Annotated in this window: 56 protein-coding genes and 1 pseudogene; 15 read left to right on the forward strand and 42 right to left on the reverse strand. The window is 72.1% G+C overall.

The features are described from left to right. The first annotated feature begins 128 nt into the window (after positions 1-128). On the forward strand, positions 129-590 hold the full coding sequence (locus tag V1634_RS23640) for a hypothetical protein (RefSeq protein ID WP_331210085.1): 462 nt from the start codon (positions 129-131) through the stop codon (positions 588-590). Between the two features lie 71 nt (positions 591-661). Further along, the gene (locus V1634_RS23645; protein WP_331210086.1) at positions 662-1717 is read left to right on the forward strand and encodes a DUF4192 domain-containing protein; all 1056 of its coding nucleotides are present in this window, start codon (positions 662-664) and stop codon (positions 1715-1717) included. A 76-nt stretch (positions 1718-1793) separates the two neighbouring features. Here V1634_RS23645 and V1634_RS23650 read toward each other — a convergent pair whose 3' ends face one another. The 3 genes from V1634_RS23650 to fdhD all read right to left on the reverse strand — a co-directional run bounded on the left by V1634_RS23650 (position 1794) and on the right by fdhD (position 5613). After that, the gene (locus V1634_RS23650; RefSeq protein ID WP_331210087.1) at positions 1794-3896 is read right to left on the reverse strand and encodes a GDSL-type esterase/lipase family protein; all 2103 of its coding nucleotides are present in this window, start codon (positions 3894-3896) and stop codon (positions 1794-1796) included. 293 nt (positions 3897-4189) lie between these two features. Next, the gene (locus V1634_RS23655; protein ID WP_331210088.1) at positions 4190-4642 is read right to left on the reverse strand and encodes a nuclear transport factor 2 family protein; all 453 of its coding nucleotides are present in this window, start codon (positions 4640-4642) and stop codon (positions 4190-4192) included. Between the two features lie 113 nt (positions 4643-4755). After that, the gene (fdhD, locus tag V1634_RS23660) at positions 4756-5613 is read right to left on the reverse strand and encodes a formate dehydrogenase accessory sulfurtransferase FdhD (protein ID WP_331210089.1); all 858 of its coding nucleotides are present in this window, start codon (positions 5611-5613) and stop codon (positions 4756-4758) included. A gap of 59 nt (positions 5614-5672) precedes the next feature. Between fdhD and mobA the strand changes: the two genes are divergently transcribed. Next, positions 5673-6359, forward strand: coding sequence for a molybdenum cofactor guanylyltransferase (gene mobA / locus V1634_RS23665; protein ID WP_331210090.1), 687 nt, complete (start codon positions 5673-5675; stop codon positions 6357-6359). After that, positions 6356-6631, forward strand: coding sequence for a DUF6457 domain-containing protein (locus V1634_RS23670; RefSeq protein WP_331210091.1), 276 nt, complete (start codon positions 6356-6358; stop codon positions 6629-6631). Before mobA ends, V1634_RS23670 begins: the two co-directional genes overlap by 4 nt. Before the next feature lie 39 nt (positions 6632-6670). Here the strand turns inward: V1634_RS23670 and V1634_RS23675 are convergent, their stop codons facing one another. From V1634_RS23675 to V1634_RS23690, 4 genes are all read right to left on the reverse strand, one after another. Further along, entirely contained in the window at positions 6671-7330 is a 660-nt protein-coding gene (locus tag V1634_RS23675; RefSeq protein WP_331210092.1) for a response regulator transcription factor, read from the reverse strand. Continuing rightward, complete coding sequence (locus tag V1634_RS23680; protein ID WP_331210093.1) at positions 7327-8481, reverse strand: sensor histidine kinase; 1155 nt, start codon at positions 8479-8481, stop codon at positions 7327-7329. The genes V1634_RS23675 and V1634_RS23680 overlap by 4 nt, the downstream gene beginning before the upstream one ends. After that, complete coding sequence (locus V1634_RS23685; RefSeq protein ID WP_331210094.1) at positions 8481-9314, reverse strand: CPBP family intramembrane glutamic endopeptidase; 834 nt, start codon at positions 9312-9314, stop codon at positions 8481-8483. Before V1634_RS23685 ends, V1634_RS23680 begins: the two co-directional genes overlap by 1 nt. 155 nt (positions 9315-9469) lie before the next feature. Next, positions 9470-10072, reverse strand: a complete 603-nt coding sequence (locus tag V1634_RS23690) for a PadR family transcriptional regulator (RefSeq protein WP_331210096.1) — start codon at positions 10070-10072, stop codon at positions 9470-9472. 82 nt (positions 10073-10154) lie between these two features. Here V1634_RS23690 and V1634_RS23695 point away from each other — a divergent pair, with 82 nt between their 5' ends. Beyond that, entirely contained in the window at positions 10155-11051 is an 897-nt protein-coding gene (locus tag V1634_RS23695) for an alpha/beta hydrolase family esterase (protein WP_331210097.1), read from the forward strand. A gap of 134 nt (positions 11052-11185) precedes the next feature. Beyond that, a complete protein-coding gene (locus V1634_RS23700; protein WP_331210098.1) occupies positions 11186-12298 on the forward strand; it encodes a T3SS (YopN, CesT) and YbjN peptide-binding chaperone 1 in 1113 nt (370 codons plus the stop codon). Between the two features lie 51 nt (positions 12299-12349). Here V1634_RS23700 and V1634_RS23705 read toward each other — a convergent pair whose 3' ends face one another. After that, positions 12350-14383, reverse strand: coding sequence for a beta-propeller domain-containing protein (locus tag V1634_RS23705; RefSeq protein WP_331210099.1), 2034 nt, complete (start codon positions 14381-14383; stop codon positions 12350-12352). 581 nt (positions 14384-14964) lie between these two features. Then, on the reverse strand, positions 14965-15423 hold the full coding sequence (locus tag V1634_RS23710; RefSeq protein ID WP_331210100.1) for an Lrp/AsnC family transcriptional regulator: 459 nt from the start codon (positions 15421-15423) through the stop codon (positions 14965-14967). 106 nt (positions 15424-15529) lie between these two features. Here V1634_RS23710 and ddaH point away from each other — a divergent pair, with 106 nt between their 5' ends. After that, positions 15530-16315 carry a dimethylargininase gene (ddaH, locus tag V1634_RS23715; RefSeq protein WP_331210268.1) on the forward strand — a complete coding sequence of 262 codons (786 nt, stop codon included), beginning with the start codon at positions 15530-15532 and terminating at the stop codon, positions 16313-16315. A gap of 37 nt (positions 16316-16352) precedes the next feature. Here the strand turns inward: ddaH and V1634_RS23720 are convergent, their stop codons facing one another. Together V1634_RS23720 and V1634_RS23725 are read right to left on the reverse strand one after the other, a co-directional pair. Continuing rightward, positions 16353-17564, reverse strand: coding sequence for an ABC transporter substrate-binding protein (locus V1634_RS23720; protein ID WP_331210101.1), 1212 nt, complete (start codon positions 17562-17564; stop codon positions 16353-16355). Between the two features lie 45 nt (positions 17565-17609). Then, on the reverse strand, positions 17610-18461 hold the full coding sequence (locus V1634_RS23725; protein ID WP_331210102.1) for an alpha/beta hydrolase family protein: 852 nt from the start codon (positions 18459-18461) through the stop codon (positions 17610-17612). A gap of 114 nt (positions 18462-18575) precedes the next feature. Between V1634_RS23725 and V1634_RS23730 the strand changes: the two genes are divergently transcribed. Continuing rightward, complete coding sequence (locus V1634_RS23730) at positions 18576-19178, forward strand: bacterial proteasome activator family protein (RefSeq protein ID WP_331210103.1); 603 nt, start codon at positions 18576-18578, stop codon at positions 19176-19178. Between the two features lie 68 nt (positions 19179-19246). Here the strand turns inward: V1634_RS23730 and V1634_RS23735 are convergent, their stop codons facing one another. From V1634_RS23735 to V1634_RS23750, 4 genes are all read right to left on the reverse strand, one after another. Continuing rightward, a complete protein-coding gene (locus V1634_RS23735) occupies positions 19247-20125 on the reverse strand; it encodes an HAD family hydrolase (RefSeq protein WP_331210104.1) in 879 nt (292 codons plus the stop codon). Continuing rightward, entirely contained in the window at positions 20125-20946 is an 822-nt protein-coding gene (locus V1634_RS23740) for an HAD family hydrolase (protein WP_331210105.1), read from the reverse strand. Before V1634_RS23740 ends, V1634_RS23735 begins: the two co-directional genes overlap by 1 nt. 154 nt (positions 20947-21100) lie before the next feature. Further along, positions 21101-22357: a serine--tRNA ligase gene (serS, locus tag V1634_RS23745; RefSeq protein WP_331210106.1), complete on the reverse strand. Its 1257-nt coding sequence runs from the start codon at positions 22355-22357 to the stop codon at positions 21101-21103. A 106-nt stretch (positions 22358-22463) separates the two neighbouring features. After that, complete coding sequence (locus V1634_RS23750; protein WP_331210107.1) at positions 22464-23282, reverse strand: hypothetical protein; 819 nt, start codon at positions 23280-23282, stop codon at positions 22464-22466. A gap of 138 nt (positions 23283-23420) precedes the next feature. On the opposite strand from V1634_RS23750, the gene V1634_RS23755 reads away from it, so the two are divergent. The 3 genes from V1634_RS23755 (at position 23421) to V1634_RS23765 (ending at position 25210) form a co-directional block, all read left to right on the forward strand. Then, positions 23421-23852, forward strand: coding sequence for an OsmC family protein (locus V1634_RS23755; RefSeq protein ID WP_107262556.1), 432 nt, complete (start codon positions 23421-23423; stop codon positions 23850-23852). Positions 23853-24014: 162 nt separating this feature from the next. Then, entirely contained in the window at positions 24015-24356 is a 342-nt protein-coding gene (locus tag V1634_RS23760; protein ID WP_331210269.1) for a metallopeptidase family protein, read from the forward strand. A 122-nt stretch (positions 24357-24478) separates the two neighbouring features. Beyond that, positions 24479-25210 carry an AIM24 family protein gene (locus V1634_RS23765; protein ID WP_331210108.1) on the forward strand — a complete coding sequence of 244 codons (732 nt, stop codon included), beginning with the start codon at positions 24479-24481 and terminating at the stop codon, positions 25208-25210. Between the two features lie 51 nt (positions 25211-25261). Here V1634_RS23765 and V1634_RS23770 read toward each other — a convergent pair whose 3' ends face one another. The 6 genes from V1634_RS23770 to V1634_RS23795 form a co-directional block, all read right to left on the reverse strand. Next, positions 25262-26653: a carbohydrate-binding domain-containing protein gene (locus tag V1634_RS23770; protein ID WP_331210109.1), complete on the reverse strand. Its 1392-nt coding sequence runs from the start codon at positions 26651-26653 to the stop codon at positions 25262-25264. A 170-nt stretch (positions 26654-26823) separates the two neighbouring features. Further along, positions 26824-27780, reverse strand: coding sequence for a prephenate dehydratase (gene pheA / locus V1634_RS23775; RefSeq protein WP_331210110.1), 957 nt, complete (start codon positions 27778-27780; stop codon positions 26824-26826). 9 nt (positions 27781-27789) lie between these two features. Then, positions 27790-28338, reverse strand: coding sequence for a hypothetical protein (locus tag V1634_RS23780; RefSeq protein WP_331210111.1), 549 nt, complete (start codon positions 28336-28338; stop codon positions 27790-27792). 88 nt (positions 28339-28426) lie between these two features. Then, positions 28427-28816, reverse strand: a complete 390-nt coding sequence (locus V1634_RS23785; protein WP_331210112.1) for an ACT domain-containing protein — start codon at positions 28814-28816, stop codon at positions 28427-28429. A gap of 209 nt (positions 28817-29025) precedes the next feature. Beyond that, positions 29026-29523, reverse strand: a complete 498-nt coding sequence (locus V1634_RS23790; protein ID WP_331210113.1) for a hypothetical protein — start codon at positions 29521-29523, stop codon at positions 29026-29028. Positions 29524-29699: 176 nt separating this feature from the next. Beyond that, positions 29700-30437, reverse strand: a complete 738-nt coding sequence (locus V1634_RS23795) for a hypothetical protein (RefSeq protein WP_107264413.1) — start codon at positions 30435-30437, stop codon at positions 29700-29702. A 164-nt stretch (positions 30438-30601) separates the two neighbouring features. Between V1634_RS23795 and V1634_RS23800 the strand changes: the two genes are divergently transcribed. Beyond that, positions 30602-31831 carry an arginine deiminase gene (locus V1634_RS23800; RefSeq protein WP_331210114.1) on the forward strand — a complete coding sequence of 410 codons (1230 nt, stop codon included), beginning with the start codon at positions 30602-30604 and terminating at the stop codon, positions 31829-31831. A gap of 38 nt (positions 31832-31869) precedes the next feature. On the opposite strand, the gene V1634_RS23805 is transcribed toward V1634_RS23800, so the two are convergent. Next, the gene (locus tag V1634_RS23805) at positions 31870-32631 is read right to left on the reverse strand and encodes a methyltransferase domain-containing protein (RefSeq protein WP_331210115.1); all 762 of its coding nucleotides are present in this window, start codon (positions 32629-32631) and stop codon (positions 31870-31872) included. Positions 32632-32711: 80 nt separating this feature from the next. Here V1634_RS23805 and V1634_RS23810 point away from each other — a divergent pair, with 80 nt between their 5' ends. Next, positions 32712-33128: a MerR family transcriptional regulator gene (locus V1634_RS23810; RefSeq protein WP_331210116.1), complete on the forward strand. Its 417-nt coding sequence runs from the start codon at positions 32712-32714 to the stop codon at positions 33126-33128. A gap of 39 nt (positions 33129-33167) precedes the next feature. On the opposite strand, the gene V1634_RS23815 is transcribed toward V1634_RS23810, so the two are convergent. From V1634_RS23815 to V1634_RS23910, 20 genes and pseudogenes are all read right to left on the reverse strand, one after another. Next, entirely contained in the window at positions 33168-33875 is a 708-nt protein-coding gene (locus V1634_RS23815; protein WP_331210117.1) for a Clp protease N-terminal domain-containing protein, read from the reverse strand. Then, the gene (locus tag V1634_RS23820) at positions 33875-34093 is read right to left on the reverse strand and encodes a helix-turn-helix domain-containing protein (protein WP_331210118.1); all 219 of its coding nucleotides are present in this window, start codon (positions 34091-34093) and stop codon (positions 33875-33877) included. The genes V1634_RS23815 and V1634_RS23820 overlap by 1 nt, the downstream gene beginning before the upstream one ends. Before the next feature lie 123 nt (positions 34094-34216). Then, positions 34217-35125, reverse strand: coding sequence for a DUF5926 family protein (locus V1634_RS23825; RefSeq protein WP_407951838.1), 909 nt, complete (start codon positions 35123-35125; stop codon positions 34217-34219). Between the two features lie 99 nt (positions 35126-35224). Then, the gene (locus V1634_RS23830) at positions 35225-35632 is read right to left on the reverse strand and encodes an ATP-binding protein (protein WP_407951842.1); all 408 of its coding nucleotides are present in this window, start codon (positions 35630-35632) and stop codon (positions 35225-35227) included. Between the two features lie 211 nt (positions 35633-35843). After that, complete coding sequence (locus tag V1634_RS23835; protein WP_331210121.1) at positions 35844-37304, reverse strand: sensor histidine kinase; 1461 nt, start codon at positions 37302-37304, stop codon at positions 35844-35846. Positions 37305-37399: 95 nt separating this feature from the next. Beyond that, positions 37400-38245, reverse strand: coding sequence for a glycerophosphodiester phosphodiesterase (locus V1634_RS23840; protein WP_331210122.1), 846 nt, complete (start codon positions 38243-38245; stop codon positions 37400-37402). A 16-nt stretch (positions 38246-38261) separates the two neighbouring features. After that, positions 38262-38597, reverse strand: coding sequence for a rhodanese-like domain-containing protein (locus tag V1634_RS23845; RefSeq protein WP_101368731.1), 336 nt, complete (start codon positions 38595-38597; stop codon positions 38262-38264). A gap of 40 nt (positions 38598-38637) precedes the next feature. Beyond that, complete coding sequence (locus V1634_RS23850) at positions 38638-39612, reverse strand: LCP family protein (protein WP_456238621.1); 975 nt, start codon at positions 39610-39612, stop codon at positions 38638-38640. Between the two features lie 238 nt (positions 39613-39850). Continuing rightward, positions 39851-41035: an LCP family protein gene (locus V1634_RS23855; protein WP_331210123.1), complete on the reverse strand. Its 1185-nt coding sequence runs from the start codon at positions 41033-41035 to the stop codon at positions 39851-39853. A gap of 249 nt (positions 41036-41284) precedes the next feature. Continuing rightward, the gene (locus tag V1634_RS23860; RefSeq protein WP_331210124.1) at positions 41285-42541 is read right to left on the reverse strand and encodes an LCP family protein; all 1257 of its coding nucleotides are present in this window, start codon (positions 42539-42541) and stop codon (positions 41285-41287) included. A gap of 75 nt (positions 42542-42616) precedes the next feature. After that, positions 42617-43597: a GDP-mannose 4,6-dehydratase gene (locus V1634_RS23865; protein WP_331210125.1), complete on the reverse strand. Its 981-nt coding sequence runs from the start codon at positions 43595-43597 to the stop codon at positions 42617-42619. Positions 43598-43757: 160 nt separating this feature from the next. After that, on the reverse strand, positions 43758-45452 hold the full coding sequence (locus V1634_RS23870; RefSeq protein WP_331210126.1) for a solute symporter family protein: 1695 nt from the start codon (positions 45450-45452) through the stop codon (positions 43758-43760). Then, positions 45449-45817, reverse strand: coding sequence for a DUF485 domain-containing protein (locus V1634_RS23875; RefSeq protein WP_331210127.1), 369 nt, complete (start codon positions 45815-45817; stop codon positions 45449-45451). Before V1634_RS23875 ends, V1634_RS23870 begins: the two co-directional genes overlap by 4 nt. Positions 45818-46055: 238 nt before the next feature. Then, a pseudogene (locus V1634_RS23880) lies at positions 46056-46610 on the reverse strand (flavin reductase family protein); the annotation flags it as partial. A 70-nt stretch (positions 46611-46680) separates the two neighbouring features. Continuing rightward, positions 46681-48324, reverse strand: a complete 1644-nt coding sequence (locus V1634_RS23885) for a sodium/solute symporter (protein WP_331210128.1) — start codon at positions 48322-48324, stop codon at positions 46681-46683. A 1-nt stretch (position 48325) separates the two neighbouring features. Next, a complete protein-coding gene (locus V1634_RS23890) occupies positions 48326-48733 on the reverse strand; it encodes a hypothetical protein (RefSeq protein ID WP_407951843.1) in 408 nt (135 codons plus the stop codon). 41 nt (positions 48734-48774) lie between these two features. Then, positions 48775-50436, reverse strand: coding sequence for a DUF4153 domain-containing protein (locus V1634_RS23895; RefSeq protein ID WP_331210130.1), 1662 nt, complete (start codon positions 50434-50436; stop codon positions 48775-48777). Positions 50437-50762: 326 nt separating this feature from the next. Then, entirely contained in the window at positions 50763-51881 is a 1119-nt protein-coding gene (locus V1634_RS23900; RefSeq protein ID WP_331210131.1) for a HAMP domain-containing sensor histidine kinase, read from the reverse strand. Then, positions 51878-52564: a response regulator transcription factor gene (locus V1634_RS23905; protein ID WP_331210132.1), complete on the reverse strand. Its 687-nt coding sequence runs from the start codon at positions 52562-52564 to the stop codon at positions 51878-51880. The genes V1634_RS23900 and V1634_RS23905 overlap by 4 nt, the downstream gene beginning before the upstream one ends. A gap of 166 nt (positions 52565-52730) precedes the next feature. Then, positions 52731-53282, reverse strand: coding sequence for a phosphoribosyltransferase family protein (locus tag V1634_RS23910; RefSeq protein ID WP_331210133.1), 552 nt, complete (start codon positions 53280-53282; stop codon positions 52731-52733). Positions 53283-53469: 187 nt separating this feature from the next. Between V1634_RS23910 and V1634_RS23915 the strand changes: the two genes are divergently transcribed. Next, on the forward strand, positions 53470-54108 hold the full coding sequence (locus V1634_RS23915; RefSeq protein WP_331210134.1) for a septal ring lytic transglycosylase RlpA family protein: 639 nt from the start codon (positions 53470-53472) through the stop codon (positions 54106-54108). Positions 54109-54330: 222 nt separating this feature from the next. After that, on the forward strand, positions 54331-55458 hold the full coding sequence (locus V1634_RS23920; protein WP_331210135.1) for a PP2C family protein-serine/threonine phosphatase: 1128 nt from the start codon (positions 54331-54333) through the stop codon (positions 55456-55458). Positions 55459-55465 lie beyond the last annotated feature (7 nt).

The following is a 55465-nucleotide window of genomic DNA, read 5'->3' on the forward strand; positions in this document are numbered from 1 at the left end:
CGCCCGTAGACTAAACCGGTACCCGGGTGGGGGGGGGGGGGGGGGGGGGGGGGGGGGGGGGGGGGCCCCCCCCCCGCCCCCACCCCCGCATCCAACGCATCGCAGCGGGCGGAGGAAGGCACCATGGAATGGCGATCACGATCGAATTCGACACACCGCCGGGATTGGCGCCGATGGTGGCGCTATTGCCGGTGCGGGCTCCGTTGGCGTTGCCCCGACTCGTCCGCGCCCGCGCCGTTCCGCGTGCCGCGCCTGCGGGCCAGGAACTCGCGGTGGTGAGCCGCCGGCCGTACGCCCGATTCCGGCCGCACACCCCGATCCGCCCGCCGTTCCGTTGCCGGGAGTGCGGCGGACCCTGGCCGTGTCAGCCGGCCCGGTTGGTGTTGCTCGCGATGTACGGCGACGACCGGCACCGGTTGGCCGTCTTCCTGACCAGCCGGCTGCTGGCGGCGATCGAGGACCAGCCGGGCCGGGAACCGATGGATCTCGCCGCACGGTTCCTGGGCTGGCTCCCAGCGACATCACCGAAACTCGATGCTCGTGGCAGCGGGACGCGGCTCTCCGCTGAGCAGCAGAACTACGAAGAGTAGCTGTGGATAACCGGGCGTGTCGTCCACAGGGCGTCCCCAGGCCGGGCCGCCCGGCTCGGCACGCTGCCGCCATGAACCCGATCGATCGAGCCGTCCTCGCCGTCCGCTCGACCGCCGACCTGCTCGCCGCCGTGCCGTACCTGCTGGGCTTCCACCCGGCCGACAGCGTGGTGGTGATCGCGCTGCGTGGCAAACAGGTCGTCTTCGTCGCCCGTGGCGACCTGCCCGACGTCACGGCCGGGCGGACGGCCCCCGGCGGGGTCGACGAGGCCGCCGCACAGGTCGCGGCCGTCGTCGCGCGGCAGCGCGTCGAGACCACGACCGTCATCGGGTACGGCGAACCGGCCCGGGTCACCCCGGCGGTCGACGCGGTGACGGCCGCCCTCGGCCGGGTCGGGCTTCCGGTGCTCGAAGCGCTCCGGGTGACCGGCGACCGCTACTGGTCGTACCTGTGCGGGGACGCCGACTGCTGTCCGGCCGACGGGCGCCGGTTCGACTCCTCGACCAGCCAGTTGGCGGCGGCGGCCACCTTCGCCGGCCAGGTCGCCCTCCCCGACCGGGACGCCCTGGTCCGGCGGATCGCCCCGGTCGAGGGGCCGGCCCGGGAGGCGTTGCGGGAGGCGGCCGGAAGAGCGGAGTTCCGCCTCGGCGCCCTGCTGGGCAAGGCCCCGCCAGGGGAACCACAGGGCGGCCGGGCGCTGCGCCGGGCCGGCCGTACGGCGGTGCGCAGGGCGCTGCACCGGCACCGTACGGGCGGTCAGCTCACCGACGACGAGGTGGCCTGGCTCGGCCTGCTCCTGGTGCACCTGCCGGTCCGGGACGACGCCTGGCAGCGGACCGGTGGCGAGGAGTGGCACCTGGCGCTCTGGACGGACGTGCTCCGGCGGGTCGAACCCGACCTGGTGCCCGCCCCCGCCAGCCTGCTCGGGTTCGCCGCCTGGCGTGCCGGCCAGGGCGCCCTGGCCAGCGCGGCGGTGGAGCGTGCGTTGCAGGCGCAGCCCGACTACTCGTTCGCCCAGCTCCTGGCCGAGGCGTTACAGGCCGGGATCAGCCCCTCCGTACTCGACGACTGGCCCGACCTTGTCCGGGACGAGTCACCGCCCCGGCCGGGAGACGAGCACGGATGAGGATGCTCGTGGCACCGGCCGGGGCGGTGGGAGAGTCGGTGTCCTGCGCCGGAGGTGAGGCTCCGGCGCAGGATCACTAGCCGACGGTGCGGCTCGGGCCGGCTGCGGGCATTCCTTCCCCGGCCGCGTTGACCGAGCAGACGGCCAGGATGTAGGTATGGCCGCTGACCAGGCCGGACAACCGGACCGAGCGGCCGGTGGTGGACTTCGTCGAGACGATGGCGCCCGGCTCGGAGCTGTCCAGGTAATACACGGTGTACTTGTGCACCGTGTCGCTGTACGGCCCGGTCGCGGCGTCCCAACTGACGTCGATGTAGCCCGTCCCGGCCGTCGCGGTGATGTTCGGCGGGCCGGCCGCGGTCTCCAGGTTGGCGACCGTGGCGGAGGTGACCGCCGACGGCGCGCTGGCGTACGCGTCGCCGCGCGTGGCCACGACGTAGAACTCGTAGCGGTGGCCGGGCACCACCCAGTTGACGCTCCACGTGTCGGCCGGAATCTGCAACGGCAGCCGCGAGAACGCCTCACCGATGGTTGCGTTGCGTTGGTAGAACCAGTAGCCACCGGCACCGAACGAGTGTTGCCACTCCAGCCTGATCCCGCTCGTGGTGGAGGTGGCCCTTATCCAGCCGGGCGTGCTAGGCACCAGGCTCGGAATGCTCCCGGAGGGGATGGTGTAGAGCGCACCGACCTGGAACTGGTTCCACAGGACGTTGGCGAACGCACGCGCGATCTTGTGCTCACCGGCGGGGTTCGGGTGCAGGCCGTCGTAGGCGTCGGTGTACGGGTCGTAGCCGGTGGTGATGTCCACCAGCCGTACCGGAGACGTCGTCGTGTTCAACGCCTGCAACGCGGGACCCAGCTTGGCGTTGTACGTGCTGATCTTGGTGCCAAGGTCCGGCTGGATGTCCAGTGGTGTGCGTTGCGGGACGCTGGCGACCAGGATGCGGATGTTGGACCTGGCGGCTCGGGCGTTGGCGATCAGCGTACGCATGTCGGCGATCAGCCCGTCCGGATTGGACACGCCCCAGCCCAGGTCGTTGAAGCCGAGTTCGACCAGGAGGTAGGACGGCTGGTACTGGCTCACCCGGGCTCGGATGTCGTCCTTGGCCTGGTGCGCCTGGCGTCCCCACTGGGCGAAGTGGTCGCTGTCGAAGGTGAGACCGTCACGGTAGACGCCGTTGAAGTACGGCGGCGCCGACTCCTCCGGAAAGTTGGCGGGTTGGGCCCTCGGCACTCGGGTGGTGCCCCGGTACGGGCCGACGAAGGTGACGTCGCGGCCGGCGGACTTCAGGTGTTGGGCGAGCCGGTAGCGCCAGGTGTAGTCGCCCTCCAGCCCCTGACTGATCGAGTCGCCGACCACCATGATCGAGTCGACGAGTGGTCCGGCGGTCGACGTCATCGTCACCTCGGCCCACAGTTGCTTGTGGTCGGAGTGCGGTGACGAGACCAGTTGGGTCGAGTGGACGACCGCGGCCGGCGGCACGAACAGGTAGTCGTACTTGTTGAGCGTGTGGGTGGGATTGCCGCTCCGGCAGTAGTACTTCTTCGCGTCGTCCGCTATGTACTGGACCTTGATCTCGTTGCCGCAGGGGCTGAACGCCTCCTTGAACGCGCCGTGCGCCTCCTGGTACGGAATGCCCCCGTAGCCGCTGTGGTAGAGGTTGCTGAGCGCGTCGGAGAGCGGGCCGTCGTTGAGGTCGCCACCGAGATACACGTGGTAGCCGGCATAGTCGGTCGCGAGCACCCGCTTGACCTCTGCCGCCTCCCGCTTGCGCTGCTCGACGTTCTCGGCCGAGGCGACGAGGTGTGCGGTGCAGACCACGAGCGTCCTGGCGACGGAGCGCAGGCACAGCATCTCGCGCTTCTCGGCGCCCTCCAGCGCGCGCAGGTCGTGCGCCACCGGCTGCGGGTCGGGCAGGATGTTCTCGTTGTAGATGATGGCGTTGCCGAACGGCGACTCGTGCTTGCAGTTCGCCACCTGGCCACTGCCGCCCCGGATCGGGTCGAAGCGCAGCGTGTACGCCAACGGTAGCTGCGTTTCTATCCGCTCAAGCCAGTCCTGACAGCCCTCGTTGATGGTGAGGAACGCGAGCCTGGGCGCCCGGCTGTTGATGGCCTGCGCCAACGCGTCGGCCACCTCGTTGCCCTTGACGCCGTGCGTCGGGTGACCACCGGCCATGTTGAACTGCCCGATGATCGGGTCGTACGGGCTCGCGACCTGGGTGGACGGCCGCGAGGCTGGGGCTGGGGCTGGGGCTGGGGCCGCTGCTGCTGCCACCGGAGTGCCGACCAGGGACCCGGTCGCGGTGAGCAGGAGCGCGAAGAATAACGGTCTGAACCTCACCGGTCCCCCAAACTGTGCAGGGACGCAAGCACGACGGGTGCGCCCCCGTGCACGTCGTGTGGGAGATCATCTTCGTCTATGTGGTGCCCTGTCGCAAGAGGCGGCCGGCATGCTTTCCAGGGCGGGTCCTACCCGAGGGGCCGCCCTTGGCCGACGCTGTCCGGGGCGGGGGCCGGGTCGCAGGCCAGCGCGACGGCGAGGCTGTCCTCGTAGACGTGGTGCCGGACGATCAAGCCGTCCTCGACGGTGAGATGGAGGGCGAACCGTGTGTTGAACCGCTTCCCGGTGGCTCGTACCGTCTGCGCGGTCTCGCCGATCACCACCGCGTCCGGGCCGTCCACCAGGATCCGTTCGATCGTGGCCGAGCCCTGCCCCGGCACGCTGTTCGCGGCCAGGGTCCGGTGGTGGTCGACGACGTCCGCCCGGCTGCTCCGGGGCCGGATCCACGGCACCGCCGGGTGGGTCGGCTCGGGCCAGTTCACCTTCCAGTCGACCGCCTCGGCGTAGAGCGCGGCGGTCCGCTCCGGGTCGCCGGCAACGATCCGGCGCAGTAGTTCCTCGACGGTGGCTCGGGTGTCCATGACGTGCCTCCAGTGCTGATCACGCTTGCCCGTCGAGACTGCCAGCGCGAACGTGCCCTGGCGATTACCTGCCAGGTAGGGCGGACGGAGTTGAGCCGGGCGCGGAGTGCCGGTCAGACGGTGATCCGGGTGTCTCCGGCGTACACGTTCATGGTGCCGCCCCGGAGGAAGCCCACCAGGGTCATCCCGGCCTCGGTCGCCAGTTCGGCGGCGAGGGTGCTCGGCGCGGAGACGGCGGCGAGCAGCGGGATGCCGGCCATCCACGCCTTCTGGGTGAGTTCGAAGCTGGCCCGTCCGGAGACCAGCAGCAGGTGCCCGCGCAGCGGCAGTCGCTGCTCCCGGACCGCCCAGCCGATCACCTTGTCGACCGCGTTGTGCCGGCCCACGTCCTCGCGGAGCACGACGAGTTTCCCGTCGGCGGTGAAGAGCCCGGCGGCGTGCAGCCCGCCGGTCCGGTCGAAGCCGCGCTGCGCGGCCCGGAGCTGGTCCGGCAGGTCGGCGAGGGTACGCGCCGGCACGGTGACCGGGTCCGTCGACACGTCGTGCCGGGACCGGGTCCGGACGGCGTCGATGCTGGCCTTGCCGCACACCCCGCAAGAGCTGGTGGTGTAGAAGTTCCGGGCCGGATCGGTCACCGGTGCCGGTACGTCGTCGGCGAGGACGATGTCCACCACGTTGTAGGTGTTCGGGGTGTCGGTACCGGCACAGAGCTGCGCGGTGCGTACGTCGTCGGCGGTCCGGACGATCCCCTCGGTGAGCAGGAACCCGATCGCCAGGTCGATGTCGTCGCCGGGGGTACGCATGGTGACCGCCAGCGGGGCCCGCCGGTTCGGCCCGGCCGGACCCACCCGGATCTCCAGCGGCTCCTCGGCGGCGAGATTGTCCTGCCGGCGCACCGAGACCCGGCCACCCGCCGCCGCCGAGTCCAGGTCTATCCGCAGCACGCTCCGCCGACCACTGGCTCGTCCCATGCCCCAATCCTGCCTCGCGGCCGGCCGTAGCCTGCGGTAAGCCCCGGTACCGTTACCGGATGACCGGAACGGGACCGCCGACCGAGCCCTCGCCGACCGAGCCGGAGTCGATCGAGCCGGGGGTGACCGGGTTCGCGGCGGTGGTGCTGGCCGGTGGGGCGGCCCGCCGGATGGGTGGCGCGGACAAGCCGGCGCTGCCGGTGGGGGGACGCCCGATGGTGGACCGGGTGCTCGCGGCGGTCGCCGACGCCGACCTCCGGATCGTGGTCGGCCCGGACGCCGACCTGCCGACCGGGGTACGCACGACCCGGGAGCAGCCGCCCGGCGGCGGACCGGTCGCGGCGGTCGCCGCCGGCCTGGCCCTGCTCGCCGACGCCGCCCCGCCCGGCACGTCCGACACCGGCACCGTCGCCCTGCTCGCCGCCGACCTGCCGCTGCTGACCTCCGACGCGGTACGCCAGCTCCGTACCGCACTGTCCCGGGCTGCCGGTGCCGACGGTGTGGTCTTCGTCGACGGCACCGGACGGGCGCAGTTTCTCTGCGGGGTCTGGCGGGTCGCGCCCCTGCGGGCCGCGTTGGGCCGGGTTGCCGCCGCCCACGACGGCGTCCTCACCGGTACGTCGATGCGGGCCCTGATCGTCGAAATGACGGTGACCGAGCTGGCGTGGCGGGGGGCGGGGCCGCCGCCCTGGTTCGACTGCGACACTGAGGACGACGTACGCCGGGCGGAGGAGTGGATCGGATGAACGCGATGGACCGCTGGGTGGCGGCGGCCTGTGCCGAACTCGACCTCGACCCGACCGAGGTCGACGTACCCCGGGTACTCGACCTGGCCCGGGACGTGGCGCACAACGTACTCCGGCCCGGTGCTCCGGTCACCGCGTACCTGCTCGGGCTCGCGGTCGGTCGTGGCGCGGACCCGGCGGTCGCGGCGGCCGGCCTCGCCGCCCTGGCGACCCGCTGGCCGGCCGACCGGGCAGCCGCCGGCCCGACCGCCGTACCCGACGGCGATGCCTAGCACTTCAATTCCCGTCCGAGATCGTCCACGTCCCGTCGTTCACGTCACCAGGCCGGTGCGGTACGCGTACACCACCGCCTGCACACGATCCCGCAGGTCGAGCTTGGTGAGGATGCGCGACACGTACGTCTTGACGGTCTCCTGACTGATCACCAGCCGGGCCGCGATCTCGCCGTTGGACAGGCCGTCGGCGATCAGGCGCAGCACCTCCAACTCGCGCGGGGCCAGCCCCACGTCGTCCGGCGTGCCCTCGGCGGGGCGGATCCGCGCCGCGTACCTGCCGACGAGCTGCCGGGTCACCTCGGGGGCCAGCAGCGCGGCGCCACTGGCGACGGTGCGGATGCCGTGCAGCAGCTGCGCCGGTGGGGCGTCCTTGAGCAGGAACCCGCTCGCTCCGGCGCGCAGCGACTCGTAGACGTACTCGTCGAGGTTGAACGTCGTCACCACGAGTACTTTGACCGGCTCGGCCACCCCGACGCCAGCCAGCAGGCGGGTCGCCTCGATGCCGTCGAGTACCGGCATCCGCACGTCCATCACCACCACGTCCGGGCGCAGCCGGCCGGCGAGGTCGACCGCCGCGCGCCCGTCCCCGCACTCGCCCACCACCTCCAGGTCGGGCTGAGCGCCGATGATCGTCGCGAAGCCGGTGCGGATCAGCGCCTGGTCGTCGCAGACCAGTACCCGGATCGGCGCGGTCACGACGCGCTCCCGGTGGGGATGCGGGCCCGGACGACGAAACCGTCATCCTCCCGGCGTTCCGCGCTGAACTCGCCGCCGAGCACGGTGACGCGTTCGCGCAACCCGGCCAGGCCGCGTCCGCTCCCACCCGGGCTCCCGGCGTGCGCGCCCGAGCCGTCGGTGCTGATCTCCACCGTGATCTCTCTCTCCCCGTGGCGAACGCGCACGCCGGTGCGGCTGCCGTGGGCGTACTTCAGGGCGTTCGTCAGTGCCTCCTGCACGACCCGGTAGGCGGCGACCTCCGCGCCGCCGGTCGTCTCCGCGGGGCTGCCCTCCTGGGTGAACTCCACCGGCTGCCCGGCCAGCCGGGTCCGCTCGACCAGAGCGTGCAGCTCGCCGACGGACGGCACGCGCGGGTCGGCGCCGTGGTCGGGGTTGAGCAGGTCGAGCAGGATCCGCAGGTCGGCGATGGCCCGCCGGCCGGTGTCGGTGATGGCGGTGAGGGTGGTGTCGAGGCTGTCCGGGGCGGCCGTCAGGTAGCGCGCCGCCTCGGCCTGCACGACCATCGCCGTCACATGGTGGGTTACGACGTCGTGCAGTTCACCGGCGATGCGGGCGCGTTCGGCGGCGCGGGCGGTCGAGGCGACGTGGCGGCGGCGCTCGGCCTCGGCGGCCCGGCTCTGCCGCAGCCAGGCCCCGCCGCCCCAGGCGAGGGCCAACGCCAGGTAGAAGGTGAGGAAACCGCTGACGCCCTCGGTCGAGCCCTGCCGGTGGAGGGCGACGGCCAGTGCGACGTACGCGGCGGAGCCCAGGACCAGGGTGGTGCGCCGACGACGTTCCAGGTGGACCCCCGCGCTCAGCAACGCGACGGCCAGCGCGGCGCCCGCGACCGTGTGGTAGGCGCGCAACTGGTCGATGGTGAAGCCGAGCGACACCAGGGCGAGGGAGATCGCGGGCCAGCGCCGGCGGAGGGCGAGCGGGAGGCACTCCAGGGCGATCGCCACCACGGCCAGCTCGTCGAAGGGACGGCCGGGCAGGTTGCCGAGTTGCGTACCGCGGTCCTGCAGCACCGGCAGCGCGGAGGCGAGGGCGATCAGCAGCGCCAGCGGGAGATCCCGGACCGTGACGGGCCAGCGCCGCCACAGGTCCGGGAGCATCCGTAGGTCGACCATCAGGAGACGGTAGCGCTCGCCGCCGGGGCGTCGACCGCACGGCGACGGGGGACGACGCGACCGCGGCGGTGGGCCAGCCACAGGAACACCACGGTCAGCACCAGCCCCGCCACCACCGTGTACAGGCTGCCCTCCGGACCGAAGTCGCCGCCGCTGAGCAGCGTCGGGCCCGACGTCGTGGCGTCCAGTAGCCCCTTCGACTCGCCGTTTCCGGAGACCACGACGCTGAAGATGCCCCCGGCGGCGAAGTTCCAGCCGAAGTGCAGCCCGATCGGTACCCACAGGTTGCGGGTGGCGGCGTAGCAGGCGGCGAGCATGAAGCCCGCCTCGATCGCGATGGCGGTCGCGCCCCACAGGCTGGCGTCCGGGTTGAGCAGGTGGATCAGGCCGAACAGCACGCCGGTCAGCAGGAGTGAGAGCCAGGTCCCGAGGCGTTCCTCGACGAGGCGGAACAGCAGGCCCCGGAAGAGCAGCTCCTCGGTCACGGCCGCGGCGGTCATGAACCCGAACAGTCCCACCACGCCGGTCACCGAACCCATGCCGTGCACGTGGTAGCCGCCCAGCAGGGCGATGTTGACGATGACGGCGGCGAACATGGCGAACCCGATCAGTGTCCCCCGGGCGATCCGGGCGCCCGCCCCGGCTCGGGCCAGCTCCGTGACGTCACGTCGTTCGGTACGGCGCACCACCCACCCGTACACGAGGACCGCGGCCACGGCGGTCGCCATCCCGAGGGCCAGGGAGAGCCAGGGGTTGCCCTGCACCGCCACGACGGCCTGACTGCCGACGAGGCTGACCGCCAGGACGGCCAGGATCTGTTTCAACACCCGCATGATGATTCCTTCGAGAGGCGCGCGGCCGGAGCGCCGCGGTCACCTGGAACGCTATGGATTCGCGGACCAGGAATCGTCACCGTGCGGTGGACACCTGCGGGTAGCTCTCCCGGGGGACAAGCCTGTTCCGTGGGCAGTCCCCCTGCCACGCTCAGCTAGTGGGACAGCTCCTCGGACGGGGGTCCGGGCGACTCGCGCCGGAGCCGGGCGAGTTCGGTCATCCGCTCGGCCATCCAGTGGCACCAGCGGATCCGGGGCGGTGTGCCGGCCAGGGCCAGTTCCAGGGTCGCGAAGGCGCCGAACTGCGGATGGAGCGGATCGTCCGCGTGCCGGGAGAGCAGGTCGGCATGCTGTTCCTGGAAGGCGTCCAGCCGGCGCTGGTACGTCTCGGCCTCGGCGAGGTAGAACTCGCGCATTCCCTCCGGGTCGGCGGCGGCCAGCGCGTACGTCCTGAGGAGCGTCTCGTCCCGGAAGGCCCGGGGTGCGGGCGGCTCGACCAGCCAGGCGGCCAGCACCTCCCGGCCGGCGGCGGTGAGCCGGTGGGTCTTGCGCTGCCGTGGTCCCGGACCGGTCTCGGCGTCGTGCTCGATCAGCCCGCTCGCCGACAGCCGGGCCAGCTCGGGATAGATCTGGCTCTGCTGGGCGGTCCAGTAGTAGCCGATCGGTTTGCGCATCCGCTGCACCAGGTCGTAGCCGGTGAGCGGGCCACGGTGGAGAGCGCAGAGCAGGGCGTAACCCAGTGCACTGACGGTAGCCAAACTGTTATCTCCCGCCACGACATCACTATGTCAATTTTGACATAGTCTCCCGACCAGCAACCGCACATCGAACGGGGAACTGATGCGCAGCGTTGGACGGTCCATCCTGGCAGCGATCGCCGTGACGGCGGTCATCGGCACGACGACGGCCTGCGGCGCGGCGGACGACGCCGGCCCGGGCAGCGACCCGACCGGGTCCCGGGCCGCCCGGCCGGCGGTCTCACCGGCGCCCGGCGACCACACTCTGGCGATCGACCGGGCCGGCCAGGAACGGACCTGGACGGTGCACGCCCCGGCGGGTTACCGCCCCGGCACACCCATCCCGTTGGTGGTCGCCCTGCACGGCACCGACCAGAGCACCGACCGGCTGCGGGACACCAGCGGGCTCAACGCCCTCGCCGACGCCGAGAACTTCCTCGTCGCCTACCCCAAGGCGCTGAACGGGCAGTTCAGCCGGGTGGCCGAGCAGGGTGACGACATCAACTTCGTCCGGGCGCTGGTCGACAAGATGGTCAAGGAGTGGTCGGCCGACCAGGGCCGGATCTACGCGACGGGCTTCTCCTCGGGCGCCGAGCTGACGTACGCGCTCGGGGTCGAGGCGGCCGAGGTGTTCGCGGCGATCGCGCCGGTCAGCGGGGCCTTCGCCGGTGGCCCGGCCGCCAGTGACCCGAACTACAAGCCCGACAGGCCGGTCTCGTTGATCACCTTCATCGGCCGGGAGGACCGCAACTCCTCCCGGATGTACAGCGGACTGTCCCGCTGGCAGAAGAACCTGGGCTGCTCCGTCGGGGAGCCGGCCTGGGTCGACAGGGCCAACACGGTGAACCGGACGGTCAGCACCTGCCCGGACGGCAGCCAGGTCGTCGACTACACGGTGAACGGGATGGGCCACGCCTGGCCGTCGGCGAGCGGCTACCCGGCCGCCGTGGACGCCACCGCCGCGATGTGGGAGTTCTTCGCCGCGAACCCCCGCCGGTAGCGGCGGCCCGCGCCGAGGGGCTGTCCTCCGGGTACTCCGGGACGGCCCCTCTACTGTCTGATCGGGGTCCGCACTGTCCCGGCCCACCGGTCGGCTGGGTAGGGTGTGCGGTGCCCTGACGGACGGAGGCGGTTATGGCGGCTGACAACCCTGCGGCGCCGCGGGACGAAGTGGCCGAGGGGAACCCGGCCGAGCACCACGAATCGATCCTGCTCGACGAACCGACCACCGCGGACCTTCGGGTGAAGGTTACCGAGGCCTGGCAGGAGTTCGCCCGGGCGCTGGCCGAGCAGCTACGCGGCCTGCCCACCGGTACGCAGATCGCGCTGACCCTCGACCCCACCGCCTCCGGCACCGGCGACGCCGTCTACTCGGTGAGCATCGAACTCGGCGAGGACGACCGGGTCGACCTGCGGGCCGTGGGCAACGCCGCCCTGCCCCAGGGGTACCGGCTCGACCGGGCCGCGATCGCCGACATGATCGCGCTCGGCTGGTCGCCGCCCGGCGTGGTCGAGGGTTCCGGCGGGCACTTCGGGATGCGGGCCAGCACGACCGAGGCGGGCCGGCTCGCCACCACGGTCTCGCGGACCCTGCGCGACGTGTACGGCGCACCGCACCCGGCCTTCCTCGTCTTCCTGGTCCACGACGAGTCCGACGAACCGGTCGCGGTCGAGCCGCTCGGCACCGCCCGTCCCGAGGTCGCCGAGGATCCGACCGCCGACCTCGACCTCGACCTCGACGAGGCGCTGGCGGCGGCCCGGGCCGCGCAGAGCGGCAACGACACGCTGGCCCTGGAGGACCGGGTCCGCACGGTGGTCTCGGCGATGCTGAAGTCGTCGGCGGACCAGCTCCAGGTCGACTCCGACGGCGACATCGGCATCCGGGCCGGTTCGGCGATGGTCTTCGTCCGGGTCCGGGACAACCCCCCGCTGGTCGACGTCTTCTCCCCGGTGCTCACCGAGGTCGAGCCGACCGAGCAGCTCTACGTCAAGCTCTCGGAGCTGACCAACCGGATGCCGATCGGCCGGCTCTACTGCACCAACGACACCGTCTGGGCCTCCATCCCGGTCTTCGGCCGCAACTTCCAGCCGACCCACCTGATGCTCGCCGTCCAGGTGATGACCGGGCTCGCCGACGAGCTGGACGACCGGCTGCACGGCGAGTTCGGCGGCCGGCGCTTCTTCGGCGAGGGCGACAAGGCGCAGCACCGGGAGACCGGCGAGCACCGGACCGGGATGTACCTCTAGCCCCGGGCGAGCGCCGCCGACACCGCCCGGTCCGGCGTCACCGATCGGCCGCTAGATCCGGATCACGCCCAACGTGTCGAGGGTGCCGAGGTCGGTCGCCTTGATGGCGCCGTCCGAGACGGTCCAGAGCACCCCGTCGACCATCAGCGATCGGCGGATCATCCCGCTCGACTCCGCCGTCCGCACCTCGGCGTGCTCGACCAGCCCGGTTTCGGTGAGGCTGCCGTCGGCGACCCGCAGCACCAGGGCACCGCCGCCGGGCACGCTCCTGCCGTCGATGCCCGCCGGTTCGTAGCTGGTCAACGGCACGACCAGGGTGTTGGTGGCCGGCCAGTAGAGGAAGGCGTGCGGGTCGAACTCGGCCTCGGAGTGGCCGTACCGGACGTGGTGCTGGGCGATCCGGATCGGCTTCGCGGGATCGGAGACGTCGAAGAGGGAGACCTGGGTGCCCTCGGTCCGCCCCAGCCGGTTCGCCTCCTGGCCGATCCCGATCAGCCGCCCGCCCCCGATCGGGTGCAGGTACGACGAGTACCCGGTGATCTTCAACTCGCCGGTCACCTTCGGGGACCGGGGATCGCGCAGGTCCACGGTGTAGAGCGGATCGGTCTGCCGGAAGGTCACCACGTAGCCGGTCCCCTCGGCGAACCGCACGCTGTAGATGCGTTCGCCCTTGCCCAGCCCGGTGACCCGGCCGGTCTCGGTCAGCGTCCGGCCGTCGGCGCGCAGCACGTGGACGGCGGAACTGGACTTCGGGTTCTGTCCCCAGGTACGCCCGCTGGTGGTGGCCACCCGCAGGTGCCCGTCCCACTCCGAGAGCGCGTACTGGTTGATCAGCCAACCGGGTACGGTGGCGGCGGTGACGTAGCGGGGCCGGCCGGGGCCGGCGATGTCGAACTGGTAGATGTCGGTCTGCTCGTCCTTCGGGTCGGGCACCCTGTCTCCGGCGGTCAGCTCCGGCAGCACCCGCCAGCGCTGGTCGCTGGCGAGATAGAGCCGCGACCCGTTGCTGTAGACGGTGTCGCCGTCGGCGGCGACCGCCACCGGGTCGCCGTCGCCGAGGCCGGCGGCGCCGAGGTCGAAGCTGAGCAGGGTGACCAGCGAGGTGCCGGAGTAGACCGCCGGCCGGCTCAGCCGGTCGCAGCCGACCCGCCCGGTGCTGGTCTGCCCACCGGCGCTGGTCTGGTAGCGGGGCAGCCAGGCGTCGATCGGCGCCTGGTCGATGATCTTCCGGTTGGCGGCGAGGTTCTTCTTCTCGTTGACCGGCCCCGCCCCCTTGTTCAGCGGGAAGTCGAGCCGGGGCCAGGAGCGGACCACCACCCGGACGGTCGAACCGACCTGGCGGGCGTCGACCAGGCCGCCGTCGATCCGGTACTCGCCGACGATCTTCGGCGCGCCGGCCAGGTCGACCAGGATCAGCCGGGGACCGACGATGCCGGGTCGGTCGTCGGCGGGCGGCACGCCGGGTCGGCCCCGCCGGATCTGCCCGGGCTCGACGGTGCCGTGCTCCCGGGCCAGCACCAGCGCCCGGTCACCGTGCAGCAGCAGGTTGGTCTCGGCCCAGCCGACGTCCGGGCCGGAGTCGAGCTTCAGCGTGCCGGTCAACCGCCGGCTCGCCGGATCGACCACCCGCAGCGTGCCCTGGCTGACCGTGACGATGCGCCGGCCGTCGGTCTTCACCAGGTCCGGTTCGTCCACCCCGGCCTCGTGCGTGTTGGTCCCCGAGTAATCGGACCCGGCATCGGGGGCGGCGGCGTTGTCCCGGGCCACCGCCGCGTCGGCACCGGCGGCGCGCTCGGCGCCACCGTTGTTGCCCCGGAACGCCGGTTCCATCGCACCGCCGGCGAAACCGTACGGCCCGACGTACGCCCTGGCGGCGGAGCGCAGCCCGGCCAGCGCGCTCGGGCAGGAGTCGAAGGCGACCAGCCGCAGCCCGCTGGCCGGTACCCCGGTGTCGCGCGGGGGTGCCGGCGCAGCGGGATCCGGCCCGGAGGTGCAGCCGGTGAGCAGCGTGCCGGTCAGCGCCAGGCCGGCGACGAACGCCGTACCGACGACGGCGCCGGATCGAGTTCCCCGTTCGGGTGTCATGCCCGGTTCGACGCGCCGACCCGCGCCCGCGGTTCCCGGCCGGTGGCTCCCGGTCCCGGACGCGAACCTGGTGCGGCCGACGTTCGGTCGACCGCACCAGGTCCCCTACCGCTGCTGCCGGGTCAGATCCACCGGTGGAGCAGGGCGAGAGCCGTCCGGGGAATCACAGCGGCGGGTAGGCGTTGATTACTCCTCGCGACGATGACGTCCGCCGTTCCGGGCTCGGGGCGCTGCGGCGGCTCGTCCGGATCGGGTGGTGCGGCACTGATCGCGCGCCTGCGTGGTAGCGGGTTCCGGCATGGCGGTCGCCCATTTCCTGATATCGGCTGCCCTTGGGCGACGTAATGTTCTTGCCCGGCTCGCGGCTCAAGTACCAATTGATGCCCATCATTACATGGGCATGCTCCCATAGCAACCGCAAGGAAACAGGGCAGACATATCAACGTGATCGAATGCCGCATCTGCACCGGCCAGCCGCAATATGGAGCGACTCGAATTCGATCGGGAGCAAGCCGTGCGCAAGGCGCGATGTGCCGCAGTCGACCATCCAACTACGGGTAGTAGCGAGCGTCGACGCCAGGTCAGGCCGGGGCGGGCACCACGGTGGGCGAGTCGACCAGCCGGGACAGCACGATCATGCTCCGGGTCGAGGTGACGAAAGGCTCGGCCCGGAGCCGTTCGAGGGCCTGTTCCAGGTGCGCGATGTCGGCCGCCCGGAGATGGACGAGCGCGTCGGCCTCGCCCGAGACGGTGTAGGCGGCGACCACCTCGGGATGCCGCCGGGTCGCCACCGTGATCTGGGTCGGGGTGGTCCGCCCGGTGCAGAAGAGCTCCACGAACGCCTCGGTGCTCCAGCCGACCGCCGCCGGGTCGATCACGGTGGTGAATCCCCTGATCACGCCGGCCGCCCGCAACCGGTCGACCCGCCGCTTCACCGCCGGTGCGGAGAGCGAGACCCGGGACCCGATCTCCGCGTACGAGGCTCGGGCGTCGGCGACGAGCGACGCAATGATTCTCTGGTCCACGCCGTCGATCTGCAACGTTCCGCCTCTCCCAGGCAACACATCTGGCTGTTAGTAAAGCTGTACCGTACCTACCCTTGGATCCGTGAACCAGCCGAGGATCCCAAGAAAGCGGACATATCTCATGTGTCCGCCGGAGTACTTCACCGTGGAGTACGCGATCAACCCGTGGATGGACACCGCCACCCCGGTCGACCGGGAGTTGGCGGTCAAGCAGTGGCACGGGTTGCGGGAGACACTGCTCGGCCTCGGTCACACCGTGCACGAACTCGGCCCCGAACCCGGCCTGCCGGACATGGTCTACGCGGCCAACGGCGCCTTCGAGGTCGACGGCACCGTCTACGGCGCCCGGTTCCGGCACCCGCAGCGGGCCGCCGAGGCCGACGCGCACCGGACGTTCCACGAGGCGCGGGGAGCCCGGTTCGTGGCGCCCGCCGAGATCAACGAGGGTGAGGGCGACTTCACCTACCTGCCGGAGGCGCACGGCGGGCTGATCCTCGCCGGGTACGGCTTCCGGACCGAGTCGGCCGCGCACGCCGAGGCGCAGGAGGTACTCGGCCGACCCGTCGTCTCGCTGCGCCTGGTCGACCCGCGCTTCTACCACCTCGACACCGCGCTGGCCCCGCTCGACGACGGCAACATCGCGTACTTCCCGGAGGCGTTCTCGGTCTCCGCCCAGCGGGTACTCGCCCAGCTCTTCCCGGACGCGGTCCGGGCCGACGAGGTCGACGCCTTCGCGTTCGGGCTGAACCTGGTCAGCGACGGCCGGCACGTGGTGCTCAACGGCGAGGCCAGCGGGATGGCCGCCAAGGTCGCCGCCGCCGGCTACCTGCCGGTCCCGGTCGAACTCGCCGAGCTGAAGAAGGGCGGCGGCAGCGTCAAGTGCTGCGTCGCCGAACTCCGCGCCTGAGCCGACCCCGCCCCCGCCGCACGCCCGGCCGGACGGCTCAGCCCAGCGTCGCCAGCTCGCTGATCAGTACGTTGGAGAGCACCTGGCCGTCCGGCTTCACCTGGCGCAGATACCACTTCTGCTGCGGCGTACGCGGCTGGTTGAACTGCCATGGGCCACGCGGGCTGTCGATCTGTCCGATCCGGCCCAGCGCCAGGTTGAGCTGCAACGGGGTGAGATTCCCACCGGCGATCCGGATCCCCTTGTCCAGCACCTGCGCGGCGTCGTACGAGGCCATCGCGTAGGTGGTCGGGGTCGAGCCGTGCGCCTTGCGGAAGGCGGAGGCGAACCGCCGGTTGGCCGCGTTGTTGAGGTCGGCGGAGTAGTTGAGGGAGGTCACGATCCCCTCGGCCTCCGGCCTCCGGAGATTCTCCAGCACCGCCCCCTCGGTCAGGAAACCCGGACCGTAGATCAGCTTGCGGTAGCCGGCCAGGCGCAGCTTCTTGAGGAACTCGATGGCCGACTCGCCGGAGAAGAAACAGTAGATCGCCTCCGGGTCGCGGTCGATCAGCTGCTCGATGTACGGGGCGAAGCCGTTCCGATCCGGCTTGCCCGGGAAGTACTTCGTCCAGATCACCGGGGCGGAGATCCGCGCGTCGGACTCGCCGAAGCTCTGCCGGAAGCCCTGCACCGAGTCGCGGCCCGCGTCGTAGTCCGGGGCGATGATCGCCACCTGGCCGTTCGCCCCGACCTTGCTCTTGACGTACGGCGCCAGTGCCCGCCCGGGCTCGTCGTTGATGTACGAGGTACGCCAGATGTAGACCACGCTCTGCAACGTCGACGGGGAGGCGTTGGAGCTGATCAGTGGGATCTTCGCCTGCTCCACGGCGTCCCGCAGGCCGGTTATCACCGCCGAGTTGACCACTCCGGTGAGCGCCAGCACCCGCTGCTTGACCAGTTGGTCCAGCGCGGCCCGGCCGGACTCGGGGGTCTCGCCCTCGTCGGCGACGACCAGGTCGACCGGATGACCGCCGAGCCGCTGGTCGTTCAGGTCGAGATAGAGCTGGAAGCCCCGGAGCATCTCGTCGCCGATCGGCCGGTACACGCCCGACTGCGCGGTGATCATGCCGATCCGTACCGGTTCGTCGCTGAGTGGCTCCTCGGTCTCCAGTCCGTCGTCCCGGCCGCACGCGGCGGCCAGCCCGGTGGCGCCGAGCGCGCCGAGCGAGCCCAGCAGCTTGAGCGCTCGTCTGCGGTCCATCTGCGACACGGATCCCTCCCGGGCGGCCTTGGGGTGCGCAACCCTCCCGGGGTTCTACCGGGAACGGGATGCCGCGTCAATGCCGCCTGATCTTCCAGCTAGCCAATGTAACTCGGCCAGCACCGCTGGCCACGCGCGGGACAACGGGTCGATCAACCCGAAATGCTCGCACTCGGGCAACTCGACGAACCGCAGGTCGGCGTCGTGCGCCCCGGCAGCGTACCGGCGGGTCGCCGCCACCGGTACCTGCCGGTCCAGGGTTCCGTGCACGATCGAGATCCGGACCGGGGGTGCCGCCGAGCGGGCCGGGTCCGCGGCCGCGTAACGCTCCGGGACCTCCTCGGGACCGCCGCCGAGCAGCGCGGCCACCGCGCCACCGTCCAGGTCGAGCCGGTACGCCTCCGCGAGGTCCAGCACCGGGGCCAGGGCAAGCACTCCGCGTACCCGCTCCGGGGCGTGCAGCGCCGCCCAGAGCGCGAGGTGGCCCCCGGCGGAGTGCCCGAGCAGGATCGGTGGGCCGGGTGCCGTCCCGCCGGCCGGCAGCACGGCCCCGACCAGCCCGGGGAGCGCGGCGATCCCGGCCGCGACGTCGTCGAGGGTGCCGGGCCAGCCGCCGCCCGGCTGCCCCGTCCGGCGGTACTCCAACTGGGCCACCGGGTAGCCCCGGCCGGCCAGGTCCGCCGCGAGCGGTCCGGTGTGCCGGCGGTCGTACTCGGCCCGCCAGAAGCCGCCGTGCACGACCACCACCAGTGGCCGGGCCGGACCGGTCGGCGCGGCGGGCAGGCGCAGGTCGGCGACGTGCTCGGGATCGGCGCCGTACCGCAGTCGCAGGTCCGGCGGCGGCGCCGGCCGCCCGAGCACCTCCCGGGGGTCGGCGGATGGCGTGGCGCTGCCGTCCTCGGTCATGGTGCCGACCGTACGGGTGCCGGTGTCGCCGCACCTCCCGAGGGGCCGGTGTGGCGCGGTGGCCGAGGGTGGGGGGCGCGTGTCGGTCGGGGTGGTTGCGGGAAGATGGTGGGCATGACCCACGTGCCACGTTCCCAGGAAGAGAACGACGACTCGGCTCCGGCGGAGAAGCGCCCCGGCGGCGCCGTGCTGGTGGTCGGCCCGGACGGGCGCCCGGTCGGCACCGTGCCGACCGACGGCGAGACGCCTGGCGAGGACCCGGCGCGGTTGATCGAGCAGCCGGCGAAGGTGATGCGGATCGGCAGCATGATCAAGCAGTTGCTGGAGGAGGTCAAGGCCGCACCGCTCGACGACGCCAGCCGGCACCGGCTGCGGGAGATCCACCAGCGGTCGATCGTCGAGCTGGAGGACGGGCTCGCCCCGGAACTGCGGGAGGAGCTGGAGCGGCTCTCCCTGCCGTTCGGCGAGGACGCCGCGCCGAGCGAAGCGGAGCTGCGGATCGCCCAGGCCCAGCTGGTCGGCTGGCTGGAAGGTCTCTTCCACGGCATCCAGGCGGCACTGGTCGCCCAGCAGATGGCGGCCCGGATGCAGTTGGAGCAGATGCGTTCCGGCGGTCGTCCGGCGCTGCCGATGGGCCCCGGCGGCGTGATTCCGGGGATGCCGGGCGGCAACGCCGGGCAGCCCGGCGAGGGCCCCGGCCCCGGACAGTACCTGTAACTTCCCGGCACCGACCGTGCCCGGCCGGGCGAGAACAGCCCGGCCGGGCGGCAACCGGGCGCGCTCGGTCAGGCCGAGCCGGCGATCCGGTCCGGGGACTGCCCGGCCGGTCCGGCGGCGTCGCCGCCGTCCGGCTGGCCGGAGTCGAGCAGCGACTCCAGGTACGCCGCCACCCCGTCCTCCTCGTTGCTCGTCGTCACCTCACCGGCAATCTCCAGTACGGCCGGATGCGCGTTCGCCACCGCCACCGCCCGGCCGACCCAGGTGAGCATCGGTACGTCGTTCGGCATGTCCCCGAAGGCGACCACGTCGGCCGCGTCCACCCCGTGCCGGGTGCAGTACCAGGCCAGCCCGGCCGCCTTGGTCACCCCGGCCGCCGAGATCTCGATCAGCCCGCTGTACGACGAGTGGGTCGCCTCGGCGAGCCCGGCCAGCGCCCCGGCCACCACCTTGACGAAGACGTCCGGGTCCTGGGCGCCGGCCCTGGCCAGCAGTTTCACCGCCGGGAGGGCGTGCAGGTCGGCCGGAGACTCGATCATCCGGATGTCGGGGTAGCCCCGGTCCCAGCGCAGCGGATAGTCCACCTCGTGCCGGAACTCGCGGCCGTCGGTCACCTCGACCGCGAAGCTCACCCCGGGCACCTCGGCGCGGAGCCGCTGGACCACCTCGGCGAGCAGGTCGGGCGCGAGTGGATCGGCCCGGAGCACCTGGTCGGTGACCGGGTCGTACACCACGGCGCCGTTGGCGCAGACCGTCGGCAGCGGCTGGCCCAGTTGCTCGTAGACGCGGGGGAGCCAGCGGATCGGGCGGCCGGTCACCAGCACCACGCCGGTGCCCTCGGCGGAGATCCGTGAGATCGCCTCGACCGTACGCGGGCTGACCGTCTGGTCCGCCCGGAGCAGCGTGCCGTCGAGATCCGTGGCCACCAGCCGGGGTAGTCGTCCCATCAACGCGAGAGTAGCCGATCGAGGTAGACCGCCACCCCGTCGTCGTCGTTGCGCAGCGTCACCTCGTCGGCGGCCCGGCGTACCGTCGGGTGGGCGTTGGAGACGGCGACCCGGGCCCAGCCGGCCCACTCGAACATCGGCAGGTCGTTGGGCATGTCCCCGAAGACCAGCACCTCGGCCGGGTCGACGCCGAGGGTCTGGGCCACCACCGCCAACCCGGTCGCCTTGTCCACCCCGGGCGGGCAGATCTCGATGAAGCCGAGGCCGGCCTGGGTGATCGAGGCCAGCTCCGCCGGTACGACCCGGCGAGCCGTTTCGAGCAGGGTGTCCACGTCGTGGTCGGGGGTCCGGGCGAACGCCTTGATCACGTCGCCCTCCAGGCAGTCGATCCGGGGCCGCGCCTCGAACCGGTCCTGGTAGGGCCAGGTCGCGTCGAAGTCACCCCAGAGCGGGGAGCCGGGGGCGTCCAGCGCCTCGACCATCACGGTCAGCGGGCCGACCTCGGCTTCCAGCAGCCGGAGCAGCTCGGTCAGGGTCGCACCGGGCAGCCGCTCGTCCCGGAGGACCACCGGCCCGGCCGGGTCGGTCTGGTCGACCACCCGGCCGCCGCCGGCCATCACCAGGAAGTCGGCGGCCCGGATGTCGTTGCGGGTGAGTTCGGCCAGCCTGGGGCCGCGTCCGGTGGCACCGACCACCGGAATGCCGGCGGCCCGGACCCGGTCCAGCACCTCGTGGGTGTACGCCGAGACGGTCTCGTCGGTGCGCACCAGTGTGCCGTCGAGGTCGGTGGCGATCAGCTTCGGCAACCCGGGTCGGGGCATGGCTCCTCCTCCACCCCGCCACCCGCCGCGCTCGGCAAGACTGCCGGATCCGGTCACTGCCGGCCGTGGCCGGCGGTGACGGGGCAGCAACCGTATCTCACCTTCCGAGGTCGCTCCATGACTTTTGTGTGAAGTGCTCTTCACCAAGAGGGGATCACTTCGGTTCGAGCACGTCCCGGCCGCCGAGGTACGGCTGGAGGGCCTTGGGAACCCGTACCGAGCCGTCCGGTTGCTGGTGGTTTTCCAGGATCGGCACCAGCCAGCGGGTGGTGGCCAGGGTGCCGTTCAGGGTCGCCGCCATCTGCGGCCGGCCCTGATCGTCCCGGTATCGCACGTTCAGCCGCCGGGCCTGGAAGGTGGTGCAGTTGGAGGTGGAGGTCAGCTCCAGGTAGCGGCCCTGCGACGGCAGCCACGCCTCGCAGTCGTACTTCCGGGCCGCGCTGCTGCCCAGGTCGCCCGCTGCCACGTCGAGCACCCGGTAGGGGAGTTCGACCTTGGCCAGCATCTCCTCCTCCCAGGCCAGCAGCCTGAGGTGCTCGGCGTGCGCCTCCTCCGGGCGGCAGTAGGAGAACATCTCGACCTTGTCGAACTGGTGCACCCGGATGATGCCCCGGGTGTCCCGGCCGTACGACCCGGCCTCGCGGCGGTAGCAGGACGACCAGCCGGCGTACCGGACCGGCTCGGCCAGGTCCAGGATCTCCCCCGAGTGGTACGCGGCCAGCGGCACCTCGCTGGTGCCGACCAGGAACAGGTCGTCGGCCTCCAGCCGGTAGACCTCGCTGGCGTGCGAGCCGAGGAACCCGGTCCCCTCCATCGCCTCCGGCTTGACCAGCGACGGGGTGACGGTCGGGGTGAAGCCGTACTCCACGGCCTGGGCGACGGCGAGTTGCAGCAGGCCGAGCTGGAGCAGCGCGCCCACCCCGGTCAGGTAGTAGAACCGGCTGCCGGAGGTCTTCGCCCCGCGCTCGACGTCGATCGCCCGCAGCGCCTCGCCCAGCTCCAGGTGGTCGCGCGGGTTCTCGATCTCGGGCCGGGTGCCGACCTCGCGGAGCACCACGAAGTCGTCCTCGCCGCCGGGCGGAGTGCCCTCCTCGACCACGTTCGGGATCGCGTACTGTGCCTGGCGCAGCGCCGCCTCGGCCGCACCGACCGCCGCCTCGGCCGCCTTCACCTCGGCGGAGAGTTCCTTGGTCCGGGCGAGCAGCCCGGCCTTCTCCGCCGGGTCGGCCTTCGGCATCCGCTTGCCGAGCTGCTTCTGCTCGGCCCGCAGCGCCTCGAAGCGCCCGACCGCGGCCCGCCGCTCCTCGTCGGCCCGGAGCAGGTCGTCGACCGCGGACTCGGACTCGCCACGGGCACGCTGGCTGGCACGTACGGTATCCGGATCGTCGCGGAGCAGACGCAGGTCAATCACGGGAACCGAGCCTACCGGTGCGCGGCCGCCCAGGTGTATCGAGATACGCCCGCCCGGCCCGGACGGTGGTGGTCCCGACCGCCCGGCCCGGCGGTCGAGGGCCTGCTCAGGACGCGAACGGCTTGGTCGGGGTCACCGTCAGGTCGATCGGCGGCGGCCGGCCGTCGTCATCGTCGGGCAGTTCCGGCGGGCCGGCCGTGCGGGGGCGGCGCCACGGCCAGTCGGACTCCTCCGCCGGCAGGGCCTGCCCGGCCGGGGCACCCGGCCCGGCCACCGGCGCCGGGTCGACCGTGCCGCGCCGGACGAAACGCCCGGCGAGCAGCAGGGCCAGCCCGAGCCCGCCGACACCGACGTACGCCAGCACCAGACCCTGGCCGTACTCGATGACCATCCCGTCCAGTTGGCCGTACATCTGCCAGCGGTCGGCCAGGGTGTCGAGCGAGCCGGTGGTGGCGAGCAGCACTCCGAGCACCGCCCCGGCCACGGCCAGCCCGACGACCCGGGCGTTGTGGCGTACCCCGGGCGAACCGAAGAAGACCAGCGCCAGACAGCCGAGTACGCCGAAGACCCCGACCAGGTACGCCGTGCCGAACGCCGACATGTCCGCCACCCCGCTGCCCAGCGCGACCGCGTTCTCGGCCCCCTCGACCGTCATGCTGGTGACCGCCCAGTCGCCGATCAGCGAGGCGAAGACGGCCGCCGCTCCGGCGGCACCGATCACCGTCACCAGCCGGCTGTCCCGGCCGAGCCGGTGCAGGGCGAGCCCGGCCCGTCCGCCGGTGCGCGGGCGGTCGCCCCACGACACGATGCTGGCACCGTCCGGTGTGGTTTCCACCTCGTCGCCCGACCGCTCCGGCTCCTCCCGGCCGCTGGCCCGACGGGCGTCCGGCGGGTCCTGGCGGGGGATGGAGACGTCGTCGGGCATCGCTGACCCCTTCCACGGCGGGCTCCTGGATCGATGATGGCACAGCACCCGCGCGCCGGACCCGTACCGCGGTCGCGGTGGTTCCGCGTCTTGGCCGGGTCGTCGCGCCGCCGGTCGCCATGAGCTAGCGTCGGCACCATGCCTATCCGCACCGCATCCGCCCGCTGGCAGGGCAATCTCACCGAAGGTTCCGGCAACATCCGCACCGGCAAGGGCGGGTTGCAGGGGAACTACTCGTTCAAGTCCCGCTTCGAGGAGGGCGAGGGCACCAACCCGGAGGAGCTGATCGGGGCCGCGCACGCCGGTTGCTACTCGATGGCCTTCTCCAAGGCCCTGGCCGACGCCGGGTTCACGCCGACCTCGGTCGAGACCACCGCCAAGGTGCATCTCGACAAGACCGACGCGGGGATGACGGTGACCCGGATCGACCTGGACACCGTCGGCGACGTGCCGGGGATCGACGAGGCCGAGTTCAACAAGCTCGCCGAGGCCGCCAAGGCTGGCTGCCCGATCTCCCGGCTGCTCTCGCCCGGGGCCGAGATCTCGCTCAACGCCCGCCTCTCCGCCTGATCCTGGCGGGACCTCCCAACCGTCTCCGGTCGCGGTGGTCAGGGCGCAGCTCCGGTACGTCGCCGAGCGCGGCGCCCGTCGGCCCTGATCATCGCGATCGTCGGCGCCGGTGGCCTGATCGTCGCGGCGCGGGTGCGGCACAATTGGGCGGTGCCGGTCGAGATGAGCCGCGAGCGTTTTGAGGAACTGGTCGCCGAGGCCCTCGACGAGGTGCCGGAGGAACTGCTCAACCTGATGAGCAACGTCGTCATCCTGGTGGAGGACGACTCGCCGGAGGACGGCCCGGAACTCCTCGGCCTCTACGAGGGCCACGCGCTGACCAGCCGGGGCTGGGACTACGCGGGCGTGCTGCCGGACCGGATCTTCATCTACCGCCGGCCGATCCTGCGGATCTGCGACAACGAGGACGACGTCGTCGACGAGGTCGCGATCACGGTCGTGCACGAGATCGCCCACCACTTCGGCATCGACGACGACCGGCTGCACGACCTCGGCTGGGCCTGACCCACCGTCCCGGCCGGCCTCGCCGGCTGCGCCGGGTCTGACCAGCGGGAACGGTGACCCCGGCAGCGGCCCGGTTGCGCCGGTTGCCTACCCTCGGTCCTCCACCCGTCAGGAGGAACGTGATGCGCAGCTCGCTGTTCTCGGCAGAGAACCTGGAGAAGGAGTCACACCAGCCCGGCATGCGGCTGCAGAACTCCAAGATGCTGAAGATCGAACTCAACGGCGAGGCGATGGCCCGGGTCGGGTCCATGGTCGCGTACCAGGGGCAGGTGCAGTTCCAGGCGTTGGGCTCGGGCGGGCTCGGCAAGTTTCTCAAGCAGAAGCTGACCGGCGAGGGTGTCCCGTTGATGAAGATCAGCGGACGGGGTGACGTCTTCCTCGCCGACTACGCGGCGGACGTGCACATCATCGACCTGGAGCACGGCGACGCGTTGTCGATCAACGGCTCCAGCGTGCTCGCCTTCGACTCCACCCTGCAATACGACATCAAGATGGTCGGCGGCGCCGGCATGATGTCGTCGTCCGGCCTGTTCAACTGCGTCTTCACCGGCTCCGGCCGGATCGCGATCACCACCAAGGGCACCCCGGTGGTGCTCAACGTGGACGCACCGACGTACGTCGACCCGCAGGCCGCGGTCGCCTGGTCGGCGAGCCTGCAGACCGGCTACCACCGGGCCGAGCAGCTCGGCCTCGGCACGCTGCTCGGCCGGCGTACCGGTGAGGCGTTCACGATGAGTTTCGCCGGACAGGGCTTCGTGATCGTCCAGCCGTCGGAGGAGCCGCCGGTCCAGGGCATGGGCCGCCAGGAGCAGGGCGGTGGCGGCGGCGGACTGCTCAACCAGTTGTTGGACTGACCGGGTGCCGGAGGCGCCTCGTCCGGGCGCCTCCGGCCCGCGTCGGAGGGGTCAGAACCGGCCGTACCGCCCGGCGGTGACACCGGTCAACACCCGGGTCGCGCCGCTGATGCTGCCGCTGGCGTAGTAGCCGCCGATGCCGGTGCCGCTCACGCTGCCCCCGGTGTAGACGTCGTACTGCTGACCGTTGGTGATCCGGTTCGACGAGAAGACGACCTCCCGGAAGGTCCGCGACGACCGGAACGAGGCCAGCACGGTGCTGCCGGAGACGACGTGCACGATGGTGTTGGCGGCGAGGGTGGTGTTGAACCGGGGAGCCACCCAGCCCTGACCGGTGTTCGGCACCGCCCGGAACACGGCCAGCGAGGTCAGGCCGGCGCCCACCACCGTACCGGCGGTGAAGGTTATCGGCCCGTCGGCGTCGAACGCGCCCTCACCGCCACCGATGGTGCTGGAGCCGTTGGCCACCACCGTGCCGCCGGCGAAGGTCAGCTCGCCGTTGGAGTCGAAGCCGTCGGTTCCGCCGGTGACCACGACCGTGCCGCCGGTTACCCGGACGAACGCGATCGTGGAGGGGACGAAGTCGCCCAGGCCCTCTTCGACGGCGTTGATCGCGTCGTCGCTCGCCACGGCGTTGATGGTGCCGCCGCTGATCGTCGTCCGCAGTCCTTCGACCGCCTCGTACGACCGGGTCACGTTGAGGGTGCCGCCGGAGATGTTCACCGCGTTCTCGCCCTTGATGGCGTCGTCGGCGACGGCGGCGGTGATGGCGCCGTTGGTGATGGTGACGATGCCCTTGTCGGCCTCGGTGTCGTTGGACTTGAGCCCGTCGCCGCCGCTCGACGTCACGTTGATGGTGCCGCCGTTGACGGTGAGCGAGTCCTTGCCCCGGATGGCGTCGTCCACCGAGTTCACCGTGATGGTGCCGGAGTTGATCACCAGATCGTCCTTGCTGACGATCCCGTCCGCGTAGTTGGCGCGTACGTCCAGTGATCCGGGGCCGCCGATGGTCAGGCCGGCCGTGCTGAACAGCGCCGCGTCCGGCTCGCCGGTGTTGGTGTAGGTGGACGCGTCGGTGAGTCGGTTGCTGGTCCCGGCGGCCAGCGTGAGGGTGACCGTGCTGGCGTTGGTGACGTAGAGCGGGGCGGATCTGGAGTTGGTGATGGTGGCGCCGCTGAGGATGAGTTCGACGTTTCCGGTGGCGGCGCTCTCCACGTTGACGTAGCCGTCGTTCAGTGTGCCGCTGATCTGGTAGGAGCCGGGGGCCGTGATGGTGACGGCGCTGCCGGAGACGGTGACGTTGCTGCCCGAGACGCTGGCGCCGGATCCGGTGAGGGTGATCGTGGCGGTCGGGGCGGCGACGGCCGCGACGGCGAGCGGGCCAGCCAGCAGGGCGGTGGTGAGCCCGCCGGTGAGGGTGGTCCGGAGTACCGCGGATTTCATGAGCGGTCCTGTCTGTCGGGGACGGAGGCTGGACCGAGGCGAGGTGGGGGCCTCAAGCACCGGCGGCCGATCATGAACCGCTGGTGAACCAGGGGTGTCCATCGACGAGTGTAAATGAGTACGGTGCCTCAGGCGATGCTTTCGCTCCGCCGGATGCCGCCGCCGGCGGCTCAGCTGAGTTCGCCGGCCCGCAGCCGGGTGAGCCAGGCCGCCGCGTCGGCGTAGTCGACGTCGGAGAGCCCGGCCGGCGCCGGGACCGGCCGGTCGGCCACCGCCGTGGTCCCGCGATGCCTCGGGTACGACCCCAGGAAACGCACCTCGGCACAGATCCGGCGCAGCCCCTGAAGCGCCTCGCCGACCCGGTCGTCGGCGACGTGCCCGGTGCAGTCGAGGAAGAACGCGTAGCGGCCGAGCGCCTCACCGGTGGGCCGGGACTCGATCCGGGTCAGGTTGACCCCGCGTACCGCCAACTCCATAAGCACGGCGAGCAGCGCGCCGACCCGGTCGTGCGCGATGTAGACGGCGAGCGAGGTCAGGTCGTCACCGGTCCGGGGCGGCGGTGGCCCCGGCCGGCTGAGCAGCACGAACCGGGTCACCGCGTCGTCATGGTCGGCGATCTTGTCGGCGAGCACGGCCAACCGCTGCCGGGTGGCGCCGATCGGCGCGCAGATCGCGGCGTCCTGTTCACCGTCGACCGCGGCGAGCGCCGCCGCGGCGTTGGAGAGCACGTCCACCACGACGGCGTCCGGCAGGTGCTCGCGGAGCCAGCGTCGGCACTGGGTGGAGGCCTGCGGATGGGCCGCCACGGTCCGCACCTCGGCGAGGGTCCGGCCCGGCGGCGCCGCGAGGACGAACTCGACCGGCAGCACCACCTCACGCGTGATCACCAGCGGCTCGCCGTCGACCATCTCGTCGAGGGTCACCGCCACCGTGCCGCCGATGGAGTTCTCCAGCGGCACCAGTGCGGCGTCGGCGTCACCGGCCCGGACCGCGTCCAGCGCCTCCGGGACGCTGCGCGCCGGGGTACGGGTGCCGCGTTCGGCGGCCGGGATGGTCCGCAGCGCCTGCTCGGCGAAGGTCCCCTCGGGCCCCAGGTAGACGAAGTGGGTCGGCGGTGTTCCGGGCATGTCGTCAGCCTACAAACCGCCGAAGAGCGGCGGGGGTGCGTCACACACCGCCGTCCGGAGTGCCGGCGGCGCCTCGGCCCGGACCGTGATGGTGCAGACGTCGGTGCCGGCGGTGACCAGCCGCAGGTTGCCGGGGCGGCCCCGGGTCACCGCCTGCAACGGCTCCCGGTCCGCCACCGTCACGACGCTGTACTGCCAGTCCTGCACGCAGAGCGGCCCGGTCTGGAAGGTGACCCGGCCGGACCGGGGCAGATTGGCGGTACGGCGCAGCAGCGCGGTCACCTGGTCCCGGCTCGGCCGGCCGGCCGGGCAGGCGACCAGGGCGGTGGGACTCGGTGCCGGTGTCGGCGACAGGCTCGGCGCGGGCGTGGGCGTCCCGGTGGGCCCGACCGTCGGGGTCGGGGTGGCCCGGGTGGGGGTGGCCCGGGGCTCCTGGAGTTCGGGCGGCACGCCGCAGGCTGTCAGGGCGAGACAGCCGGTCAGGGCCAGGCAACCGAGCAGGGCGCCGACGGCGCGGAGTCGGCCCGCGGTCGGGTCGGACGACGGGAGACGGGGCACGGCCGGCTCCTCGGGCATAGGCGGCTGCCGTGGGTGGTGTGGCGGATGGCCCCGCCAATGGTAGGGCGTCGGCATGATCGACCACCCCTCAGGTGGTGATCCGGTGTCCGTACTGCCGCAGCGCGGCGAGCGCCTCGACGAGCCGTACCGAGGGGACCAGCAGATAGTCCGTGTCGAACGTCGAGAACGCCACGATGTTGACCCGGGCGTCGGCGAGCGGGACGACCAGGGAGGCGAGGATCCCGGTCAGCGCCAGGTCTAGTGGGCCGGCCACCCGGAGACAGCGCCAGGGGGTCTCGACGGTGGCGTCGGCCGGGACCTGGTCGGCCCGGCAGATGATCGACAGTTCGTCGCCGCTCCGGGTCACCGACAGGACGCCGGAGTCCGCCGGAGGGCTCAGCAGGCCGGCCGGCACCGTCGAACCGGCGGGCAGCCGGCACACGGCGTACTCCTCCGGCAGCAGGGCGATGTCCAGCATGAGGAGACCTTACGGTGGGTACGCCGCCGGCCCAACACCGCCGCCCGCCGGAAGGCCCGATCGCGACGCGCGTCACCTGCCCGGAGTCGCCCGGGTGACCGGTACGTCTCGCGGAGCTGTCCGCCGGGTGACCGGCTGCGCTCCTCGCGATCCGCCCCCGGCCGGCGCACCTGCCGAGGCTGGTCCGCGTAGCCGTGGTGCGGCGCTGGTCACACCTCGGCGAAGAAGGTGAGCGAGCCGGCGACCCGGCCGTCGGTGAGGATCGGGGTGGCGATCGCGTCCACGGTGGTGGCCTCCGGCCCCTCGGCCTCGGCGCAGCGCACCCGGAGCAGGCCCCGGGCGAGCCGGCCGGAGTGCAGGGCGAGCAGCGGAGGGATCTTCTCGACCTCCTGCTCGGTCAGCTCACCCCGGGCGGCGGTGAAGTCGAGCAGCCGCAGCTCGCTGCCGAGCAGCGGCAGGCCGAGCGCGTCGAGCGGGGTACCGAGGCCGAGCAGTCGGCAGCAGGACGGCGAGACGGCCGCGATGGTGGTCTCCCGGTCGATCAGCAGGCACGGCTCGGCGGCCGTCGAGACCGTCTCGGACCAGCGGGTCAGCCCGTCGAGGTGACCTCGCCCGTCGGCGTCGTCGAAGCCGGTGGACCCGTGTCCCAGCGACGGGGTCGCCGGCGTCGGGAACGCCTCCGAGATCGAGAGTTCGACGTGGGCCACCGCGCCTCCTATTTGCCACACCATGCCCCACGCTAGCCGGTCGTTACCGGGGCCGCGACCCCCGTGATCGCCAGCCGGTTGGGCATCCCGCAGACCCCCGTCGGCACGGCCCACTCCGCGCGCCCGATCGGGCGGCGACGGGGCGCCGCCCCGACGGGTGGCGTCGGCTGGTGACGCTACCGGCGACCGGCGTGCTTGTCAGCGGCCGTTCGGCCCTCCTCGTACCACCGGTAGTCCGCCGCCGAGCGGTACGGCGCGTTCAGCCAGGTGGCGGGGGACTGGGCGACCCGGGACAGCTTCTCCGCGGTGGCGGCGCTGATCCGGTTGCCGCCCGCGACGAGCAGCCGGTCGAGTTCCCGGTGGGTCGCCACCAGGCACTCCTTGGGCAGTCCGTAAACGCTGATCACCCCGGAGCCGACGAAGGTCAGTACCGGGGTGACCGGGATGGTCAGGCCGACCGCGTTGGAGAGCGCCTTGGCGGCCCGCTTGGCGTCCCGCCGCGCCTCCGACACGTACGCCGGTCGCTTGCCGTTGATCTGCACGACGTCCCCGGCGATCAGGACCCGGGACCGGCCGTGGTCGGCCACGGTGACCGCGAAGAGGCCACTGGGACCGATCGCGAGGAAGCCGGCGCGCTCGTCCCGGGAACGGTAGTCCAGGTCGAGCATGCTCGCCTCGGTCAACTCGGTACGCGGCCACTCGACCACGTGCCACGATGGACCGAGGTGGTCGAGCCGGCTCAGTGCCCGCGCACCGGCCGCCTCGATCCGGCGGGCGTCCCGCTCCGCGCGGCGTCGACGGGCCCAGTCCATCGGCGTCGGCCGGACGGCCTCCAGGGTGGGAAGTGGGTTGACCGGCGCGGGAGGGAGAGCCCGCGCGGCGGGAACCGCTGAGCGTGCAGAAAAGACAGTCATCGTGACCTCCGGCAAAAGGTCCCTCGAAGTTATCTCCTCACTACGGTACGTGGCCAGACCTAGGGAGCGGCAAGTCGAAGCGCCGGAGTGAGTGTGGATGAATGCCCCATTCATCCGAAGCCCTTTTTCCCGGATGGTGCCAACTGCTGTCCTACGCTGCGAGGATGACCCATTTCGTGGACAGCGAGGTCGGCCGGCTCGGCACCGTACTTCTGCATCGTCCCGGGCCTGAACTCGCCCGACTCACGCCCCGGAACAACGACTCGCTGCTCTTCGACGCCATCCCCTGGGTCGGGCGGGCGCAGGAGGAGCACGACGCGTTCGCCGCCGCGCTGACCGAGCGCGGCGTCGAGGTGCTCTACATCGGAAACCTACTCGCCGAGACGCTGGCCGTGCCGGACGCGCGGTCCGAGATGACCGAGCGGATCCTCGCCGACCCCCGTCTGGGTGACACGCTGCGCCGGCGGGTGGCGGAGCACCTGTCGTACCTCGACCCGGCCGCGCTGGCCGACGTGCTGATCGCCGGCCTCGCCCACGAGGAGCTGCGGCTCGGCGGCGATCGGGCCGGCGGCCTCGTCTACCGGCTGATGGACCGGCTGGACTTCGTGATCGACCCGCTGCCGAACCTCCTCTTCACCCGGGACTCCTCGACCTGGATCGGCGACCACGTCGCGGTGACCAGCCTGGCCATGCCGGCCCGGGACCGGGAGACCAGCCTGACCAACGCGATCTACCGGCACCACCCCCGGTTCGCCGGCACCTCCTTCGTGTACGGGCCCGGCCTGGAACATCTGGAGGGCGGCGACGTGCTGCTGCTCGCCCCCGGGGTGCTGGCGGTCGGGGTCGGCGAGCGCACCACCCCGGCCGGTGCGGAGCGGCTGGCCCGCCGGGTCTTCGACGCGCGCCTGGCGCACACCATCCTGGTGGTGCCGATCGCCCAGGAGCGCGCCACCATGCACCTGGACACCGTCTGCACGATGGTCGACGTCGACGCGATACTCATGTACGCGAACATCGCCGACACGCTCTCGGCGTACACGGTGGTGGCCGGCACCGACGGCGATCTCCAGCTCGACGGGCCGGCGCCGTTCCTGCGGGCGGCGGCGGACGCGATGGACCTGGACACGCTCCGGGTGATCGACACCGGCCTGGACCCGGTGACGGCGGAACGCGAGCAGTGGGACGACGGCAACAACACCCTGGCGCTGTCGCCCCGGCTATGTGTCGCGTACGAGCGGAACGTGGAGACCAACGCCCAACTGGAACGCGCCGGCATCGAGGTGATCCGGATCGCCGGCTCCGAACTCGGCTCGGGCCGGGGCGGCCCCCGCTGCATGTCCTGCCCGCTCGTCCGGGAGCCGCTGCGGGGCGGGACTGCTCCTTCCCCGAAGTAGTGCCTAGAGAGCTTCCGCCCGGCGCGTCGGATGGGGAGTTAGCGGGTGGCGGCGGCGACGAAGATCGGGAGGGCGACCATCAGCCGGGCGGTGGCGGCGCGGCGGGTCTGCTCGGCGATCCACGCCTCGGCCTGCTCGGCGCTGACGGCACCGGTCTGCCGGGCGGCGTCGGCATGGCCGGCGAGCATGGGTCGCATCGTGGCATCGGTGAACACCAGGGTGTGCACCTCGACCTCGACGTCGTGGAAACCGCTGTCGAGCAGCAGGTTGCGGTAGGCACGGGCGATGCGCGGGTGTGGCACGGTGTCGGCGCGGGCGTGCACGATGCGGCGGGTCAGGTCGGGCTGGTCGGAGTCGACGACCAGGGTGTCCCAGTCCTGGCCGAGCAGCACGACGCGACCGCCGGGGGCGAGGACCCGGCGGGCCTCGGCCAGCGCGGCGGACGGGTCGGGCAGCATGTGGTAGACCTTGTCGGCCCGGTACCCGTGGGCCTGCCCGTCCTCCACCGGCAGCACGGCTGCGTCGGCGAGGCGCACGTCGATGTCCGGGAACCGGTCGCGGGCGGCGGCCAGCATCGCCGGATCGAGGTCCACGCCGATGGCGCGGGCGCCCTGGCGGGCGAGTTCGACGACGGCACGACCGGCGCCGCAGCCGACGTCGAGCACTGTCGCGCCGGGGTACGGCCGTAGCAACTGGTAGCTGCGGGCGCGTAGCGTGACGGCGTCGGGCGCGTTCTCGGCGGCGTCGAGCATGCGGATCAGCTTTTCGGTGTCCGTGTAGGCGGTGTGCGTCTCTGGCATGCGCCCGAGTGTGCGACTTCAGGTGGACCTGAAGTCAACGCTGAGCCCGTCAGGTGGACCCGAGGTCGGTGGGATGGTCGATGGAGTACTCGATCGGGGAGCTGGCGGCCCGCTTCGGTCTGGCCACGCACGTACTCCGGCACTGGGAGGACGCGGGTCTGCTGTCACCGGCGCGGCGGGTGGCGGGCCGGCGGACGTACGGCGCGGTGCACGTGACCCGGGTGGCGGAGATCTTGCTCGGCAAGGAGGCCGGGTTCAGCCTGGAGCAGTTGCGGGAGCTGTTCGCCGCCCCGGACCGGGAGCGGCGGCGGGAGCTGCTGCGTGAGCAGTTGGTCCAGGTACAGGAGCGGATCGCCCGGCTGACGCTGTCGCAGACGCTGCTGGAGCACGGACTGCGCTGCCGGCACCCGGACTACCAGGCGTGCCCGCGGTTCCAGGAGATGGTCCTGGGGCGGCTGGACGGGGTCGAGCTGGCGGAGGCACTGGACCACGACTGATCGCCCGATCCCGCCGAACGCTGGCGGGCGGGTGCGGGGTCAACCGGTGATCAGGGTGGCGACGGCGCCGCCCGAGGTGACCGTACGCCCGGTCGTGCGCTGGTACCGCCGGACCAGGTCGTGCCCGCGTGACCGCTGGCCGATCCGGCGTTCGGCGCGCAGCAGCGGGTTGCGTGGCGGTGGCGGGAAGGTGTCGGCCAGCTCGGCGAGCAGGGCCGGGGTCCGCACCCCGACGGTGCGTAGCACCCAGCCCGCGCCGGGGTCGAGGGCGACGAGGGCGAGGGCGAGGTGTTCGGGCCGGTGTTCGCGGTCCCGGCGGGCGAGTGCGAGCCGGAGCGACGCCTCGTAGGCCGCCTGGGCGTCGAGCCCGAGGGGCGGGCTCGTCCGGGCACAGCGTCGTCGTGCGGCGGCGGCTCCGAGCGGCAGCAGCGGCTCGGGTGCGGTCGCCCGGTCCAGGACGGCCGGACTCAGGCGGGACAGGAGCCCGTCCAGCTCGATGCCGAGCGGCGCCAGGGTGTCGCGGTCGGCGGCGGCCCCGGCGCCGAGCGGTGCGGCCCGGCGTACCGCGTCCCGGATGGCCGGCTCCGTGGCGCCGTGCCGGCCGAGGACGGTGCCGACGGTGCCGCCCGTTGTGGTGAGGGCGAGCAGGAGATGCTCGCTGCCGGTCCGGGGATGGTCGAGAGCCCGGGCCATGGCCAGGGCGTGAGCCAGCGTACGGCGGAGGTCGGGGTGATCGCCTCGGAACATCAGACCTCCTGGTCGCGGTGGTGTTTCCGGTGCACGGTCTGCTTGGTGACGCCGAGCCGGACGGCGATGTCCTGCCAGGACCAGCCGGCCCGCCGGGCCGCCGCGACCTGTTCGGCCTCCAGTTGTTCGACGAGGCGGCGAAGGCGGGCGACCGCTCGCAGCGCGGCGTCGGGGTCGCTGCCGTGTGCGGCACGGTCGAGGTCGGCGAGCGCGGACATGTCGTCAGCATATGCTGACGACGATAGGCCGTCAACATATGCTGACGCGGCGGGACGAACGCGAGCCGCCGCCGGAGAGGGCTGCGGGGGTGGACCCCGGAGGGCTACGAGCGGGCCGGAGGGCTAGCGGAGCGTCAGTTGGCGGCCGAGCAGGCCCTGCTTGGCGCGACGGCCGGCGGCGTCCAGCGGGGCCGGCTCGGCGAGGGCGGCGGCGTACCGCTTCGCGAAGTCCGCCAGCGGGGCCTCCCAGGAGTCCGGCGCGGCGTCGCGGGGGATGTCCCAGACGGGTACCAGCCGGCCGTGTGCCCGGAACATCCCGGCGAACCTGGTCTGCGGTCCGAGTAGCAGCTCACCGGCGGCGGAGAGCCGGGAGAGGGCGTCCAGCGCGGCGTCCTCGTCGTCGGGGAGTACCCAGCGGACGTGGCTCTTGTCGGTGACCTGGCACCAGTACGCGGCCGGCGCGGCCGCGAGCCGGACCGTCGGGTAGATGGAGGCGTCGGCACGCTCCAGCGACGCCTTGACGTTGGGGTCGTCGGCCGCACCCGGGTCGAGCCAGAACTCGAACCCGTCGTGCAGGGTGATGTCGAGCGGCCCGTCGACCAGTACGTCCGGCAGCCGGGGACCCTCACCGGGCAGCGCCGGCACCGAGACCGTACCCCCGGGCTCGGTACGCAGCGCGCAGAGCAGCGCCTCGGCCAGGTCCCGGGAGACGTCGCCGGACTGCACGTGCCGCTGGAGACCGATCATGATCCGGCCGTCCGCCTTGGTGATCGCGGGTGTGGCCATCGGCAGCACGGTGGCCAGGGTGACCGGGCGGTCGCCGTACTCCTCGACCAGGTGAGGTGCGAGGGTCAGCGGGGCCGAGGCGGCCGGCACCAGCTCACGGAGGGCGATCCACTCCACCTCGTCGGTCAGCCCCTCGAAGGGACGGGGTACGAAGACGTCCCGAACCTTGTTCCGCCGCTTCTCGACCTGATTCTCCCCGCCGGTGCCCGCCGTGGCGGACCGGGAACTCTTTCGACGCTTGCCCACGGCGAGACAGCCTAGGCGTAACCGAGCGGACCCGGACACCCGGCGGCGCTACCGGCGGGTCACCCGCGGGGCGGGCGACGGTGCGCGGTCATCGCGACGTCACCGGACGGCGAGGGTCTGCCGGACCGGATGCACCAGCCTCGCCCAGACGCTCTGGCCCAGCCCGTCGCGCTCCACCCCCCAGTCGGCGGCGAGCGCGGCCACCAGGAAGAGGCCCCGACCGTCCGTGGCGTCCGGTCCGACCTGCCGGACCCGGGGCGGGCCGGTGGCGCCGCCGTCGGTCACCCGGATCTCCACGACGTGGGCGGTCGGGCCGGTGCGGAGCAGCCAGGTCAGCCGGATCATCCCGCCGGGCAGCGGCGGGGCGTGCCGTACGGCGTTGCCGAGCAGTTCGGCCGCCACCATCTCGGCGTCGCCGAGCAGAGCCGCCGGGACCGTACCGTCGAGTTCGGCACCGAGCCGGTGCCGGGCGGTACGGGCACCCTCGGCGTGCTGCGGCACCAGCAGGCACCACGACCGTTCGGTCGAGACGCTCGACAACGAACCCTTTTCGACCTCCCCCTGCTGTCCGACGGACCGCCTGGTCGGACGCGGTGTGTGAGCGCCGCGCGGTTCAGGTCGAAAAAGGTCCACTCCAGGTGCCTCCTCGACGGACCGACGGACTCCAGACGGCTCCTCGACGGGCCACCCGGGCACGGCACCGCCGGACGACCTCGATTCAGCCTCGGGGCAGCCGCACCTCTGCGACCGTACCGCCCCCGTCGCGCGGTCGGAGCGAAACCCAGCCATTCTGTCGCTCGACGATCCGGCGTACGAGATAGAGGCCCAGGCCGGCGCCCGGATAGCGGCGCCGGTCACCGGACTCCCCCTGCCAGAACCGTTCGAATGCGCGCTCGACATGCTCCGGACGTACCCCGATTCCCCGGTCGCTCACCCGGAACGCCACCGTCCGCCGGTCGGCCTCCGCGGTGAGCAGCACCGGCGAGCCGTCCGGCGAGTACTTGCCGGCGTTGGTGGTCAGCTCGGTCAGTACCGTCGCCAGGCTGGCCCGGTCGCCGAGCGCCTTCGGGAGGTTCTCCGGAAGCTGGGTGACCAGCCGGTGGCGCAGCTCCGCGGGAAGGTCGGCGGCGGCTGCCCGGAGCGCGTCGAGCAGGTCGAAGGGGACCGGCGGGGCACCGCCGACCGAGCCGGCGTCGTTGGTGGTGGCGAGCAGCCGGTCCACCAGTCGGGCCAGTTCACCGGCGCGTTGGCCGATCACGCCGGCCGCCTGCCGCCGGTCCGAGTCGGAGAGCGACTCCCAGTGCGTGCCGAGCGTGTCGGCGTACCCCTTGATCACCGTGACCGGGGTACGGAGTTCGTGGCTGGTGACCGCCACGAAGAGGTCCCGGTCGTGGTCGCGGATGTGCTGGTCGCTGCTGTCCCGGAAGGTGACCACCCGGGAGGCCGCCGTACCCGGCAGGTCACCAGATGTGATCTTGAGCCACCGCCCGTCCGGCAGCCGGTGGTCGAGCACCTGCCCCGGCGGCGGCACCGGAAACGGCAGCGGCCGGTCGAGCAGCTCGGCGGCGCGCAGCCCGGTCACCTTCTCGGCGGCCGGGTTCCAGAGCTGGACGGTGCCGTCCCGGGTGACGATCGCCAGCCCGTCGGCCAGCGCCGCGACCACCGTGCCGTCGCCGTGCACCGGCAGGCCGGCCTGGTCGCCGTACATGTGCGCGGCGGTGGCGGCCAGGAAGCCGAGCACCGAGCGGTGTTCGGGGTCGTCGGGGCGCTCGGGGTCCGGGTAGAGGGCGTAGAGGTTGCCGATCGTCAGCCCGCCGATCTCGACCTGTGCGGCGAGCATGTGCCGCAGGCCGCGCCCGTCCAGCTCCTCGGCCAGATCCGCCGGGAGGACGTCGACGCCCATCGCGCGCACTCCCGAACCGCAGAGCAGCTCGTCCGCCGGCTGCTCGAGGATGGGGATCGGCCGGCCGACCGCCCAGTCCAGCTCCCCGTTGCCGGAGACCACCCGGCCGCCGTTCGGGCCGAACTCGACGAAGGCGACACCGGGCGCCCGGAGCGCCCGACCGGCGACCTGCAACAGCCGGTTGAGCACCGGAAGGCCCACCTCGCCCGCGTTCAGCATCCCCAGCACCTCGGCGTGGCCGGCGACGAGGCAGGGGTAATCGGGGTGTTCCGGCATGCTCCGAGTCTGCCCGTTCGGCGGGTCTTTCGGCAGTACCGCCCTCCGCCGCCCGCGCCGACCGACGTCCGCCCGACGGCCGGCGGTGGTCCGGATCAGCGGTTCAGCCGGTCGAGGACCATGGCGGGCCGGTCGGTGATGATGCCGTCCACCCCGCAGGCCAGGGCCAGGTCCAGCTCGGGGGCGTCGTTCACCGTCCAGACGTAGACCCGGTTGCCCGCCCGGTGCAGGGCCGGGACGAGCTGCGGGCGGGTGCGGAGCAGCTTGAGGCTCGGGCCGGCGATCCGGGCGCCGAACGGCAGCCGCCCCCGGCGCAGCCCGGGAGGCGCCAGCTCCAGCAGCAGCACCGTCGAGAGTCGGGGAGCCAGCCGGCGGATCTGGCGTACCGCCAGCGGGGAGAAGGACATCACGGTGGCCCGTACCGGATCGTCGGGCCGGGGGTCGGCCAGCCCGTGCCGGTCCAGCAGCGCGACCAGGCGGCGCTCGACACCCGAGCCGTACCGGGCGGGATGCTTCGTCTCGATCAGCAACTCGACCTCGCGGTCGGCGGCCCGTACCGCCCGGAGCAGGGCGTCGAGGGTGAGCAGCCGGGTCCGCTCCGGGGCCGGCGGCAGGTCGTCGTCGGGCGCGGCCGCGCGGTGCCACGAACCGTAGTCGAGCCGTTCCAGCTCGGCCAGGGTGTACGCCCCGACGGGTCCCCGGCCGTTGCTGGTCCGTTCCAGCCGCCGGTCGTGTACGCAGACCAGGTGCCCGTCCCGGCTGAGCCGTACGTCGCACTCGAGCCCGTCCGCGCCCTCGGCCAACGCCTGGAGGTACGCCGCCAGGGTGTGCTCCGGCATCGTCGCGGAGGAGCCCCGGTGCGCGAAGACCAGGGGACGGCTCCGCAGTTCCGGTCCGCTGCGGCACGCGGCTCGGGAACCCGGTTCACTCCTCGCGGTCATGGCTGCCGACCGGCTGCTAGATGACCCGGGCCGGCTGCCCGTCCTCGCTGGCCAGCGGGCGGCCGGCGGCGGCCCACTGGCGCATGCCACCGTCGAGGTTGCGGACGTTGTCCCAGCCGTTGCTCATCAGGTAGCCGACCACCTGGCCGGAGCGGCCGCCGGACCGGCAGACCACCACCACGTCGGCGTCGGTCGGGATCTCGGACATCCGGGCGGGCACCTCCATCATCGGCAGGTGGTGGGCGTCGGGCGCGTGCCCGGCCGCCCACTCGTCCGGCTCTCGTACGTCGAGCAGGTAGGCGTCGGCGGGTACCTCGGCGGCGGTCACGGAGGGAATGTTGGCTGCGAACACGGTTACCAAGGGTAGAGCCTGCTCGGGACCGCGCCGCAATCTACAGCCGGTTGACCCACTTCGGGTGCTGCTGTGCCCAGTTGTCCAGGTCGGCGGCGTGCATCGCGTCGAACAGGGTGTTCGCCGGCTCGTCGATCAGGACGTACGAGACCTCGTCGATCATCTCGGAGTGCGAGGGGAGCTGGATGCCGCGCAGCGCGTCGGAGCGGATCCGGCGCAGGGCGAAGATCAGATCCTCCAGCGGTACGCCGTTGGTGTCGACCGTGAACGAGGAACCGATGGCCCGGATCACCTGGTCCAGCCGGAGCGGGTTGCGCAGCATGTCCGAGGTGGTGGCCTTGTCCATCATCGCCCGGAGCAGTTGCTGCTGGTGCCGCTGCCGGTCGAAGTCGCCGTTCGGCAGGTCGTACCGCTGGCGGGCGTAGTCGAGCGCCTGTGCGCCGCTCATCTGGTGGCAGCCGGCCTCGAAGACGTGCCGGGTGTGTATGGACCGGACCGGGGTGTCGACGCACATCCGTACCCCGCCCAGCAGGTCGATGGCGCGCTGGAATCCGGCGAAGTTGACCAGGGCGGCGCCGTCGAACCGGATTCCGGTGAGCCGGCTGAGGGTGGCGGAGAGGAGTCTGGTGCCGCCCTGGCCACCGCCGCCGTACTGGAACGCCGAGTTGACTTTGTCTGAGCCGCCGGGCCAGCCGCTGGTGGGGGCCGGCGGGATCTCGACGAGCAGGTCCCGGGGTACCGAGATCAGGTAGGCCCGGTCCAGCCCGGCCGGCAGATGGGCGATCATGATGGTGTCCGACCGTTGGTCGGCGCCGGGGTCGGCGGTGGGGCGCTCGTCGGAGCCGACCAGCAGGTAGTTGAGCGGGCCGGAGACGTCGCCGCGGTTTCCCCGGGCGGCCGGGTCGAGGAGCAGTTGCTTGACCACGCTGTTGTCGTAGCGGTTGGTCAGCATGTGCAGGCCGGCGCCACCGGCCCCGGAGACCAGCAGCAGGACCAGGCCGAGTCCGAGTGCCACCTTCGCCCAGACCGGCGCCCTGCGACGGTGCCGGGGGTGTCGCCCGAGTTCCGGTTCACCGGTACGACCGGCGCCGAAGACGCGTCCTGGCCGCCCGGGTTGGCCCGGGACCGCCCGCTTGGGTGTGAACGTGACCCCTCCCCGGACCGGCTGAGTGAAGCTTTCTCACCCAGGCTAGGGGCCCGGTTTGAGCGTCCAGTGGCTTTTGGGATTTTCGTTGGCGAGGAGCCCGCGCCGGCTACTTGCTCGGGGCGAGCACGGTCGGATTGTTGATGATGAACTCGTCCAACCTGTCGTTCTTGACCGCCGTGAACATCTGTTGACTGATCGGCTTGAGGGTCTCCCGGCCGTTGCCGTTGCCGGCGAAGTTGCCGTCGTTGGTGCGCAGCAGCACCAGGTCGTTGGCGGCCACCCCACGCATGGTGAAGATGAAGTTGGCGATCGGCGTGCCGCCGGTGTCCAGGATGAGCGCCTCACCGGCCGCCTTCATCAACCGGTTGAGCTTGCCGATGTCGGTCATCACGCCGTCGCTCATGGCCTTCTTGGCCATCGCCTTGATCAGTTGCTGCTGGTTCTGCTGCCGGTCGTAGTCGCCGTGGGTGAGACCGTAGCGCTGCCGCGAGTAGTCCAGGGCCTCCCAGCCCTCCATCTGCCGGCAGCCCTTCTTGTGCACCACCGGCTTCTTGACCCCGCTGACCTTGTCGGCCTCGTGGTTCCACATCGGCTTGCCGTCGACCATCTTCATGTGGTGCGACTTGACCTCCTGACGCACGCACATCGGGATGGTGCCGAGGGCGTCGATGATCTTCTTGAAGCCGCTGAAGTTGATGATCGCCGCACCGTCGAAGCTGATCCCGGTCAGCTTGTTGACGGTGAGCGCCATCAACTGCGCACCACCCTTGAGCCCGCCGCCGTTCTGCGCGCCGTGGTAGAACGCCTCGGTCGCCTTGGCCGTGCCGCCGCCGTACTTGCTGGTCTTGAACGCCGGCACCTGCACCTCGGTGTCGCGCGGGATGGAGAGCAGGTACGCCTGGTCGTGGGTGGCCGGGATGTGCAGCACGATGATGGTGTCGGCCCGGACGTTGTCGGCGTCCAGCCGGGCCCGCGCGTCGATGCCGAGCAGCAGCAGGTCGATCGGGCCGTCGAGGTCCTTGCCGCCCTCGGCGTCGGACTTGCTCGCCGCACCGAGCAGGTTCTCCTGCTGGATGGTGCTGGTCGCCTGGCCGATCACGGCCTGCATGCCGACGATGGCCACCCCGCTGGAGAGCATGAGTACGGCGCCGAAGACCAGCGTGAGGCGAGCCCAGAGCGGAGTCTTGCGGCGCCGGGCGCTCTTGCTCCCCTTGCCCTTGCTCCCCTTGCCCTTGCCGCCGGAGCCGTTCGGGGCATCCGCCCAGTCGTCGAGCGGCGCGCCAGGCCCCACCGCGGCGGTCGCGCGCGAGGGCGGGACCGTCGAGGCGGGCCGTGGGGGACGTCGGCGGGATTGCACCGGCATGCCTGCTCCAGGGTCGGGGGGTGGGGGCGGGACGCGTGACATGGTGCGGACACCCGCCAGTTGCCCCGACTTCAATTACGTTACCTGCTGCTGTTCATCTACGGGTACGCGCGCGGATCGGTTCAACCGCCCTGCGGGCGGTTCGACCCGGAAGTCGGCGGGTACCCGCCGGTCGGCTCAGCCACCGCTGGCCGGCGTCGGAGTCGGTGCGACGTTCGCCGCGACCCATTCGTCCATTGTGTCCGCCGCCATCGCCCGGTACATGCCCAGTGCCTTCTCCCGGTCCGACACCACCACCGACTCGCCGTTGATGGTCTCGCTGCCGTTGTGCGGGCTGGTGATGAACCGGAGGTTGTCGCCGCGCAGGTTGCGGAACTGGATCGCCATGTCGACCAGGGAGAAGCCCTCGTCGACGGTGACCGCGCCGGTGACCGACTTGAGGAAGGCGTTCAGCTTGCCCGGGTTGGTCAGCGTGCCGGTGCTGGCCGCCTTGTCCATCAGGGCCCGCAGGAACTCCTGCTGGTGGCGCATCCGGGCGAAGTCGCCGTCCGGGAACTGCTTGCGCTGCCGGATCCAGTCCAGCGCCTCCGCCCCGTTCATGTGGTTGACGCCCTTGGTGAACTTCCGGTACGGCTTGTGGATCGAGGTGATGTTCCGCTCGACCTTCAGGTCGACCCCGCCGAGCGCGTCGGTGACCTCCTTGAAGCCGGCGAAGTCGATCGCCATCACGTGGTCGATCCGGACGTCGGTGAAGCACTCCACGGTGCGTACCGCCAGCGGCAGGCCGCCGAACGCGAAGGCCGCGTTGATCTTGCCGCGTTCACCGCTGCCGCACTCCGCCCTGGCGTTCTCCGGGATCGGCACGTAGAGGTCGCGGGGCACCGAGACCAGGTACGCCTTGTCGTGGCTGGCCGGAATGTGCATCACGATGATGGTGTCGGCCCGCCACTTGCTCGCCTCGTTGATCGGGGCGTCCGGATCCCGGGAGTCGCTGCCGACCAGCAGGATGTTCAATGCGCCGCTGACCGACTTCGGCCGCCCGTCGGCCAGCTCGGCGAACGGGTCCGTCCGGGCCAGGTCCTTGTCGAGCCCTCTGACGTAGAGCCAGAGACCGCCGCTGGTGAGCAGGCCGAGCACCAGCACCGCGACGCCGACGACCAGCGCGATCCGGCCCCACCGGGGGCGTGGGCCGCGCCGGCCGGGGTCACCGGGCAGACCCGGACCGCCGGGACCGCCCGGGCCACCGCCGCCGGGACCGGCGGGTGAGTCGTAGGGGCGGGCCTGACCTGGTACGCCGGACACCTGCGCCCGGCCGGAGATCCGGCCCGGTCCGGTCGCCTGGCCCTGGCCGGGCACCGAGGACCGGCCGGCGGATCCGCCGGCCGTCATCCGGTACGAACTGCCGGTCGCGTGCGGGGGAGGGCTTGCGAACATGCCCTCAGGGTACGTAGCGGAACCAAGAAACCGCTGTGTGCCACGGCCCGGCTGGCGCGAGCCGGGTATCCTCCGCTAGCCCGCCAACCGCTGGCTGAAGTGCTCGATCGTCCGGCGCAGCCCCTCGGCCGGGGTCACCTCGGGTTCGTAGCCGAGCCGCTCGCGGGCGAGGGTGAGGTCCGGCCGGCGCTTCTCCGGATCGTCGGCGGTCCGGGTGACATAGGTCACCCGGGATCGGCTTCCGGTCAGCTCGGCGATCGTCTCGGCCAGCTCGCGCATCGACACCTCGTGCTCGGTGCCGCAGTTGATCGGACCGGTCTCGGTGGAGTCGAGCAGCAGCAGGATGCCCCGGACCAGGTCGCTCACGTAGCAGATGGAGCGGGTCTGCGCGCCGGTGCCGTGCACGGTCAGCGGCTCGCCGCGCAGCGCCTGGGTGATGAAGGTGGGAATCGCCCGCCCGTCGTCCGGCCGCATCCGGGGCCCGTACGTGTTGAAGATCCGGACGATGCCGACGTCGAGCCCGTGATAGCGGTGGTACGCCATCGTGCTCGCCTCGGCGAAGCGCTTGGCCTCGTCGTAGACGCTGCGTACGCCGATCGGGTTGACGTTGCCCCAGTACGTCTCGACCTGCGGGTGCACCTGCGGGTCGCCGTACGCCTCGGAGGTGGAGGCCAGGATGAACCGGGCCCGGTCGGCGACGGCCCGGTCGAGCAGGTGCAGGGTGGCCAGCGAACCGACCCGGAGGATCTCGATCGGCAGCGTGGCGAAGTCGGTGGGGCTGGCCGGCGAGGCCAGGTGCATGATGGCGTCGAACCGCTCGGCCATCGCCGGGTGGTGCCCGGGGAGTCCCTCCGAGACGTCGGTCTCGACCAGGGTGAACCGCGGATGGTCGGCCAGATGGGCGACGTTCTCCTTGGAGCCGGTGACGAAGTTGTCCGCCGCGACCACCGTGCAGCCCCGCGCGATCAGCGCGTCGACCAGGTGGGATGGGACGAATCCGGCACCGCCGGTGACGAGGATCCGGTGTTCCGCTCCGAAACGCTGGGCTACCACCATAAGCCCAGCCTACCCAGAAGGCTGATCTCCGGCTGGCCGAGGGATCCGGCCGGAGATGGTCCGCACGGGAGGAGTCGAACGGGTGGTGCCGGGCCACTGTCGGCCCGACACCACCCGTTGTCCGGATCTGACTATCGGTGATCTTTCGCGGAGTCGCCGGTCAGTGCGCTCCGGCGCCGGTGAGGGAACGGACCTCCAGTTCGGCGTACTTGTCCTCGTCCAGCTCCTTCGAGATGATCGTGCCGATCCAACCGCAGAGGAACCCGATCGGGATGGAGATGATGCCCGGGTTGGAGAGCGGGAACCACTGCCAGTCGTGGTCCGGGAACATCGCGGTGGGCGCCCCGGAGACCACCGGGGAGAAGAACACCAGCCCGACGGCGCTGATCAGACCGCCGTAGATCGCCCAGACCGCACCCGAGGTGTTGAACCTCCGCCAGAACAGGCTGTAGAGGATCGCCGGCAGGTTGCCGGAGGCCGCCACCGCGAAGGCCAGGGCCACCAGGAACGCCACGTTCAGGTTCTGCGCGAAGATCGACAGCACGATCGAGATCGCGCCGATGACCAGGGCCGAGACCCGGGCCACGTTGACCTCCTGCCGCTCCGACGCCTCGCCACCCTTGATGACGTTGGCGTAGAAGTCGTGCGCCAGGCTGGACGAGGAGGCCAGGGTGAGCCCGGCGACCACCGCGAGGATGGTGGCGAAGGCCACCGCCGCGATGACCGCGAGCAGCGCCGCCCCGCCGACGTCGCCGCCGAAGAAGTCGACCCCGAGCGCCTCGGCGAGCTGCGGTGCCGCGGTGTTTCCGGCCGCGTCCTGCGCGGTGATCGCCTCCCGGCCCACCAGAGCCGCCGCGCCGAAGCCGAGGGCCAGGGTGAACAGGTAGAAGGTGCCGATGATGCCGATCGCCCAGAGCACGCTCTTCCGGGCCGCCCTGGCGGTCGGCACGGTGTAGAAGCGGATCAGGATGTGTGGCAGGCCGGCGGTGCCGAGGACCAGGGCGATGCCGAGGGAGAGCAGGTCGACCTTGTTGTAGAAGGTCTTCGTCGCGTCCCCGGCGACCTCGACGCCGTACCGGAGCCCCGGTTCGAGGAACGCCTGACCCTTGCCGGAGGCGTTCGCCGCGTCGCCGAGCAGGTTGGAGAGGTTGAACTTGTAGTGCGCCAGCACCAGGATCGTCATCACCAGGGCGCCGCTCATCAGCAGGAACGCCTTGACGATCTGTACGTAGGTGGTGCCCTTCATGCCACCCACCGTGACATAGATGATCATAAGGGCGCCGACCATGATGATGGTGGCGATCTTCGCCGCGTCCGCGTCCATGCCGAGGAACGTGGTGCCCGGCCGGATGCCCAGCAGCAGCGCCACCAGGGCGCCCGCGCCGACCATCTGGGCCAGCAGGTAGAAGATCGAGACGGTGATCGTGGAGACCGCCGCCGCCGTCCGGACCGGCTTCTGCCGCATCCGGAACGCCAGCACGTCGGCCATGGTGTAGCGGCCCGAGTTCCGCAGCAGCTCCGCCACCAGCAGCAGGGCGACCAGCCAGGCGACCAGGAACCCGATCGAGTAGAGGAAGCCGTCGTAGCCGTACAGCGCGATGATGCCGGCGATGCCGAGGAACGACGCGGCGGACATGTAGTCGCCGCCGATCGCCATGCCGTTCTGGAAGCCGGAGAACGAGCGGCCACCCGCGTAGTAGTCGGTGGCCGTCTTGGTCTGCCGACTGGCCCAGATGGTGATGGCCAGGGTCACCGCGACGAAGACCAGGAAGAGCGTGATGGTCAGGGTACGGGCGGTGCTGCTGCTCCCCGCCTCCGCCGCCAGGGTGAACCCGGCGAGGACGTCTCGACTCATGAGGCCGCCTCCTCCTTCCGCTCGTCCGTCACGCCGCTGAGTTCCTCACGGATCTTGTCGGCGGTCGGGTCCAACTTCCGCTCGGCGTACCGGGAGTAGAGCCAGGCGATCAGGAAGGTGGAGACGAACTGCAACAGCCCGAAGACGAGGGCCACGTTGATGTTGCCGACGAGCTTGGTGCCCATGAAACCGCGCGCGTACGCCGAGAGGATCACGTAGAGCGCGTACCAGAGAAAGAACGCCACGGTCATCGGAAAGACGAAGCCGCGCAGCGCCTTGCGCAACCCGGCGAACTCGTCCGATCGCTGTGCGGCGACGTACCGGTCCGGGGGTGCGCTGGCCGGTGCGGGAGTGTCCGTAGACATGCTGGTCTCACCACCTTCGCAGGGGCAGGGGAGTTTCCGCGCACCGTATGGAGCCGTCCGGATATCGGAAAGCAGTGATCCGGAGCCTGGCCGCCGGCTGCGCCGAACGGGCCGGTGGCTGCGCCGAGTGACCCCGGTCACGCCGCTTGGCGACAGGCCCGCAGGCTGCGACGGTGCCGCAGGCTCGGCTCCGTGGTCGTTCGCCGAGGGCGGCCTGGTTGGTCGGCCGGAGGGGCCGTCAACCGGCCAGCTCGCGGTACCGGCCACGGTGGTGCAGCAGCGGTGCCGCCGCCTCCGCCAACTCGACCGTCTCGACGGTCGCCTCGACCAGCAGCGCCCAGCCGTACTCCCGGGCACCGTCCAGCCGGCAGCCGGCCCAGCCGCCGGTCCCGTCCCGCGCCCCGCCCGGCACCGGCCCGTACGGCGTACCCGTCCACTCGCCGGAGGCGAAGAGCCCGCCCGGGGCCGGGAACAGCCCGGCGAACCGGTCGGCGAGCTGCCGGTGCGCCGGACCGAGCAGCGTCACCGCGAACCGCCCGCTGCCGGAGGCCGCCGCCCACAGCTCCGACTCCTCGTCGACAAGTGCGAGCAGTCGACCCGGCTCACCGTCGGCGACCAGGGTGGACGAGACGGTCAGCCCGGCCGGACCGGTCGGCTCGCCGGTCGCGGTCGTCCCCGCGTACGCCGTCCAGAGCGTCACCGGCGCCGGCAGCCGGCCGCGCAGCCGACGCACCGGGGAGCGGTCCCGCTCCGGGGTGGCGAACGGGTCGGTGTGATGGATCTGCCCACCCGGCGGCTCGGCTCGGTTCACCGCCCCATTGTGCCGGCCGGTCCCGCCCGGGCGGCGGCACTCACCGGCGACGTCACAGTCGCAGCGTTTCCGGGGCGTGCAGCCGCAGCATCGTCGCGGCGACGTCGCTCGGCGCCCGGCGGCGGGTGGCCAGGGAGACGGTGACCATCACGGTGAAGGCCAGCGGCACGGTCCAGGCGGCCGGCTGGGCGATCAGCACGGCCGGCCAGCCGGCCAGCTCCGGCCCGACCACGGTGAAGAGCACCGCCCCGACCGCCGCGCCCCCACCGGCCAGGATCCCGGCCGCCGCACCGGCGTCGGTCAGGCCGCGCCACCAGATGCCGAGCACCAGCAGCGGGCAGAAGCTCGACGCGGCGACCGCGAAGGCCAGCCCCACGACCTGGGAGACGTCCAACCCGGAGACGTTCAGCGCCAGCACCATCGGCACCAGCCCGCCGACGATGGTGGCCAGCCGGAAGTCGCGTACCGAGCCCCGGCCGAGCACGTCGGTGGAGAGCACCCCGGCCACGCTGGTGAGCAGGCCGGAGGAGGTGGAGAGGAAGGCGGCGAACGCACCGGCGGCGACCAGGGCGGCCAGTAGCTGCCCGGTCAGGCCGTCGCCGAGCGCCGCGCCGGGCAGCAGTACCACCACCGCGTCGGTCCGCCCGGTCAGCAGCAGTTGCGGGGTGTAGATCCGGCCGAGGACGCCGTACAGGGTGGGAAAGAGGTAGAAGGCGCCGACCAGGGCCAGCACCACCAGGGTGGTGCGCCGGGCCGCCGCGCCGTCCGGATTCGTGTAGAACCGCACGAGTACGTGCGGCAGCCCCATCGTGCCGAGAAAGGTCGCCAGGATCAGCGAGTAGGTGGCGAAGAGTCCCCGGTCGTCGTTGCCGGCCATGCTCGGCAGCAGCCAGTCCGCTCCCCTGGCGGCGTGCACGCCGGAGACCTCCGGCACCGGCTCACCGGCGGCGAAGGACAGCTCCTCGCCGGGGCGTACCTCCCGGAAGGAGCCGTCCGGCAGGGTGAGCCTCGCCGGCTCCTCGACCACGACGGTGGTCGCGGCCGGGAAGACCGGACCGCCGACCGGGGTCACCGGCGGTCGGGCGTCCGCCTGCCACTGCAACACCAGGAAGATCGCGGGTACGGCCAGCGCGGTGAGCTTCAGCCAGTACTGGAACGCCTGCACGAAGGTGACCGCCCGCATCCCGCCCAGCGCCACGTTGGCGGTGACCACCGCACCGACCAGCAGCGCCCCCAGCTCGTACGGCCCACCGGCGACCGTGGTCAGGGTCAGCCCCGCGCCCTGCAACTGCGGCACCAGATAGAGCCAGCCGATGAAGACCACGAAGGCGGTGGCCAGCTTGCGCAGCCGACGGGAGCCGAGCCGCAGCTCGCAGAAGTCGGGCAGGGTGAACGCCCCGGAGCGGCGCAGCGGCGCGGCCACGAAGAGCAGCAGCGCCAGATAGCCGGCGGCGAACCCGACCGGATACCAGAGCACGTCCACGCCGTACTTGAGGATCAGGCCGGCGATGCCGAGGAACGAGGCGGCCGAGAGGTACTCCCCGCCGATCGCCGCCGCGTTCCAGGTCGGGCTGACCATCCGGGACGCCACCAGGAAGTCCGAGGTGGTCCGGGCCAGGGTCAGCCCGTAGAAGCCGATCGCCACCGTGACCAGGGTGACCACGATGATCGCCGGCACGGTGTAGACGTTGCCCACCTCAACGCTCCGGCCGCTGCACCACGTCGGTGAAGTCCTGCTCGTTGCGCTCCGCCAGGTGCACGTACGCCCAGCCGACCGCGACCAGGAACGGGAAGGCGGCCACCCCGAGCAGCAGCCAGGGCAGGTTGACCCCGAAGAGCTTCGCCGTGCCGACCTCCGGGGCGATCGCGAAGAGCAGCGGCAGCCCGCCGAGCCCGATCCCGACCACCAGCGACAGCCGCAGCGCGAGGGCGAGCTGGGCGCGGATCAGCCCCCGGAGCAGCGCCTCGCCGACCTGGGTCTGCTGGGTCAGCTCGGCCCGGGTGCGTTCGGCGCCGGTGCCGCTGCGAGCCACCTCGGCCAGTACCACCCGGGTCCGGCGCGGCGGTCCGGGCGGCACCGGCTCCGGCTGCGGATCGATGGGGATGGCCACCTCGGCAGTCTCACCGGCTGGCCGGGAATGTCAAGTCACCATCGGGGCTGCGTCACCGGGCAGAGTGCCCGGTTGGCGGGCGGATGCTCGGCGAGGATCCGCCGGGCCTCGGTCCGGGCGAGGTTGGTCTCCCGCCAGTCGTCCGGCGGCAGGTCGTCGTCGTGCCCCCAGAGGGCGCAGTCGCGCAGTTCGCCGGGGAGCCGGTCCAGCGCCGGTACGGCGTCGGCGGAGAGCCCGGAGAGGTAGCGCACGTCGATCCGGCCGGTCCGCTCGTACCGGTCGACGTTGTGTTCGGCGATCAGCCGGTCCGGATTCGCCACCGCCAGGGCGAGCAGGGCCAGTACCGCCGTACCGACCGCCACCCCGGGCAGCCACCGGGCGGCCAGCCGTACCCCGGCCGCCGCGACCAGCACGAAGAGCAGTCCCAACCACGCCTCGCAGACGGCGACGAGCAGCCGGAGTCGGGTCGCGCCGTACGCGTCGGCGTAGACGTCCATCCGGAACAGCGCCGAGGCCACCACCACCAGACTGAGCAGGGTGAGCCCGCCGAGCAGGATCCGGACCAGCGCCCGGTCGGCCCGGCTCTCCCGGGGCGCCCAGCGGGCGGCGGCACCGATCACCAGCAGGGTGAGCAGGGATACCGCGAGCAGTTGCCAGAAGCCGCGCCGGGCGTACTCGGCGTAGCTCAGGCCGGCGGTGCGCAGTACGTGGTCCGAACCGCCGAAGAGGGTGGTGACCTGGACCGCCACGAACCCGGCGAAGAGTACGACGAGCATCCCGATCGGCATCACCCACTCGGCCCGGCGCAGCCGTCGCCGGCTCGGGCCGGACGCCATCCCGGTCAGGTCCGGCGGGACCGCGAGCACGTACGCCGCACCGAGCAGTGCCGCACCGACCGCACCGAAGAGGAACACCCAGCGGAACACCGTGGCGCCGGAGAGTTCCGGCAGGAGCCGGTCCACCAGCCCGGCGAAGGCCGCGTCGGCGGAGGAGAAGAGCAGGCCGAAGAGGACCAGCAGGCCGATCGAGACCAGGATGCTGACCAGGGTACGGCCGACCGCCGGTCCCCGGCCCGACCGCGAGGTCCGGGCCAGCCCCTTGGCCAGCCACGGCACCGACCGGATCACGGCCGTCGGCGGGACCAGGGCGGAGAGCAGCATCGCGCGTACCGACCTGCCGTCCGTGAGGGTCAGCGTCGCGGTGACCGCCGAGGTGAGCAGGCAGAGTACGAAGAGCCAGCCCGCCGCCCGGATCGTGCCGACGCCGAGCAACGCGACCGTCGTGGCGGCCCAGAACGGCCGCAGCCAGCCGATCCGCCGCCATCCACCGACCGGCCGACTAATCCTCCCGACCGGTGCGGCCGGCCCCTTGACCGCTGCGGCCGTCGCCTGGGGCGGTGCGGTTGCCGCCTGGGGTGGCGTCGCCGGGTTTTGGGGTGGTGTGGCTGCTGCTTGGGAAGGTGCGGTTGTTGCTTGGGGTGGTGTGGATGGCGGGGTGGCGGGGGCGGGGACGCTCTTCGGCCGGGTGGAGCCGGGGGCGCTGGCCGGGTGGACGGCGTCGGCGGTGGTCGCGGGACGTGCGGTGGGCCAGGCGGCGGTGACCAGGGCCGCCGTTCCGGCGACTCCGGCGACCAGCCAGCCGACACCGGGCCGGGTCAGCGGGAGGCTCACCGCGGCGACGGCCGCTGCTGCGGCCACTCCGACCAGCACCGGCTGGGTCGGGCCGCCGGCCGGTCCGGGCCAGCGGGTCGCGATCCAGGACGGCGGAGGCGGCGGGAGCGGCCGGGATGTCGGGGACGGCGCGGGCGGGCCCCCGGGCGCCGCCCAGGTACCGGGCACGGGCGGCCCCTGCCTCGGAGGCCGTGCCGCCGTCGCGGCTGCTGGGGTCGGTGCCTGGCGCGGGGCGGGCGTGGGCGGCGTGCCGGTGCGGGGGGCCGGATCCGGCCGCCCCTGCGGGGTCGGTCCGTTCGCGGGCCCGCTCGCGGGTCCGGTCGGCCGGTCGTTCATCGTCGGTTCCACCTCGTTCAACGTTGCTCCACCAGTACGGCGGAGTGGTCCCCGTCGGGCGGCGCCACCATCGGCAGGCTCACCCGGATCTGGCAGCCGACCGGACGGTCGGAGCGGTTCGTCGTTGCGGACTCGACCAGGGGACGGTCGGCGACGGCGATGTTGCCGCCGTGCAGTTCCACCACCCAGTGCGCGATCGCCAGGCCCAGCCCGGTGCCGCCGTCACTGGTCCGCTCGCCCCGGGTGAAGCGTTCGAACACCTCCGGCCGGAGCCGGGCCGGGATCCCCTCGCCCTCGTCGGTCACCTCGAACCGCAGCTCGTCACCGACCCGCTGCGCGGCGACCAGTACCCGGCCGCCGGGTGGACTGTGCCGGGCGGCGTTGTCCAGCAGGTTGGCGAAGACCTGGTGCAGCCGGCGCGGATCGGCCTGCACGGTCAACCGTGCGGACTGCTGGCGTACCTCGAACCGGACGTTGCGCCCCGCCCCGGCCGCGGTGACGGTGGCCTGTTGGATCACCTCGTCCAGGAACTCCGCCACGTCGACGTTCTCCCGGCGTAGCGGCAGCACCCCGGCGTCCAGGCGGGACAGGTCGAGCAGGTCGGCGACCAGGTGACCCAGCCGCTCGGTCTGGGCCAGCGCGACCCGCAGCGTCGGCAGGTCCGGCTCCGCCACCCCGTCGACGATGTTCTCCAGCACGCCCTGCAGGGCGGTGATCGGGGTACGCAGCTCGTGCGACACGTTCGCGATCAGCTCCCGGCGGCGCCGGTCGGCCTCGGCCAGGTCGCCGGCCATCTGGTTGAACGCGGCGGCCAGCGTGCCGACCTCGTCCCGGGAACTGGCCCGGACCTGTCGGGTGTAGTCGCCCCGGGCCATCGCCCGGGCCGCCGCCGTCATCTCCCGCAGCGGCGACGTCATGCCGTGGGCCAGCACCTGCGAGGTGAGCAGTGCCAGCCCGATCGCCGTCCCGGTGGTCCAGGGCGGCAGCCAGCCGATGCCGATGATGAAGACGGTCATCCCGGCCGCACCCGAACCGACGATCAGGATGCCGAGCTTCAGCTTTATCGACCAGATCGGGTCCAGTGGTCGGGGCAACGCGTCCAGCGTCCGGTTGACGCCGGTCCAGAAGCTCGTCACGGCCGTACCTCCAACGCGTAGCCGACTCCGTGCACGGTGCGGATCAGATCGGCGCCGAGCTTGCGGCGCAGGGCCTTGACGTGGCTGTCGACGGTTCGGGTGCCCGAGCTGTCGGCCCAGCCCCAGACGTCGGCGAGCAACCGTTCCCGGGGCAGTACCATCCGGGGCCGGTTGGCGAAGTGCGTCAACAGGTCGAATTCGGTCGGGGTCAGGTGCGCCTCGACCCCGTCGCGGCGGACCCGCCGTTCGGCCTGGTTGATTTCGAGGTCGCCGAGCCGGAGGATCTCGGCGCCGTTGCGTGCCGAGGTCGCGGCCCGGTCGACCCGGCGCAGCAGCGCGTGCACCCGGGCGGCGAGCTCGCGCAGCGAGAACGGCTTGGTGAGGTAGTCGTCGGCGCCGACGGCGAGCCCGACCAGCAGGTCCGTCTCGTCGTCCCGGGCGGTCAGCATCAGCACCGGTACCGGCCGGTCGGCCTGGATCCGTCGGCACACCTCCAGGCCGTCGAAGCCGGGCAGCATCACGTCGAGGACGACCAGCTCCGGCCGGGTGCTCCGGAACGCCTCGACGGCGCCCGGCCCGTCCCGGGCGATCTCCACCACGAAGCCCTCGGCACGCAGTCGGGCAGCCACCGACTCGGCGATGGTGCGCTCGTCCTCCACGACCAGGATCCGGCGTTCCGTCATGGCCTGACTGTAGAAAGCCTGCGTGCGGGAACTTGGATCACGTTGTGAACAACCTGTGGAGAACCGCGTCGCCCTTGTGGATAACCGTCGTACCAGGAGGAATTGCCTCTCGGCGCCGCCGCTGTGCACGCCCGGGAGCGAGCGTGCGGAGGTTCTGCCGGCCGGCTCAGCGGTCCAGGTCGGCCGGGGTGAGGAGGCTGTCGAGCCGCAGTTCCGCCGCCACCTCCGGCGCTGCCCCGGTGACCAGGCACGTCGTGCCGAGGACGGTGGCTCCCCGCATTGCGGCGATCTCGTGCAGGGCACGTACCTGGGCGCCACTGGCCACCCAGTCGTCCACCACCAGTACCCGGTCGCCGGGTTTCAGGTGCCGGTTCCGTACCCCGAGAGCCAGCCGGCGGCCCCGGTAGTCGGACGCGGTCCACGCCCAGGTGGTCGGCTCGGCGATCTGCCGCTCGCCGGTGTTCTTGTAGGCCGGGACGAACCCGACGCCCAGCGCGGTCGCCACCAGCGGCCCGAGCAGCAGGCCGGTGACCTCGGGCGCGACCACGACGGTGGGTGGGTCCGCCCGGAACGGTTCGGCCAGGGCCGGGCCGAGCCCGGCGAGAATCGGGCCGTCCCGCCACCAGCCGGAGACGTCGCTGACCAGGTGCGTGCTCTGCGGCCCCGGGTCGGTCCACCGGAACGCCTCGACCAGCCGCCTGCTCAGCTCAGCCCGCACGGAGACCATCATGCGGCATCGCCGGTGCACCCCGGGTACGGGCACGACCGACCCACTCCGGGTCGGATGATCGGCTACACGTTTCACCACATAATCGGACGAAAGCAGATGATCACGTTGACTTCCGAAGTGCCAACCTCGTTACGGTCCGACCCGATCTCTGTTGTTCCTGTGAGAGGACGGTGCGGTGGCTGGGAAGCATGCCCGAGTTCGGATCCTGCGCTGGCCGACCGGCGTGGTGGCGGCTGGTGCGGTCGCCGTCGCCCTGGTCGGGGCGGGTGCGGCCGGTGTGGTGACGTTCGGTACCGAGCCGGCCGCCAACTCCGCCCCGGCCCTGGTCGACGTCACCACCCCGGCAACCCCGGACGGGCCGGTGACGACGCCGCCCACGCCTGCCCCGGACGCGGTCACAGCCACCCCGACGCGGTCGCCCGAGCGCGCCTCGCGGGCCAGTTCCCGCCCCTCGCCGAGCCAGAGCCGCGGCGCTGAGGCGAAGAAGCCCGCCACCAAGCGGCCGGCGACCAGCCCGACGGCCCGGGTGGTGCGGACCGGTTCGTGCGGGGCTTCCTACTACGACCAGGGTCAGGTCACCGCGAACGGTGAGGCATTCGACCCGAACGCGCTGACCGCCGCGCACAAGACGCTGCCCTTCAACACCCGGGTCCGGGTGACGAACCCCGACAACGGCCGGTCGGTGGTGGTCCGGATCAACGATCGGGGGCCGTTCATCGAGGGCCGCTGCATCGACCTGTCCCGGGCCGGCTTCGAGGCGATCGCCGCACTGAGCCTCGGCGCCATCGACGTACGGTACGAGGTCCTCGGCTGAGCGGCGGCCCGGAGCGCCGGTCGAGGTGGGGCGGTACGACGGCCCCGTGACCGGGCGAACGCGCGATGTGAGGTACGTGATCCAAGAATGTTCATTCGACTTGCAACGGTTGGCTGACTCGCCGACAAGATCCGGCGGATCCGGACCGGTGGGATGCGCCAGGTGGCCAGAACGCGATCGGACGAGGAGTCAACTTCGTACAATCGCGGTCGTCGATCAGGCATGCTGTTCCGCGTACCCATGCGACTGATGCCACCGGGCCCTCGCCCGCTGAGCCAAGGTTCCCGCGCCGGTCTCGGCGCGGCCCTCGTGCTGCTCGCGCTCGTCTCGGTGGTGGAGTTCGCGGACGAATCCAAGGTCAACTATGTCGGGCTGGTCGCGGCCGCCCCGTTCCTGGCCGCCGCGTTCGCCTCCTGGCGGGTGGTGCTCGCGGTCGGCGTGATCGCCACCGTGCTGGCCGCCTCGCTGGCCTGGGGTGGCCGGGTGGTACCGCTGGCCACCACTGTCAACCTGGTCGGCGTGGTGTTGGCCACGGCGATCGCGGCGCTCTTCGCGGTGATCCGGCAGCGGCAGGAGGAGCGGATCGCCGAGCTGTCCAAGCTCGCCTCGGTGGCGCAGCAGGCGGTGCTGCGCCCGCTCGGCCCGCAGGTCGGCAGCCTGGCGGTGGCCGGGCACTACATCTCGTCGACCGCCGCCGCCGACATCGGCGGTGACCTGTACGAGGCGATCGACACCCCGTACGGGGTGCGGATCATCATCGGCGACGTCCGGGGGAAGGGACTCGACGCGGTCCGGCTGGCCAGCATCGTGCTCGGCTCCTACCGGCATGTGGCGTACGAGCGGGCCGACCTGCGGGCCATCGTGGCCGACCTGGACCGGGCGGTGGCCCGCAACGTCGGCGACGAGGACTTCGTCACGGCCGCGCTGGTGGAGGAGCGGGGCGGCACGCTCACCATCGTCAACTGTGGTCACCCGGCCCCCCTGCTGCTCCGGCGCGGTCAGGTGATTCCGATGGAGCCGCCGGCACCCGCGCCGCCCCTCGGGTTCATGCCGGTGGTCCGGCCCCGGGTGGAGCGGCTCGAACCGGGCGACCGGCTGCTGCTCTTCACCGACGGGCTCGGCGAGGCGCGCCGGGACGGGGAGTTCTTCCCGACCGTGGACCGGGCCTGGCGGCTGCTTGGGCACGGCACGGTCGCCGACGGCCTGGCCTCGCTGGAGACGGCCCTGGTCGAGTGGGTACGCGGCCGGCTCGACGACGACATCGCGCTGGTCCTGATGGAGTACCCGGGTCCGCACTCGGCAACCGCGGCACCGGTGCCGAGCTGGGAGCTGGGTGCGCCCGACAACTGACCGGTCC

Origin of the sequence: Plantactinospora veratri (assembly GCF_036421995.1) — a bacterium.
Lineage (GTDB): Bacteria > Actinomycetota > Actinomycetes > Mycobacteriales > Micromonosporaceae > Plantactinospora > Plantactinospora veratri.

What these genes read in the sequence shown, in the direction of transcription:
- V1634_RS23805 (WP_331210115.1), bottom strand. Translation starts at nt 32,631, where the DNA reads ATGCCAGAGACGCACACCGCCTACACGGACACCGAAAAGCTGATCCGC.
- fdhD (WP_331210089.1), bottom strand. Translation starts at nt 5,613, where the DNA reads ATGGGACGAGCCAGTGGTCGGCGGAGCGTGCTGCGGATAGACCTGGAC.
- pheA (WP_331210110.1), bottom strand. Translation starts at nt 27,780, where the DNA reads ATGCCCGGAACACCGCCGACCCACTTCGTCTACCTGGGGCCCGAGGGG.
- V1634_RS23810 (WP_331210116.1), top strand. Translation starts at nt 32,712, where the DNA reads ATGGAGTACTCGATCGGGGAGCTGGCGGCCCGCTTCGGTCTGGCCACG.
- V1634_RS23795 (WP_107264413.1), bottom strand. Translation starts at nt 30,437, where the DNA reads ATGACTGTCTTTTCTGCACGCTCAGCGGTTCCCGCCGCGCGGGCTCTC.
- V1634_RS23705 (WP_331210099.1), bottom strand. Translation starts at nt 14,383, where the DNA reads ATGACACCCGAACGGGGAACTCGATCCGGCGCCGTCGTCGGTACGGCG.
- V1634_RS23725 (WP_331210102.1), bottom strand. Translation starts at nt 18,461, where the DNA reads ATGACCGAGGACGGCAGCGCCACGCCATCCGCCGACCCCCGGGAGGTG.
- V1634_RS23820 (WP_331210118.1), bottom strand. Translation starts at nt 34,093, where the DNA reads ATGTCCGCGCTCGCCGACCTCGACCGTGCCGCACACGGCAGCGACCCC.
- V1634_RS23740 (WP_331210105.1), bottom strand. Translation starts at nt 20,946, where the DNA reads ATGCCCCGACCCGGGTTGCCGAAGCTGATCGCCACCGACCTCGACGGC.
- V1634_RS23670 (WP_331210091.1), top strand. Translation starts at nt 6,356, where the DNA reads ATGAACGCGATGGACCGCTGGGTGGCGGCGGCCTGTGCCGAACTCGAC.
- ddaH (WP_331210268.1), top strand. Translation starts at nt 15,530, where the DNA reads ATGTGTCCGCCGGAGTACTTCACCGTGGAGTACGCGATCAACCCGTGG.
- V1634_RS23730 (WP_331210103.1), top strand. Translation starts at nt 18,576, where the DNA reads ATGACCCACGTGCCACGTTCCCAGGAAGAGAACGACGACTCGGCTCCG.
- V1634_RS23770 (WP_331210109.1), bottom strand. Translation starts at nt 26,653, where the DNA reads ATGAAATCCGCGGTACTCCGGACCACCCTCACCGGCGGGCTCACCACC.
- V1634_RS23800 (WP_331210114.1), top strand. Translation starts at nt 30,602, where the DNA reads ATGACCCATTTCGTGGACAGCGAGGTCGGCCGGCTCGGCACCGTACTT.
- V1634_RS23785 (WP_331210112.1), bottom strand. Translation starts at nt 28,816, where the DNA reads ATGCTGGACATCGCCCTGCTGCCGGAGGAGTACGCCGTGTGCCGGCTG.
- V1634_RS23650 (WP_331210087.1), bottom strand. Translation starts at nt 3,896, where the DNA reads ATGGCCGGTGGTCACCCGACGCACGGCGTCAAGGGCAACGAGGTGGCC.
- V1634_RS23755 (WP_107262556.1), top strand. Translation starts at nt 23,421, where the DNA reads ATGCCTATCCGCACCGCATCCGCCCGCTGGCAGGGCAATCTCACCGAA.
- V1634_RS23645 (WP_331210086.1), top strand. Translation starts at nt 662, where the DNA reads ATGAACCCGATCGATCGAGCCGTCCTCGCCGTCCGCTCGACCGCCGAC.
- V1634_RS23655 (WP_331210088.1), bottom strand. Translation starts at nt 4,642, where the DNA reads ATGGACACCCGAGCCACCGTCGAGGAACTACTGCGCCGGATCGTTGCC.
- V1634_RS23695 (WP_331210097.1), top strand. Translation starts at nt 10,155, where the DNA reads ATGCGCAGCGTTGGACGGTCCATCCTGGCAGCGATCGCCGTGACGGCG.
- V1634_RS23685 (WP_331210094.1), bottom strand. Translation starts at nt 9,314, where the DNA reads ATGCGGGTGTTGAAACAGATCCTGGCCGTCCTGGCGGTCAGCCTCGTC.
- V1634_RS23815 (WP_331210117.1), bottom strand. Translation starts at nt 33,875, where the DNA reads ATGTTCCGAGGCGATCACCCCGACCTCCGCCGTACGCTGGCTCACGCC.
- V1634_RS23640 (WP_331210085.1), top strand. Translation starts at nt 129, where the DNA reads ATGGCGATCACGATCGAATTCGACACACCGCCGGGATTGGCGCCGATG.
- V1634_RS23865 (WP_331210125.1), bottom strand. Translation starts at nt 43,597, where the DNA reads ATGGTGGTAGCCCAGCGTTTCGGAGCGGAACACCGGATCCTCGTCACC.
- V1634_RS23920 (WP_331210135.1), top strand. Translation starts at nt 54,331, where the DNA reads ATGCTGTTCCGCGTACCCATGCGACTGATGCCACCGGGCCCTCGCCCG.
- V1634_RS23680 (WP_331210093.1), bottom strand. Translation starts at nt 8,481, where the DNA reads ATGGTCGACCTACGGATGCTCCCGGACCTGTGGCGGCGCTGGCCCGTC.
- V1634_RS23840 (WP_331210122.1), bottom strand. Translation starts at nt 38,245, where the DNA reads ATGACCGCGAGGAGTGAACCGGGTTCCCGAGCCGCGTGCCGCAGCGGA.
- V1634_RS23905 (WP_331210132.1), bottom strand. Translation starts at nt 52,564, where the DNA reads ATGACGGAACGCCGGATCCTGGTCGTGGAGGACGAGCGCACCATCGCC.
- V1634_RS23735 (WP_331210104.1), bottom strand. Translation starts at nt 20,125, where the DNA reads ATGGGACGACTACCCCGGCTGGTGGCCACGGATCTCGACGGCACGCTG.
- V1634_RS23860 (WP_331210124.1), bottom strand. Translation starts at nt 42,541, where the DNA reads ATGTTCGCAAGCCCTCCCCCGCACGCGACCGGCAGTTCGTACCGGATG.
- V1634_RS23875 (WP_331210127.1), bottom strand. Translation starts at nt 45,817, where the DNA reads ATGTCTACGGACACTCCCGCACCGGCCAGCGCACCCCCGGACCGGTAC.
- V1634_RS23700 (WP_331210098.1), top strand. Translation starts at nt 11,186, where the DNA reads ATGGCGGCTGACAACCCTGCGGCGCCGCGGGACGAAGTGGCCGAGGGG.
- mobA (WP_331210090.1), top strand. Translation starts at nt 5,673, where the DNA reads ATGACCGGAACGGGACCGCCGACCGAGCCCTCGCCGACCGAGCCGGAG.
- V1634_RS23760 (WP_331210269.1), top strand. Translation starts at nt 24,015, where the DNA reads ATGAGCCGCGAGCGTTTTGAGGAACTGGTCGCCGAGGCCCTCGACGAG.
- V1634_RS23765 (WP_331210108.1), top strand. Translation starts at nt 24,479, where the DNA reads ATGCGCAGCTCGCTGTTCTCGGCAGAGAACCTGGAGAAGGAGTCACAC.
- V1634_RS23835 (WP_331210121.1), bottom strand. Translation starts at nt 37,304, where the DNA reads ATGCCGGAACACCCCGATTACCCCTGCCTCGTCGCCGGCCACGCCGAG.
- V1634_RS23870 (WP_331210126.1), bottom strand. Translation starts at nt 45,452, where the DNA reads ATGAGTCGAGACGTCCTCGCCGGGTTCACCCTGGCGGCGGAGGCGGGG.
- V1634_RS23750 (WP_331210107.1), bottom strand. Translation starts at nt 23,282, where the DNA reads ATGCCCGACGACGTCTCCATCCCCCGCCAGGACCCGCCGGACGCCCGT.